This is a genomic window from Komagataeibacter nataicola, from assembly GCF_003207795.1.
Lineage (GTDB): Bacteria > Pseudomonadota > Alphaproteobacteria > Acetobacterales > Acetobacteraceae > Komagataeibacter > Komagataeibacter nataicola.
Map to the genome: position 1 here is coordinate 115,343 of NZ_NIRT01000004.1, position 57,001 is coordinate 172,343.

51 protein-coding genes and 1 pseudogene (2 of these 52 cut by a window edge) are annotated in these 57,001 nt (G+C 63.7%); 28 read left to right on the forward strand and 24 right to left on the reverse strand.

What is annotated here, in order from left to right; translation table 11 throughout:
- Positions 1–398: the beginning of an oxygen-dependent tRNA uridine(34) hydroxylase TrhO gene (trhO, locus tag CDI09_RS03730; protein WP_078523564.1), read on the reverse strand. Its footprint begins 685 nt before the window's first position; 398 of the gene's 1,083 nt are visible here — the first part of the coding sequence; it begins with the start codon at positions 396–398; its stop codon lies off the left edge, out of view.
- 117 nt (positions 399–515) lie between these two features.
- Between trhO and CDI09_RS03735 the strand changes: the two genes are divergently transcribed.
- Together CDI09_RS03735 and arsC are read left to right on the forward strand one after the other, a co-directional pair.
- Positions 516–1,193: a hypothetical protein gene (locus CDI09_RS03735; protein WP_146220798.1), complete on the forward strand. Its 678-nt coding sequence runs from the start codon at positions 516–518 to the stop codon at positions 1,191–1,193.
- Between the two features lie 95 nt (positions 1,194–1,288).
- On the forward strand, positions 1,289–1,660 hold the full coding sequence (arsC, locus tag CDI09_RS03740; protein ID WP_078527518.1) for an arsenate reductase (glutaredoxin): 372 nt from the start codon (positions 1,289–1,291) through the stop codon (positions 1,658–1,660).
- Between the two features lie 2 nt (positions 1,661–1,662).
- Here the strand turns inward: arsC and CDI09_RS03745 are convergent, their stop codons facing one another.
- Positions 1,663–3,021, reverse strand: coding sequence for an amino acid permease (locus tag CDI09_RS03745; protein ID WP_078527520.1), 1,359 nt, complete (start codon positions 3,019–3,021; stop codon positions 1,663–1,665).
- A gap of 328 nt (positions 3,022–3,349) precedes the next feature.
- Between CDI09_RS03745 and CDI09_RS03750 the strand changes: the two genes are divergently transcribed.
- The 6 genes from CDI09_RS03750 to CDI09_RS03775 all read left to right on the forward strand — a co-directional run bounded on the left by CDI09_RS03750 (position 3,350) and on the right by CDI09_RS03775 (position 9,275).
- Entirely contained in the window at positions 3,350–4,258 is a 909-nt protein-coding gene (locus tag CDI09_RS03750; protein WP_236944539.1) for a diacylglycerol/lipid kinase family protein, read from the forward strand.
- Between the two features lie 67 nt (positions 4,259–4,325).
- The gene (locus tag CDI09_RS03755) at positions 4,326–5,216 is read left to right on the forward strand and encodes an NUDIX hydrolase (protein WP_078523567.1); all 891 of its coding nucleotides are present in this window, start codon (positions 4,326–4,328) and stop codon (positions 5,214–5,216) included.
- 139 nt (positions 5,217–5,355) lie between these two features.
- Complete coding sequence (gene nadA / locus CDI09_RS03760) at positions 5,356–6,336, forward strand: quinolinate synthase NadA (protein WP_078523568.1); 981 nt, start codon at positions 5,356–5,358, stop codon at positions 6,334–6,336.
- Entirely contained in the window at positions 6,333–7,868 is a 1,536-nt protein-coding gene (locus CDI09_RS03765; RefSeq protein WP_078523569.1) for an L-aspartate oxidase, read from the forward strand. The genes nadA and CDI09_RS03765 overlap by 4 nt, the downstream gene beginning before the upstream one ends.
- Positions 7,869–7,885: 17 nt before the next feature.
- Complete coding sequence (nadC, locus tag CDI09_RS03770; protein ID WP_078523570.1) at positions 7,886–8,740, forward strand: carboxylating nicotinate-nucleotide diphosphorylase; 855 nt, start codon at positions 7,886–7,888, stop codon at positions 8,738–8,740.
- Positions 8,741–8,777: 37 nt separating this feature from the next.
- Positions 8,778–9,275, forward strand: coding sequence for a hypothetical protein (locus CDI09_RS03775; protein ID WP_078523571.1), 498 nt, complete (start codon positions 8,778–8,780; stop codon positions 9,273–9,275).
- 58 nt (positions 9,276–9,333) lie between these two features.
- On the opposite strand, the gene CDI09_RS03780 is transcribed toward CDI09_RS03775, so the two are convergent.
- Together CDI09_RS03780 and CDI09_RS03785 are read right to left on the reverse strand one after the other, a co-directional pair.
- The gene (locus CDI09_RS03780) at positions 9,334–10,236 is read right to left on the reverse strand and encodes a LysR family transcriptional regulator (protein ID WP_167370140.1); all 903 of its coding nucleotides are present in this window, start codon (positions 10,234–10,236) and stop codon (positions 9,334–9,336) included.
- Positions 10,237–10,323: 87 nt separating this feature from the next.
- On the reverse strand, positions 10,324–10,515 hold the full coding sequence (locus tag CDI09_RS03785; protein ID WP_146220799.1) for a hypothetical protein: 192 nt from the start codon (positions 10,513–10,515) through the stop codon (positions 10,324–10,326).
- Between the two features lie 42 nt (positions 10,516–10,557).
- On the opposite strand from CDI09_RS03785, the gene CDI09_RS03790 reads away from it, so the two are divergent.
- From CDI09_RS03790 to CDI09_RS03800, 3 genes are read left to right on the forward strand one after another with little or no spacing between them, the layout of a single operon-like run.
- Positions 10,558–12,027, forward strand: coding sequence for an NAD-dependent succinate-semialdehyde dehydrogenase (locus CDI09_RS03790; RefSeq protein ID WP_078523573.1), 1,470 nt, complete (start codon positions 10,558–10,560; stop codon positions 12,025–12,027).
- A 39-nt stretch (positions 12,028–12,066) separates the two neighbouring features.
- Complete coding sequence (locus CDI09_RS03795) at positions 12,067–13,326, forward strand: metallophosphoesterase family protein (RefSeq protein ID WP_236944540.1); 1,260 nt, start codon at positions 12,067–12,069, stop codon at positions 13,324–13,326.
- Positions 13,313–16,825 (forward strand): YhaN family protein, encoded by a 3,513-nt coding sequence (locus tag CDI09_RS03800; RefSeq protein ID WP_078523575.1) that lies wholly within the window; start codon positions 13,313–13,315, stop codon positions 16,823–16,825. The genes CDI09_RS03795 and CDI09_RS03800 overlap by 14 nt, the downstream gene beginning before the upstream one ends.
- 152 nt (positions 16,826–16,977) lie before the next feature.
- Here CDI09_RS03800 and CDI09_RS03805 read toward each other — a convergent pair whose 3' ends face one another.
- From CDI09_RS03805 to CDI09_RS03825, 5 genes are all read right to left on the reverse strand, one after another.
- The gene (locus tag CDI09_RS03805; RefSeq protein ID WP_236944541.1) at positions 16,978–17,286 is read right to left on the reverse strand and encodes a hypothetical protein; all 309 of its coding nucleotides are present in this window, start codon (positions 17,284–17,286) and stop codon (positions 16,978–16,980) included.
- Positions 17,287–17,365: 79 nt separating this feature from the next.
- Positions 17,366–17,572, reverse strand: a complete 207-nt coding sequence (locus CDI09_RS03810; protein ID WP_061271879.1) for a cold-shock protein — start codon at positions 17,570–17,572, stop codon at positions 17,366–17,368.
- Positions 17,573–17,798: 226 nt separating this feature from the next.
- Positions 17,799–18,488, reverse strand: coding sequence for a Fe2+-dependent dioxygenase (locus tag CDI09_RS03815; protein WP_078523577.1), 690 nt, complete (start codon positions 18,486–18,488; stop codon positions 17,799–17,801).
- Between the two features lie 29 nt (positions 18,489–18,517).
- Complete coding sequence (locus CDI09_RS03820; RefSeq protein ID WP_078523578.1) at positions 18,518–20,926, reverse strand: TonB-dependent receptor; 2,409 nt, start codon at positions 20,924–20,926, stop codon at positions 18,518–18,520.
- Positions 20,927–21,104: 178 nt separating this feature from the next.
- On the reverse strand, positions 21,105–22,832 hold the full coding sequence (locus tag CDI09_RS03825; protein WP_110571186.1) for a carbohydrate porin: 1,728 nt from the start codon (positions 22,830–22,832) through the stop codon (positions 21,105–21,107).
- Here CDI09_RS03825 and CDI09_RS17520 point away from each other — a divergent pair.
- The 3 genes from CDI09_RS17520 (at position 22,831) to CDI09_RS03835 (ending at position 24,809) form a co-directional block, all read left to right on the forward strand.
- Positions 22,831–23,031 carry a hypothetical protein gene (locus tag CDI09_RS17520; RefSeq protein WP_146220800.1) on the forward strand — a complete coding sequence of 67 codons (201 nt, stop codon included), beginning with the start codon at positions 22,831–22,833 and terminating at the stop codon, positions 23,029–23,031. The genes CDI09_RS03825 and CDI09_RS17520 overlap by 2 nt on opposite strands.
- A 300-nt stretch (positions 23,032–23,331) precedes the next feature.
- Complete coding sequence (locus CDI09_RS03830; RefSeq protein WP_078523580.1) at positions 23,332–24,498, forward strand: sensor histidine kinase; 1,167 nt, start codon at positions 23,332–23,334, stop codon at positions 24,496–24,498.
- A gap of 56 nt (positions 24,499–24,554) precedes the next feature.
- Positions 24,555–24,809, forward strand: a complete 255-nt coding sequence (locus CDI09_RS03835; RefSeq protein WP_078523581.1) for a hypothetical protein — start codon at positions 24,555–24,557, stop codon at positions 24,807–24,809.
- Here CDI09_RS03835 and CDI09_RS03840 read toward each other — a convergent pair.
- Positions 24,794–25,699, reverse strand: a complete 906-nt coding sequence (locus tag CDI09_RS03840) for a LysR family transcriptional regulator (RefSeq protein ID WP_078523582.1) — start codon at positions 25,697–25,699, stop codon at positions 24,794–24,796. The two genes, CDI09_RS03835 and CDI09_RS03840, sit on opposite strands and share 16 nt — an antisense overlap.
- Positions 25,700–25,817: 118 nt before the next feature.
- On the opposite strand from CDI09_RS03840, the gene CDI09_RS03845 reads away from it, so the two are divergent.
- From CDI09_RS03845 to CDI09_RS03855, 3 genes are all read left to right on the forward strand, one after another.
- Positions 25,818–27,530 carry an NAD-dependent malic enzyme gene (locus CDI09_RS03845; RefSeq protein WP_078523583.1) on the forward strand — a complete coding sequence of 571 codons (1,713 nt, stop codon included), beginning with the start codon at positions 25,818–25,820 and terminating at the stop codon, positions 27,528–27,530.
- A gap of 326 nt (positions 27,531–27,856) precedes the next feature.
- Positions 27,857–29,935, forward strand: a complete 2,079-nt coding sequence (locus tag CDI09_RS03850) for an FUSC family protein (protein ID WP_078523584.1) — start codon at positions 27,857–27,859, stop codon at positions 29,933–29,935.
- A 155-nt stretch (positions 29,936–30,090) separates the two neighbouring features.
- The gene (locus tag CDI09_RS03855; protein ID WP_078523585.1) at positions 30,091–31,041 is read left to right on the forward strand and encodes a LysR family transcriptional regulator; all 951 of its coding nucleotides are present in this window, start codon (positions 30,091–30,093) and stop codon (positions 31,039–31,041) included.
- A gap of 4 nt (positions 31,042–31,045) precedes the next feature.
- On the opposite strand, the gene CDI09_RS03860 is transcribed toward CDI09_RS03855, so the two are convergent.
- On the reverse strand, positions 31,046–32,302 hold the full coding sequence (locus CDI09_RS03860) for a D-amino acid dehydrogenase (RefSeq protein ID WP_078523586.1): 1,257 nt from the start codon (positions 32,300–32,302) through the stop codon (positions 31,046–31,048).
- Entirely contained in the window at positions 32,302–33,486 is a 1,185-nt protein-coding gene (gene alr / locus CDI09_RS03865) for an alanine racemase (protein WP_078523587.1), read from the reverse strand. The genes CDI09_RS03860 and alr overlap by 1 nt, the downstream gene beginning before the upstream one ends.
- Positions 33,487–33,623: 137 nt before the next feature.
- On the opposite strand from alr, the gene CDI09_RS03870 reads away from it, so the two are divergent.
- Positions 33,624–34,067, forward strand: a complete 444-nt coding sequence (locus CDI09_RS03870; protein WP_078523588.1) for an Lrp/AsnC family transcriptional regulator — start codon at positions 33,624–33,626, stop codon at positions 34,065–34,067.
- On the opposite strand, the pseudogene CDI09_RS03875 reads toward CDI09_RS03870, so the two are convergent.
- The 3 genes and pseudogenes from CDI09_RS03875 to CDI09_RS03885 form a co-directional block, all read right to left on the reverse strand.
- Positions 34,064–34,737 (reverse strand): annotated as a pseudogene (locus tag CDI09_RS03875) (IS3 family transposase). The gene CDI09_RS03870 and the pseudogene CDI09_RS03875 overlap by 4 nt on opposite strands.
- Before the next feature lie 155 nt (positions 34,738–34,892).
- Positions 34,893–35,339, reverse strand: a complete 447-nt coding sequence (locus tag CDI09_RS03880; protein WP_078523589.1) for a hypothetical protein — start codon at positions 35,337–35,339, stop codon at positions 34,893–34,895.
- 120 nt (positions 35,340–35,459) lie between these two features.
- Entirely contained in the window at positions 35,460–36,272 is an 813-nt protein-coding gene (locus CDI09_RS03885) for an MIP/aquaporin family protein (protein ID WP_078523590.1), read from the reverse strand.
- Positions 36,273–36,728: 456 nt separating this feature from the next.
- On the opposite strand from CDI09_RS03885, the gene glpD reads away from it, so the two are divergent.
- From glpD to CDI09_RS03910, 5 genes are all read left to right on the forward strand, one after another.
- Positions 36,729–38,291 (forward strand): glycerol-3-phosphate dehydrogenase, encoded by a 1,563-nt coding sequence (gene glpD / locus CDI09_RS03890; protein ID WP_078523591.1) that lies wholly within the window; start codon positions 36,729–36,731, stop codon positions 38,289–38,291.
- Positions 38,292–38,368: 77 nt separating this feature from the next.
- Positions 38,369–39,868 (forward strand): glycerol kinase GlpK, encoded by a 1,500-nt coding sequence (gene glpK, locus CDI09_RS03895; protein ID WP_078523592.1) that lies wholly within the window; start codon positions 38,369–38,371, stop codon positions 39,866–39,868.
- A gap of 34 nt (positions 39,869–39,902) precedes the next feature.
- Entirely contained in the window at positions 39,903–40,889 is a 987-nt protein-coding gene (glpX, locus tag CDI09_RS03900) for a class II fructose-bisphosphatase (protein WP_078523593.1), read from the forward strand.
- A gap of 51 nt (positions 40,890–40,940) precedes the next feature.
- Positions 40,941–42,047, forward strand: a complete 1,107-nt coding sequence (fbaA, locus tag CDI09_RS03905; protein ID WP_078523594.1) for a class II fructose-bisphosphate aldolase — start codon at positions 40,941–40,943, stop codon at positions 42,045–42,047.
- 34 nt (positions 42,048–42,081) lie between these two features.
- Positions 42,082–42,840 carry a DeoR/GlpR family DNA-binding transcription regulator gene (locus CDI09_RS03910; RefSeq protein ID WP_078523595.1) on the forward strand — a complete coding sequence of 253 codons (759 nt, stop codon included), beginning with the start codon at positions 42,082–42,084 and terminating at the stop codon, positions 42,838–42,840.
- A gap of 99 nt (positions 42,841–42,939) precedes the next feature.
- Here CDI09_RS03910 and CDI09_RS03915 read toward each other — a convergent pair whose 3' ends face one another.
- Entirely contained in the window at positions 42,940–43,701 is a 762-nt protein-coding gene (locus CDI09_RS03915; RefSeq protein WP_078523596.1) for an SDR family NAD(P)-dependent oxidoreductase, read from the reverse strand.
- Between the two features lie 337 nt (positions 43,702–44,038).
- Between CDI09_RS03915 and CDI09_RS03920 the strand changes: the two genes are divergently transcribed.
- Positions 44,039–45,325: an NAD(P)/FAD-dependent oxidoreductase gene (locus CDI09_RS03920; protein ID WP_078527524.1), complete on the forward strand. Its 1,287-nt coding sequence runs from the start codon at positions 44,039–44,041 to the stop codon at positions 45,323–45,325.
- Positions 45,326–45,384: 59 nt separating this feature from the next.
- Here CDI09_RS03920 and CDI09_RS03925 read toward each other — a convergent pair whose 3' ends face one another.
- Genes CDI09_RS03925 through CDI09_RS03935 form a run of 3 tightly spaced genes read right to left on the reverse strand, consistent with a single transcriptional unit; the run spans position 45,385 to position 47,862 of the window.
- A complete protein-coding gene (locus CDI09_RS03925; protein ID WP_078523597.1) occupies positions 45,385–46,038 on the reverse strand; it encodes a methionine ABC transporter permease in 654 nt (217 codons plus the stop codon).
- Complete coding sequence (locus CDI09_RS03930; RefSeq protein ID WP_078523598.1) at positions 46,019–47,053, reverse strand: methionine ABC transporter ATP-binding protein; 1,035 nt, start codon at positions 47,051–47,053, stop codon at positions 46,019–46,021. The genes CDI09_RS03925 and CDI09_RS03930 overlap by 20 nt, the downstream gene beginning before the upstream one ends.
- The gene (locus CDI09_RS03935; RefSeq protein ID WP_078523599.1) at positions 47,044–47,862 is read right to left on the reverse strand and encodes a MetQ/NlpA family ABC transporter substrate-binding protein; all 819 of its coding nucleotides are present in this window, start codon (positions 47,860–47,862) and stop codon (positions 47,044–47,046) included. The genes CDI09_RS03930 and CDI09_RS03935 overlap by 10 nt, the downstream gene beginning before the upstream one ends.
- Positions 47,863–48,402: 540 nt before the next feature.
- Between CDI09_RS03935 and CDI09_RS03940 the strand changes: the two genes are divergently transcribed.
- Positions 48,403–50,052, forward strand: a complete 1,650-nt coding sequence (locus CDI09_RS03940; RefSeq protein WP_408884486.1) for an alginate export family protein — start codon at positions 48,403–48,405, stop codon at positions 50,050–50,052.
- Between the two features lie 84 nt (positions 50,053–50,136).
- On the opposite strand, the gene CDI09_RS03945 is transcribed toward CDI09_RS03940, so the two are convergent.
- Positions 50,137–50,388 carry a hypothetical protein gene (locus tag CDI09_RS03945; protein ID WP_078523601.1) on the reverse strand — a complete coding sequence of 84 codons (252 nt, stop codon included), beginning with the start codon at positions 50,386–50,388 and terminating at the stop codon, positions 50,137–50,139.
- A 207-nt stretch (positions 50,389–50,595) separates the two neighbouring features.
- Here CDI09_RS03945 and CDI09_RS03950 point away from each other — a divergent pair, with 207 nt between their 5' ends.
- Positions 50,596–51,384: an alpha/beta fold hydrolase gene (locus CDI09_RS03950; protein WP_078523602.1), complete on the forward strand. Its 789-nt coding sequence runs from the start codon at positions 50,596–50,598 to the stop codon at positions 51,382–51,384.
- Positions 51,385–51,392: 8 nt separating this feature from the next.
- Here the strand turns inward: CDI09_RS03950 and CDI09_RS03955 are convergent, their stop codons facing one another.
- Both CDI09_RS03955 and CDI09_RS18515 read right to left on the reverse strand, forming a co-directional pair.
- The gene (locus CDI09_RS03955) at positions 51,393–52,574 is read right to left on the reverse strand and encodes a lipase family protein (protein WP_078523603.1); all 1,182 of its coding nucleotides are present in this window, start codon (positions 52,572–52,574) and stop codon (positions 51,393–51,395) included.
- Between the two features lies 1 nt (position 52,575).
- Positions 52,576–52,929 carry a hypothetical protein gene (locus CDI09_RS18515; RefSeq protein ID WP_236944708.1) on the reverse strand — a complete coding sequence of 118 codons (354 nt, stop codon included), beginning with the start codon at positions 52,927–52,929 and terminating at the stop codon, positions 52,576–52,578.
- Here CDI09_RS18515 and CDI09_RS03960 point away from each other — a divergent pair.
- Positions 52,810–53,484 (forward strand): DUF1868 domain-containing protein, encoded by a 675-nt coding sequence (locus CDI09_RS03960; protein WP_236944697.1) that lies wholly within the window; start codon positions 52,810–52,812, stop codon positions 53,482–53,484. The genes CDI09_RS18515 and CDI09_RS03960 overlap by 120 nt on opposite strands.
- An 83-nt stretch (positions 53,485–53,567) precedes the next feature.
- Positions 53,568–54,203, forward strand: a complete 636-nt coding sequence (locus CDI09_RS03965; protein ID WP_078523605.1) for a TetR/AcrR family transcriptional regulator — start codon at positions 53,568–53,570, stop codon at positions 54,201–54,203.
- A 108-nt stretch (positions 54,204–54,311) separates the two neighbouring features.
- Here CDI09_RS03965 and CDI09_RS03970 read toward each other — a convergent pair whose 3' ends face one another.
- A complete protein-coding gene (locus tag CDI09_RS03970; protein WP_078523606.1) occupies positions 54,312–55,592 on the reverse strand; it encodes an NAD(P)/FAD-dependent oxidoreductase in 1,281 nt (426 codons plus the stop codon).
- 204 nt (positions 55,593–55,796) lie between these two features.
- On the reverse strand, positions 55,797–57,001 hold the 3' portion of the coding sequence (locus CDI09_RS03975; protein WP_078523607.1) for an aldehyde dehydrogenase family protein. The gene runs 307 nt beyond the window's last position; the window shows 1,205 of its 1,512 coding nt (coding positions 308–1,512); its start codon lies off the right edge, out of view; its stop codon occupies positions 55,797–55,799.

Consider the following 57,001-nt stretch of genomic DNA (forward strand, 5'->3'; position numbering starts at 1 on the left):
CGCCGCGGGTCGAGGCCGTCGACGCCCATGGTCACGATCTCGCGCTTGATGCGCACCTTCATGCGGTGAAACGGCAGCGCGGGCGCGCGCGAGAACTTTACCTCAAGCCCGGCACAGCCGGGCAGGGTGCGGATAATGGCCAGTATGGCGTCAATCGCCGCATCCGTCCCGGCGATGGTGCCATTGATCCCTTCATGCGCCACCAGCAATATGCCGCGTATGTCCAGTTCATGGCAGGCGGCCAGCAGCCGCTCGCGCACGGCGGCCACATCCGCAAACGGGGTAAAATGATAGAGGGCCGCGACATGGATGGGCAGTTCCGCCGACGGCGATGCGGAAGAAGGGGATGGATCTGTCACACTGGCAACCCTGTGCTGGAAACGGCCACATGCAGGCATGCGGATACATGAAGCCATGATATATAGCCGAACCACGGCCTGAATGCACCATGCGCCGCGATGGTGCCCAGGGCGCCCGCATGGCGGGTGGCCCGTGCCGCGCAGGGATCAGGAAACATGACGGACGATCTTGTAAAGAACATCTTTTACCGGTGCGATGACCGGGAGCATTTCCTGCTGGAAATGGCCTCGGGTCACGATTTTTCCGATATCAGCGCATTTGTCGATCAGGTCTTTCCCCCTGGTGCTGCTGATGATTTTGACCTGCTGCTGTATAAAGGCCAGAAGCTGGCCCTGCGTGGTTCGACCCTCATCGCGTTTGAAAAAGAGGGGTGCATCGTCTTCCCTTCTTTCGGCATCGAGGTGTGGGCAGATGCCGCGCCGATACGGACCCTGATCCGCCACCACATTACCTCCATGCAGGCCATGAGCGCGGCATGGGGGGGCTTTACGCGGGAGATGGCGCATGTCCGCGCGGCCGCCTGCAAGGCCGTGCGCGACATGGATGCCGGTTTGAGCGTGTGCTTTGACAGCCAGCATAATGCTTACGTGCTCAAGGGCCCGCATGTCATTGCAACGGCCAATATCATCAACAGCGCGCAAATTCCGTTTGTGGTTGATATGGCAAGGGAGAATCTCAAAGCAGGTCTGATCCTGCCCGTTGACGTGCCGGAGGAAGAAATCGCGCCGCTGCCCCCGCTGCGGCAGTTCCACTTTCCGCGTGATGCGCATTTCATTGATGCCTACCGCATTGCATCGCAAACGCAGATCGACCCGGACGAAATTCCCTTCTGAACAACAGGCCCTTTACGCCGGCGCGGAAATGGTGGACCACCATGGCCGGGCTCAGGCCCAGCCTACTGTTCCTCTCGCGCCATGTGAGGCATGCCATGACCGTAACCCTGTACCATAATCGTGCCTGTGGCACCTCGCGCAACGTGCTGGCCCTGATCCGGGCTGCCGGAATCGAACCCGTGGTGGTGGAATACCTCAAGACCCCGCCCACACGGGCTGAACTCGATGTGCTGGCCAGCAGACTGGTCGTGCCGGTGCGCGACCTGCTGCGCGAGCGCGGCACGCCCTACGGCGAACTCGGGCTCGACAATCCCGCGCTGGGTGACGGGCAGATCCTTGATGCCATCGCAGCCCACCCCATCCTGCTCAACCGCCCCGTGGTCATGACCGACACGCAGGCCCGCCCGTGCCGCCCGAAGGAAATGCTGTTCGGGATCCTGCCACAGGCCCGGCCGACTTCATCGTGAAATTACGCCTGCCGTTTACGGCGCAGGGCGTGGATCAGCACGAAAAACACCGTCGTGCCCAGACTGGCCAGCGCCGTCATGCGCTGTGAGGGGTTGAGCAGCATCGCCCCGAAAATGACCAGCACGCCCCCCAGCGTTGCAATGTTGATGACGGGAAAGAACGGCAGCCGGAAACACGCCTGCCGCATGGCGGGCGTGGCCGCGCGGCGGGTGACCATATAGGCCGTAACGATCAGCGAATAGACCAGCAGGATCACGCCCCCACTGCAACTGAGCAGGAAGGAGAACACCGTACCCGGTGCCACGATGGAGGAAAACGCCACCACGCCGCCAGCCAGTGAATTGGCCATGATGGCATTGACCGGCGTGTTCTGGCGGTTGCGGTGTTGCAGTAGGGCGGGTGCATCGCCATGGCGGGAAAGCTCGGCCAGAATGCGCGAGGTGATGTAAAGGCTGGAGTTCATGCACGACAGCACCGCCGTCAGCACCACTACCCGCATGCACGCCGCCGCCCCCGGAATGCCCATGGCCTGCATGGCCGCAACAAAGGGCGAATGGCCTGGCATGATGGTCCACCACGGCACGATCATCAGGATCAGCGCGATGGACAGGCTGTAGAACAGCATGATGCGCGTGCCGAGGCTGCGGGTTACATGCGCCACGTTTCTGGCCGGTTCGGCGGATTCACCGGCTGCCACGGTTGCTATTTCCGAGCCGATCATGGTGAACAGGAGGGTAGGGATGATGGACAGCACCCCCAGCGCACCATGCGGAAAGATCCCGCCATGCCCCGTTACATTGTGCATGACCGGCACGCCAGGGCCAAAAACATGCGCTACGTACAGCCCGCCCGCCACCACAAAGGCCACGATGCTGGCCACCTTGATGAGCGAGAGCCAGAACTCGCATTCACCAAAAATATGCACCGCCATGCGGTTGACCAGGTTCAGCACCACGATCAGCGCCGTGGCCAGCACCCAGACCGGCAGCCTGATCCAGTCCTGCAACAATATCGCGCCCGCAATCGCCTCGCTGCCCAGCGCCACCAGCCAGAAGAACCAGTACAGCCACCCCGTGGTAAACGCAGCGCCATTGCCATGGGCAATGCGGATATATTCCACGAACGATCCCTTGCCGGGGCTTGCAATCACCATTTCCCCCAGCATGCGCATGACAAGCATGACCAGCATGCCCACCGCGACAAAGCCCAGCAGCACCGCAGGCCCGACCGAAGCAATGGCCGCACTGCTCCCCACGAACAGCCCGGCCCCGATCGCGCCGCCGAGTGCAATCATGATGATGTGGCGCTGCCTGAGCATGGAGGCAGGTGGGGCGGGGCAGGGGGGCGTGCCCTCAGTCATGCTGCCTGCCATCGTGCCTGCTGCCTGAGGGGCGAGAGGTCTGGGCGCAGAAACCTGCCGGAACCAGGGCCGCCCATATCAATGCCCGACAGGCGTGGCCGTGCCTGCAAGGCTGTAATCGTTTCACTTTCATCCATACCATTAGGACAGGAAGCCACACCGTCTGTAAAGGGGAGCGGGGTCGGGCCATGATGTCATAACGCGCTGGTTTTCCAGCAGTTAAGGTTTCGGCAGTTAAGGTTGGGGCGTTGAGCCGCCCCGCCCGGGGCACGGCCAGCCGGATGGGTCCGGTAGTCATCTGGCAGGTGGTGTTCTACAGGTTATGACCATGACTGCGCTCCGATCCGTTACCATTATCGTCAATCCCACCGCAGGGCGGGGGCGGCGGCGTACGGACCATGCCACCCGCCTTGCCGGGGCGCTGCGTCGCGCAGGTGTTGCAGTGCAGGTTGTGCATACGCGCGATCGGGGTCATGCCACCGCACTGGCGCGCGCGGCGGTGCGCCACGGCGGGTGCAGCCATATCGTGGCTACTGGCGGCGATGGCACTGTGGCCGAAGTGGCGCGGGGGCTAGCGGGCTCGGATGTGGTGCTGGCGGTGCTGCCCGTTGGCACGGCCAACGTGCTGGCGCGTGAACTCGACCTGCCGTTTGATGAGGACCTGCTCGCGCGCAGCATTATCGCAGGCGCCACCACCACCGTGTGGCCGGGCGTGCTGCACACGGCGCAGGGCATGTCGCTTTTCGTGCAGATGGCGGGGGTGGGGTTTGACGCGCATGTGGTCCACACCGTCTCCCCGCGCCTGAAGCAGGCCGTGGGCCGCGGGGCCTATGTGGTGTCGGTGCTGCGGGCGCTGTGGCGTTACCGCTATCCGGTTCTGCGCGTGGAGGTGGATGGCGCGGTGCATGAAGCCTCGTCCGCCATCATCTCTAAAGGCGCGCTGTATGCAGGGCGGCATGTGCTTGCGCCTGCTTCCGTGCAGGGGGAAAAGGCGTTCTCCGTCGTGCTGTTTGGCAAGGCCGGGCCATGGGCAACCCTGCGCTACGGGCTGGCCCTGCTGCGCGGTACCCTGCCGCGCCAGAAGGATGTAACGATCCTGCGGGCCACCACGGTCGCCATTGCCGCGCCCGCCGGCCTGCCCGTGCAGAGCGATGGCGATGCGCATGGCCATACCGCCATACGGGCGCACATCAGTGACCAGCCCATCCGCATCGCCATTTGCCCGCGCGTGCGGTGAGGTCGGGAAAATCCCTCCCCAAACCGGGCCGGGGCGTGATAGGTTCCTGCCCGCCATGACAACCCATATGATGATCGAGCTGATCGCTGTCCTGACGGCCGTGCGGGGGGATATTCCCCAGGTCATGACCATCGACCATGGGCGACAGTTGCCTTCCGGCCCGCTGGAAAGCACGCATCGCTCGCTGCAGGCTGGTGTCAGGGCGTGGGTCGAGCGCCAGACCGGCCACCCCATCGGGCATGTCGAGCAGCTCTACACCTTTGCCGATCATGACCGCATCCTGTCGAGCACGCAGGGGCGGATGATCGCCATTTCCTACCTTGCCCTCACGCGCAGCCACGCGGGTGAGACGGGGTGGCGCGACTGGTACGACTACTTCCCGTGGGAAAATTGCAAGAGCGATGAGGGCCGCACCAGCCTGGCCCTGATCGAGCGCCTGCTGTGCCACTGGGTGGCGGGCATGGGCCACGCCGCCGAGCGCGTGCGGCAGTGGCAGCGCTGTGTCAGCCTGTTCGCCATTGGCGACATGGTGGCCTGGAATGACGAACTGGTGCTCCAGCGCTACGAGCTGCTGTACGAGGCGGGGCTGGTGGCCGAGGCAGGCTGCGCGCCCGATCGCGCCGTGCCGGGGCAGTCCATGCATCATGACCATCGTCGCATTCTGGCAACCGCCATGGCGCGGCTGCGTGCAAGAATACGTTATCGCCCGGTTGTGTTTGAACTGATGCCCGAGGCCTTCACCCTGCTTCAGCTCCAGCGCGTGATGGAAAGCCTTTCGGGCGTGCATGTGCACAAGCAGAATTTCCGTCGCCTGATCATGCAGCAGCAACTGGTTGAAGAAACGGGCGAAATCGAGGAGCGTACCGGCGGTCGCCCGGCCCGTCTTTTCCGCTTCTGCGGTGAGGTGCGGCAGGCGCGACAGTTCGTTGGCACCAAGATCCCGCTGGTGCAGCCCTGAGGGGAGCGGGCGTACTTCACGAAAATCCTGATTGACAAGCGGGCTGTTTCGCTCTGGAAGTGTGGGGCCGGTCCCTGCGGCTCGACTTATACTCAATATGAGCATAAATGGCATGCGGGAATGGGAAGGGAGAACAGGCATGAACCAGATTGCGCCACGTGACGGAACCGACGGGCTGTATGACCGGGTGCGTCATCTGGTCCCCGAAATGGAATGGGAGACCTTTGTCGAGGACATCCGCGCGATCGAAGTCCTCAAGCGCGAGCGCAACGCCGTCATCCTGGCGCATAACTACCAGACGCCGGAAATCTTCCATTGCGTGTCCGATATCCGTGGCGACAGCCTCGCCCTGGCGCGTGAGGCCCAGAATACCGATGCCGACGTGATCGTGATGGCGGGCGTGCATTTCATGGCCGAGACCGCCAAGATGCTCAACCCGCACAGCACCGTCCTGATCCCCGACCTCAAGGCCGGCTGCTCGCTGGCCGATTCCATCACGGGAGCCGATGTGCGCCTGCTGCGCCAGCGCTACCCCGGCGTGCCGGTGGTGACCTATGTGAACACCTCCGCCGAGGTAAAGGCCGAGAGCGATATCTGCTGCACCTCGGGCAATGCGAAGCGCGTGGTGGAAAGCCTGGGCACGGACCGTGTCATCATGATCCCCGATGAATACCTTGCCCGCAACATCGAGGCCGAGACCGGCATCAGGATGATTACCTGGGCAGGCCACTGCGAGGTGCATGAGCGCTTTACCCCCGGCGAGATCGAGCGCATGCGCGCCGACCATCCCGGCCTCGTGGTGCTTGCCCACCCCGAATGCCCGCCCGAGGTCGTGGCGGTATCGGATTTCAGCGGCTCCACCGCCATGATGGATGATTACGTGCGCGACCATAAGGGCGGCCGCATCCTGCTCGTGACCGAATGCTCCATGAGCGACAACCTGGCCGTGCGCTACCCGCAGACCGAGTTCATCCGCCCGTGCAACATGTGCCCGCACATGAAGCGCATCACGCTGGCCAATATCCGCCAGTCGCTGGAAAACATGACGCATGAGGTCACGCTCGACCCGGCAATGGCCAGCCGTGGCCGCCGTGCCGTCGAGCGCATGCTGGCGATATGACCACCCTCCCGCCACTGTCATCGCTTGAGGGGCAGCCGCTCATCGTGGGGGCAGGGCTGGCGGGGGTCATGACCGCGCTTTCCACCACGCGGCCCTGCGTGCTGCTGTGCGCGGGCCGAGTGGATGAAATACGCCCGCCCCATGCTGCGAGCATGTTGGCGCAGGGCGGCATGGCGGCAGCCGTGGGGACTGATGACACGCCCGCCCTGCATGCGGCCGACACGCTGGCGGCGGGCGCTGGCCTGTGCGACCCCGCCATCGTGGCGCGGGTGACCGATGATGGCCCTGCCGCAGTCCGGCGACTTGCAGCCCTGGGCGTGGAATGGGACCGCAACCCCGATGGCAGCCTGCAACGCGGGCTGGAGGCCGCCCATGCGCGCCGCCGCATCGTGCATGCGGGCGAGGACGCGACGGGGGCCGCCATCATGCGCGCCCTGATCGCCCGGGTGCGGCGCACTCCGCGCATTACGGTCATCGAGCACGCCCGCGCGCGTGACCTTGTGCTGCATGATGGCGTGGTGGCAGGGCTGCGGGTGGTGATTGCAGGGGAGGAGGCAACCCTGCCCGCCACTGCCGTCGTGCTGGCTACGGGTGGCGTGGGCGGCCTGTTTGCCGATACCACCAACCCGGCGGGGGCCACGGGCAGCGGGCTGGCCATTGCGGCGCGCGCGGGTGCCGTGCTGGGCAACATGGAGTTCGTGCAGTTTCATCCTACCGCCCTTTCCGCCGGGGCGGATGGCCAGCGCCTGAGCCTTGTCAGCGAGGCCGTGCGGGGCGAGGGCGCCACCCTGATTGACGAAACCGGCGCCCGCTTTACCGAGGAACTGGCCACGCGTGATACCGTATCGCGCGCGGTATGGCGGCACATGATGGCAGGGCACACGGTCTATCTTGATGCCCGCAAGGCCATCGGGGCCGACTTTACGCAGCATTTTCCCGCCATTTCCGCGCTATGCGCGGCGCATGGTATCGACCCGGTCACGCAGCCCATTCCGGTGCGGCCTGCCGCCCATTACCATATGGGCGGCGTGGTGGTTGACCATGCGGGGCGCACGGGCGTGCCGGGCCTGTGGGCCGCGGGCGAGGTCGCCTGCACCGGGCTGCACGGCGCAAACCGTCTGGCCAGCAATTCCCTGCTTGAGGCGGTGTCATTCGGCACATGGATCGGCCAGGCGCTCGATGGCCATGACCACCCGGTAAGGCCCGTGGCCAGTGTAGCCGCAACGGGGCTGGCATGGACCGCGCCACCGGTTGGCCTGCGGCGGCTCATGAGCCGTTATGCCGGTGTTATCCGCAGCGGGTCGGAGCTTGAGGCCGGGCTGCGGCAGGTGCTGGCCCAGCCTGAAAGCGATGCCCGGCTGGTCTGTGCCGCCATCATGCACGCGGCCCTGATGCGCGCTGAAAGCCGGGGCGGGCATTTTCGCAGCGATTATCCGCACACGGCACCCACGGCCCAGGTCTCGCGCCTGACATTGGCAGACCTTGCCCGCCTGAGCGTGCAGATGGACGCGCCTGTGGCCACGCCCCAATGAAGGAAAGAAACGCTCCCATGCTCCATCCCCTGCCCGACATCATGCTCGAACCCCTCGTGCGCGCGGGCCTGCTCGAGGATCTGGGCCGCGCGGGCGACCTCACCACCGATGCCGTGATCGGGGAGGGCGACACCATCGTCCGCGCCGCCTTTGTCGCGCGGCAGGAAGGTGTGATCGCGGGGCTGGACATGGCGCGCCTGTCCTTTGCCCTGATGGACCGGCGCATCACGTTCACCCCAAGGGTGCGTGATGGCGGCAGGGTCGGGCCGGGCGACGTGCTGGCCACGGTTGAAGGACCGGCACGCGGCATCCTGTCGGGCGAGAGGGTGGGGCTGAATTTCCTCTCGCATCTGAGCGGCATCGCTACGGCCACGGCTGCGGTGGCTGACCTTGTGCGGCCATACCGTGCCCGCATCACCTGCACGCGCAAGACCATGCCCGGCCTGCGCGCCATCCAGAAATACGCCGTGCGGGCAGGCGGCGGCGGCAACCACCGTTTTGGCCTTGATGATGCGATCCTGATCAAGGACAACCACCTCGCCTTTGCCGGTGGCGTCAGGCCCGCGGTCGAGCGCGCGCGGGCGGCGGCGGGCCATCTGGTACGCATCGAGCTTGAGGTGGACACGCTGGCGCAACTGCGCGAAGGGCTGGAAACTGGCGGCGTGGATGTTTTCCTGCTCGACAACATGCCGCCCGACACGCTGCGCGAAGCCGTGAAAATAGTGGGTGGCCGCGCCATAACCGAGGCCTCGGGCGGGATTACGCCCGATACGGTCACCGCCGTGGCAGAGGCCGGGGTGGATCTGATCTCGCTGGGCTGGCTGACCCATACCGTGCGCGTCATGGATATCGGGCTGGATTACCAGCCCTGATCCTGTAGGAAGGGGTTTGTAACAGAAGGAAACAGACATGGTCCATCTTCCCGCCCGATACGCCTGCCGGCTTGCAGCCCTTGTGCTTGCAGGCGGCCTGACGACCGCAGGCATGGCCCATGCCCAGCCCTATATGCAGCAGCAGATGCAGCGTGAGCAGCAGGACGCGCAGATGCGCATGCAGCGCGACCAGCAGCGCCAGCAGATGGATCAGCAGTTCCGCCAGCAGCAGATGCAGCTTGACCAGCAGCATGAGCAGATGCGCATGCAGCGCGACCAGCAGCGCCAGCAGATGGACCAGCAGTTCCGCCAGCAGAACATGCAGCTTGACCAGCAGGCCCGGCAGATGGGCAACCAGCCCGGCGGCCGCGAACAGATCGAGCGCCAGCGCGAGCAGATCCGCATGCAGCGCGAGCAGCAGGGGCAGCAGATGGACCAGCAGTTCCGCCAGCAGGAAGACCAGCTTGGCCAGCAGCGCATGCAGCAACAACAACAGCAACAGATGCAGCAGCTCGGCCAGGGATGGGGCCGTTAGCTGAGGCCTGCGCCCGGGCGTAAGGCCGGGTTTTTATCGCGGCTTTCCGCCCTCGTCGTTACCTGAGGGCGAAGATGTCGCGCATGTCCATGCTCGCAGCAATCTCCCATACCCGCACGCTCAATGCTGTGGGCAGGGCCTGCGTCAAGCGCGCCAGCCCGACTTCGGGGGCGGCGCATGGCCCCAGCGGGCGTACCTGCAGGCGGCCATGCCCCGTATGGGTCGGCAGGGCCGCAACGGGCAGGATGCTGGCCAGGCGCCCGGCCAGAAGCTCGGCATACAGCACCTCGAGCGAATTGGTTTCCAGCACGATGCCCGGCGTCACGCCCGCATCGCGAAAGGCCGCATCCACGATCTGGCGGGTGCGCATTTCGGTGCTGAGCAGGCATAGCGGCAGGTCGGCCAGCGTGTGCCACTCGCGTCGGCCCGCAGGCAGCACGAATGGCTCGGCCGCCACCAGCACATGCTGTTCGGTATAGAGCGGCAGGGCCTCAAAAGGGCCATCGGGGGGGATCTGGTCAAGATAGACCAGTCCCAGATCAAGCTGCTGCTGGCGCAGCCGGTGGATGGTGTCGGCAGATGAACCAAGGCGCACCTGCAGGTGCAGGCCGGGAATGGCGGTGCGAAAACTTTCCAGCAGCAGGGGCGAGGCCTGGAGGGCAGGCGGCATCAGGCCGATGGATAGCGATCCGCCCGCCACTTCCTGCGCGAAGGCGGCTTCCTGCCGCAGGCCATCAAGGGCCGCCAGCGTCTGGCGTGCCCAGTCGAGCACGCGCTGCCCCTCATCGGTCAGGCCATTGAAACGGCGGGTACGGCGGATGATGGTAATGCCCAGTTCGGTCTCAAGCTGGCGTATGGCCGAGGAGAGCGCGGGCTGCGACACGCCGCAGCTTTCCGCCGCGCGGGAGAAATGCCGGTAGCGATCAAGCGCTATGAGATAAGTCAACTGCCGCAGAAACACGCTACACCCATCCTGATCAAGACGGTCTCATACTTATATGACAACGGCATGGCGCACCACCGGTCAGCTCTGGGGGGTGGGCGCTTTTCAGCGCATGCCCCACGCCTGCGGGCGGCAGGGAGAAAGGATATTCTCGAAGTGCATGGCACGCCTGTCATGGTGGCACGGCCGCCACGATCCGCGCCCGTGCAGGCGAAACGGGGGTGTGGCTACGGCCTGCGGCAGATCCCGGCTCCATGCGGCATTGACGGCATCGGATGCGATCCCTGATGAAGGCATAAGCATTATCCAACCCGCCACGACGCCTGATCGGAGCCTGACATGACCGTGCATCTCGCCAATAAATCGCTTTTTCGCAAGGATGCGTTCATCCATGGCGAATGGATCCCGGCAGCGAAAGGCGCATGCCGGCCGGTTCATAACCCGGCCACCGGCGCGCTGGTGGCGGAAGTGGCGGAATGCGGGGCGGAAGACGCGGCGCGCGCCATTGCGGCGGCCGTGACGGCCCAGGCGGAATGGCGCAACCGCACCGGCGCCCAGCGGCAGGTCATTCTGGCGCGCTGGCACGATCTGGTCATGGACAATCTTGATGATCTCGCCACCCTGATCGTGACCGAGCAGGGCAAGCCGCGCGCGGAAGCGGCGGGCGAGATCCGCTATGCCGCGAGCTTCCTGCTGTGGTTTGCAGCCGAGGCCATGCGCGGCTATGGCGATGTGATCCCCCCCACCAATCCCGCCACCCGGCTGAGCGTGATCCGCCAGCCCGTGGGGGTGTGCGCTGCGATTACGCCGTGGAATTTCCCTGCCGCCATGATCGCCCGCAAGGCCGCCCCCGCCCTGGCGGCGGGTTGCGCCATGATTATCAAGCCATCGGAACTGACCCCGCTCACCGCCCTGGCGCTGGCCGAACTCGCGCATCAGGCTGGCGTGCCCGCAGGGGTGGTGCAGGTGCTGCCCGGTGATGGCGTGCGGCTGGGCAAGGCGCTGTGCGCAAGCCCCGCCATCCGCAAGCTGTCCTTTACCGGCTCGACGCAGGTCGGGCGCATCCTCATGGCGCAGTCAGCCCCCACGCTCAAGCGCCTGTCGCTTGAACTCGGGGGCAATGCGCCCTTCATCGTGTTCGAGGATGCGCATATCGAGCAGGCCATCAGGAGCGCCGTCGCCGCCAAATTCCGCAACGCCGGCCAGACCTGCGTGTGCGCCAACCGCTTTTTGGTGCATGACAGCCTCTATGATGACTTCGCCACCCGTTTCGCCAGGGTGGTGAGCAGGCTGCATGTGGGGCCGGGCAACGAGCCTGATTCCGCCATCGGCCCGCTAATCAGCGCCCCGGCGCGCGACAAGGTGGAAGCCCATGTGCGTGATGCCGTGACAAAGGGCGCTGGCGTTCTGTGCGGCGGCACACGCGACAGGGCGGGCGCCCTGTTCTACCGCCCCACCGTGCTGCGTGACATCACGCCCGAGATGCGGATCATGCGCGAGGAGACCTTCGGCCCCGTGGCCCCGCTCATGCGCTTTCACACCGAGGCGGAAGCCCTCGCTTTGGCCAATGATACGGAATATGGCCTTGCCGCCTATTTCTTCACCCGTGACCACGCCCGCGCCTGCCGCGTGGCGGAAGCGCTGGAATACGGCATGGTGGGCCATAATACCGGCCTGATCTCCAACGAGGTCGCCCCCTTTGGCGGCATCAAGCAGTCGGGCATGGGGCGCGAGGGCTCGCGCTACGGCATGGATGAATATCTGGAGATGAAATACGTCTGCACCGACATTACCGATCCGGATGCCTGATTACATTTACATCCGCTTTCAATGGAGTACGATGGTGGCATGAACGAATTCCGCTTCCTTCATGCCGCTGACCTGCATCTCGACAGTCCGCTGCGGGGTCTGGGCGCGCGCTCGGATGAGTATGCCCGCCTGATTGGCGATGCCTCGCGCCGCGCCTTTAATGACATGATCGACCTCGCCATCAGCAGCGAATGCCGCTTCGTGGTGCTGGCGGGCGATGTGTTTGATGGCGACCTGCGCGATGCACAGTGCGGGCTGTTCTTCGTCAGCGGCATGGCGCGGCTGAAACAGGCGGGCATCCGCGTGTTCATGATTCTGGGCAACCATGATGCCGAGAACCGCTTTGTCCGCCACCTGCATGTAACCGATAACGTGCACCTGTTTGATACCCGCAGGGCCGAAACGCAGGTGATGGAGGATCTCGGCGTGGCCGTGCATGGCCGCAGCTTCGGCCGCCGCGACGTGACCGACAATATTGCCCGGCACTACCCCCCGCCGGTGCCCGGCCTGTTCAACATCGGCATCCTGCACACCGCCTGCCAGGGGCGCGAGGGGCATGAGCCTTACGCGCCCTGCACGGTCGAGCAGCTTGTCAATCATGGCTACCAGTACTGGGCGCTTGGCCATGTGCACACCCGCGAGATCCTGCATCGCGACCCCTACGTGGTCTATGCGGGCAACCTGCAGGGCCGCCACGCGCGCGAGGCCGGGCCGAAAGGGGCCTCTCTGGTGAGCGTGCGCGCGGGCAGGGTGGTGGATGTGGCCCATCAGGTGCTCGACGTGGTGCGCTGGGCCAGCGTGCGGGTTGACCTGTCCACCGCCACCACGCGCGGCGAAATGACCGGCCTGATCCGCCACGCGGTCGAGGGGCTGGTGCATGAGGCAGGCGAGCGCCCCGTTGCCCTGCGGCTGGAACTTGCGGGCGCCACGGCGCTGCATGCGGGCCTGATCCGCAACGCGCGCGACCTGACGCTTGAGGTCGAGACCGTGCTGGCCAGCGTATCTGATGAGATCTGGCTCGAACGCCTCAGGGTCCAGACCCATGCGCCCACCCGCGCCCCCGTGCCCGATACCTCCACCGGGGGGCGTATCGCCGCCGATATCCGCGCCAGCGCAACACCTGAGGCCCTGCGCGCGGAACTTGATGCCATCCTCGCTGGCGTGATCGACCGCATGCCCGCCCAGGCCCGCACCGATGCCCTGCGGGCGGGACTGCTGGCCGACATACCCGCCCGTGCGGTGGATCTTGCCCTGACCCTGGTGGAAAACCCCGAAGAAAGCCGCGATGCACATTCGTAACCTGCGCATCATCCGTTATGGCGCCATTGCGGATCTGGAACTGGATTTTGGCGCCGGGCCAGGCCTGCATGTCATTCATGGTCCGAACGAGGCGGGCAAGAGCACCACGCTTTCCGCCATGACGGATTTTCTGTTCGGCATTCCCAACCAGTCGGATGCCGGTGCGCTGTTCGGCAATGACCAGATCCGGCTGGAGGCAGGCCTGATGCTGGCCAACGGCGCCACGCTTGACCTGCGCCGCCGCAAGGGCCGCACCCGCACGCTGGCCAGCCTTGATGGCCAGCCGGTCAGCGATGACGTGCTGGCCCCCGCCCTTGGCGGCATGACGCGTGAGCGCTTTAGCGCCCTGTTCGGCCTCAATGATGAAACGCTGCGCAGCGGGGGGGCGGCCCTGCTCAGGGCCAATGGTGATATCGGGCGGCTGATCGTGGAGGCTGGCGGCGGGCTGCGCGCCCTCATGACACGGCTGGCCGAGATCGATGAACGGCGCACGGCCCTGTTTGCGCCCCGCCGCGCGGCGGAGCGGGCTTTCTACAAGGCATCCGATGCCTTCCGCGCGGCGCAGGACAGTCTGAAGGAGGCCTCGCTTACGCATGAGGCCTATACCCGCCATTGCCAGCAGCGTGACGAGGCCCGTCAGCACCGGGCTGACTGCGACCGTGAACAGGCCGACCTGCGCCGCCTGCATGCGCGCCTCGAACAGCTGGTAAAAGCCTTGCCCCAGCTTCACGCCCTGACCCGGCTGGAAGCCGAGCGCGCTACCCTGGCCGATCTCGCCGCGCTGCCCACCGGCATGGGGGGTGACATTATTGCGGCCCTTGATGCCGCCGCCGCCGCCCAGGCCAGCTATGCCACGGCCCGTGCGCAGGCCCAGCGGCTGCAACAGCAGACAGCCGTGCCGCCAGAGCAGGCCCGGCTGGCCGCGCAGGGGGCACGCGTGGCTCATGTCATTGCCCTGGGGCAGATGGTTCGTCGCGATCGTGCGGCACGGCCCGAACGTGATGCCAAGCGCCAGCAGATCAACCTCAGCCTTGCCAGCCTGCGCCAGTGGCTCAACAAGGGGCCGGATGCCGATCTGCGCCAGTTCATGCCCGCGCGCGTGGTGCTTGAAGAGATACGCCAGATGGCCGATGCCCAGATGCAGTGGCGCAACGCAGCCACGACGCTGGAGCACAAGGTCGCCCAGACCGACCTTGCCCTTGCCCGCAACGCGGCCCGCCTCGACACCCTGCGGGCACAGGGGCACGACCGGCCTGTGGATGCGGATGCCTCCGCTTTCGCTACCCTGCCAGCCGAGATCAAGCGCCTCGAGTTGCGCAGGGACAGCCTTGCCACCCTTCACGAAAGGCTTGACGCGCGGCTTGATGCGCTGGGTGTGGCCTCGGCTGCGGCCCTGCAGGCCCTGCCGTGCCCGGATGCGCAGGCCGTGCGCGAGGCGGCCGAGGGCCAGCAGCGGCTGCGCATCCACCATGAGCGCATTACCCAGGCCCTTGCCACGGAGCGCGAACGGCTGGCTGGCCTGCGCCCGGCACTTGCGCGGCTCGAGCACGCGGGCAACACCATTACGCCCGAAATGCTGCACGCCGCACGCGCGCAGCGCGACGGTGCATGGCACGCCATCCGTGATGCCTATCTGAGCGCGGACACCACCACCCCGGCCGCCACGCGCCAGCACAATGCCACGATGCTGGAGAGCGCCATTACGCAGACGGACAGCCTCTCACGCCAGTTGCTCGCACAGGCCGACCGCCTTGCCCGCATCGAGACGCTGCGCCACGACATTGCCCGGTGCACCGACACGATTGCCTGCCATGAGCGCACCGGGGCTGAAACGGCACGGCAGATTGCCCGGCACTGGCAGGAATTCATCACGCCTTTTGCCGCCATCATGGCCCATGCGGCCACGCCTGTGGCGCTGGGCACTTTCCTGCAGCAGCGCGGCGACGTGCTGGCCGAGGCCGAACAGGTCGCCACCGAGCGCGCGGCCCTTGAACATGAGCACATCCGGCTGGCCGTGCAGCGTGACGGGCTGGCGCATCTGGCCCGCACGCTGGGCGTGGACCCCGCTTTGCCGCCCGCTGCCTGTGTGGAGGGCGTGACCCGCGCCCTGCGCCTTCATGCCAGCGCACATGAGGAATATGACCGACTGCGGCGCGAACATGATGACCTGCTGCCCCAGCGCGCCCAGCTTGGCCAGCAGGCTGCGGCGCTTGAGGCCGAGCGGCAGCAATGGGCCGCCCGCTGGGCCCCCGCCATGCAGGCCATTGGCCTGAACGCCGATGCCCTGCCCATGACGGGCCGCGACCTTGCCGATGAATGGGCGGCAGCGCCCGCAGCCATTACCCAACTGGGCGAACTTGATGAAGCCGCGGCGCAGGCTGCGGCGCATGAGGCCGAATTGGCGCACGGGCTTGACGGGCTGCGCCCCGATCTGGCCCTGAACCTGCCTGCTGACGCGGCATTGGCCGCCCATGAACTGGAACAGCACTGGCTTGCGGCCGAGAAGGCCCGCCACCAGCGCGAGGCCCTGCAACCCGAGCTGGACAAGGCCAACCATATGGTAGCGCAGGGAGAGGCTGGCGTGCAGGCCACCACCAGCGTGCTCGAGGCGCTTCAGGTCCGCGCCAATGCGCAGGATCCTGATGCGCTGCGCCAGCTTGCCGCCCGGCTGGCACAGCGCGACAGCGTGGCTGCGGCCCATGCACAGGCGCTGCATACCCTGTCGTGCATGACCGATGGCCAGTCTCCCGCACAGCTTCATGCGGCTCTTGAGGGGCGTGACGGGCCGGAACTTCAGGCGGAAATCGCGGCGCTGCAGGCCCGGCAGGAGCAGCTTGCCGCAGCCCGTGATGATGCCGTGCGCACGGAGCAGCATGCCGTAAGCACTCTTGCCGCCTTTGAGCACAATACCGACGCCCCGCAGGCCGCCGCCCGGCGCGAGGCGGCCATTAGCAGCCTGCACCGCATTGTAGAGGAATATGCCGAACTGACCCTGGCGCGTAACCTGATCGCCGCTGCAATCGACCGCGTGCGCGCGCAGGTTCAGGACCCGCTGGTGCGACAGGCAGGCAAATTCATGGCGCAGGCGACCGATGGCGCCTTTAGTGGCATACAGACGGAACTTGATACTGCTAACGAGCCCGTGGTGCGCGGCGTGCGCCCCGATGGCAGCACGGTGGGGGTGAGCGAGATGAGCGCGGGTACGCGCGACCAGCTTTTCCTGGCGTTCCGCCTGGCCAGCGTGGAGACCTATTGCCGCACGACCGAACCGTTGCCCTTTATTGCCGATGACCTGCTGGTGCAGTTTGATGATGCCCGCAGCCACAGCACGTTAAGCGTGCTGGCTGCATTTGCGCGCACCACGCAGGTGCTGCTGTTCACCCATCATGACAGCATACGCGACATGGCCCGCGCCATGCAGGCCGAAGGGGCTCCGATCAACCTGCTTGAACTGCCCGCTCTGGGCAGCATGCGCCCGGTCGCTGCGATAGAGGACTGAAAACGGCGCACAGGCAGCGTCCTGCACAGCCTCTGGCCGTGACGGGTGCTGTCTTTTTTCAAAAAAGCCGCGTCTGACACAGGTTTTTGTAAAAAATGCCATTCAGGATGACCCGTGCCGCAAGGGCTGGCAGGCATCAGGGTGTGGTGTTGCTATCTGCGGCCCATCTGTCGGGCAATGGCGCGTTCGGATTGTTCAAACGCCGCCCAGTCCTGCTCATAGCGATCGGTCTGGGGGAGGGGTGATGAATAATCGCCCGCGTAAGGCGCATCCGACCCGGTCGGGAAGCTGCGCGAAGGCGGCATGCCCGCATGGGGCAGGGGAGCGAAATGGTTCAGTGATGGTGGGGCATAAGCTGGCGCCATAGGGGCGGCAGGCAGGGCCACGCTTCCATTCCAGCCGCCGGGCTGGGGCATCTGCGCCCGGGCCACGGAGGTGGGCAGGCAGAGCAGGGCTGTCACGATCAGCCGGAAGGCAGGCATAAGGCGTAAGAGGACGTAGAAATAAAAACGGCAGGAACCGAAGTTCCTGCCGCGTTCATCAGCCAATCTTGAGATTGACTGCAGAAGACTTGCCGTTACGGCCCCGCTCGAGGTCATACGTCACGGCCTGCCCTTCGGACAGGGTCTGCTGGCCAGCCTGCTCAACGGCAGAAATGTGCACGAAAGCATCGGCGCTTCCGTCATCAGGCTGGATAAATCCAAAGCCCTTCTGGGCGTTGAACCATTTAACTGTTCCTGCGGCCATAATTTGGCCTCCTTAGAATAACCGGCACCCCCACGCGAACATGCATGGGATCGAGACTTTTCGTTTTATCGGGGATGCCATAAGGCCGCTTGGTGTAGCTGCTCTGAAATCTTGTCCGTAGCTGAAAAGTCCAGCCGTGAGGACCTTCCTATAGAGGTTACCCGGAAATAGCACGTAAAATATTCAAAAAATCGGAAATATTTCCTTTATCCCACCCGATGACCGCTTACAGCAGGCACCACTGGCGCATCATGTTATGGTAGATATTGGTCAGTGAGAGCACGGCGGAATCCGCATCCCCCAGCCGCTCGCGCAGCGATGTGACCTGCATGTCGAGGTCGAACATGATCTGCCTGCGGCTCTCCTCCGCAATCATCGACTGCGACCAGAAAAAAGCCGCCAGCCTGCACCCGCGCGTGACCGGCGTGACACTGTGCAGCACCGTGGTGGGGTAGAGGATCATGTCGCCCGCAGGCAGTTTTATGGCCTGCTCGTTGCCGTTGGCGTGGATGGTCAGCTCGCCTCCGTCATACTCATCCGGGTCGGAGAAGAACAGCGTGGAGGACACATCGGTGCGGATGCGCGTGTGGATGCCGCCCGCCAGAATGCCGCGTATGGCGTTATCGACATGCGCGCCAAAGCGCATGCCGCCTTCGTAGCGGTTGAACAGCGGCGGGCTGACCCGGTAGAGCAGCACCGCGCTGTTGAACAGGGCATTGCGCCCGAGCGCGTGCAGCACGATCTGGCCAAGTTCGCGGCATGCCTCGGAATCGCGCGGCAGTTGCAGGTTGTGCTTGGTTTTGGCTGACTGCACGCCCGCCGTCTCGCGGCCATCGGTCCACTGCGCATCCTGCAGCCGGGCGCGGCAGTGGGCGAGTTCATCGGCGTTGAGCAGGGCGGGGATGTGCAGCAGCATGGGCAGGAACCTTGGTTGAGCGCGGCGGGTCAGTACTGCGCCGAGATGTTGAACAGGAACGACCGGCCGACGGAAGGCGTGACGCGGTTGGAGAACAGGCTGCCGTAATTGAGCCGGTTATCAAGGTTATAGGCGTTCATGGCCACTTTCCAGTTGTTGTTGAAGCGGTGGGCGACCATGGCGTCGAACTCCACCGTGGCGGGCGCGCGGGCGGTATTGAGCTGGTCGAGCCACACGCCCTGCCGCCAGGTTATGCCGCCGCCAAAGGTCATGTTCCACGGTTTGCGCGGGGCGATCTCGTAGCTGGTCCAGGCGGTGGCCTGGTTATGGGGCACATACTGGATCTGCCCGCCCTGCTTGGATGAGGTGGAACCCGCCTTGGTGATGGTGGGATCATACAGCGCGTAGGTGCCATAGAACATCCAGTTGGGCAGCAGCGTGCCCGATGCGCTGAGTTCAAGCCCCTGGTTGCGTTCCTGATCGCTCGTCGCGCTGACATCGCCCGTGGTGGGGTCGGTCTGGGTGGAATTGTTCTTCTCGAGCCGGAACAGGGCCGCCGTAAAGCCGATGCGGTCATGGAAGGCGCTGTATTTGGCCCCCACCTCATACAGCCTGCTGCGCTCGGGGGCGGCGCTCTGGCTCTTGGAGGTCATCGGCTCGGAACTGTTGGTGACATACAGGCTGAGCGGCGTGGTGGATTCCGACCAGTTGAAATACACCATCAGGTTGCTGCGCGGGGTGTACATGATGCTGACGGAAGGGTTGATGGTGGTCTCGTTCTGGCCATAGCTCACATCGGGCGTGGCCGTGCTGCCGCCGGTCGCACTGTAGGTGCTGTTCCAGTGATCCCACCTGAAGCCCGCCTTGACCGACAGGTTTTTCGTCAGCCACACCTGATCGGACAGGAAGAAGCCTACGTCGAGCGCGGAACTGTCCTTGTAGCATTTGCGGCCCACGCCGTTGCCGATATTGACCAGCCGGTTGGGGTACTGGCTACAGTCGCCCAGTGTCAGGCCGGGCACGTAGGGCGAGGGATCGAGCAGGCTGGTGCTGGGGCGGTTGGAGCCATAGGCATAGTTCTGGCGGTGATCGGTGACATACTCGATGTCGAACCCGCCAATGATCTCATGGCGGATATGCCCGGTCTTGAGGTGCGCCACACCCGAGAACACATCCTGAATGGACCAGTCACTCTGCCGGTAAGGCTCGGGGCCGCCCACGCCGCCGTTACGCGCCACCTGCGCATTGGCCGCGTTGCCGGACAGGTAGTCCGACTGGCAGGTGGCCGATGGCACGCTGCCGTTGATCATATTGTTGTTGTAGGCGGCCCCGGATGACATGTTTGAACATGATTCCTGCGAGGCCGAGAAATAGCGGTGGAAGATGCCGCCGCGCATGTCGTTATACAGCGTGAGCAGGGGGCTGACCTTGGCGGTCAGGCGGCCGGTAATCATGTCATCGCTGGTATTGTCCTGGTCGTAGGTCGTGCCGTACCAGTTGGTGCGCTTTACGCCCTTTTCGGTCACCGGGTATCCGATGCCGCCGGTGGGGGTTACAACCGGCACGCCATAATCGGGGATGCGGTTATCATTCTGGTGAAAGTATTCCAGAACGAACGAGACCTTCTTGCCCAGCCCGAACGCGATGGACGGCGCAATGCCCCACCGATGCGAATAGATATAGTCACGCCCCACCACGTTGTTCTCGTTGCCCATGCCGGTCAGGCGGAAGGCGGTGGTGCTGTTGATCTGGTAGTTTACATCCAGCGTGCCGCGATAATACGACCCGCTGCCACCCGAGAAGCTGGCCTGGTAGCTGTTGCCCAGATGCGGGGTCTTGGTCACGATGTTGATGGCCCCACCTGTGGTGCCGTTGCCGAACACCTCCGATGACGGACCCTTGATGACCGAGACATGGTCATAATAGAAGCTGTCGCGCGCATAGACGCCAAAATCCCGCAGGCCGTTTTCATAGATGTCGTTCTGGGCCGCGAAACCACGGATCAGGAACTGGTCGCCCGCCATGCCGCCCTCGCCTTCACCCACCGATGCGGTGATGCCGGGCACGTTTTTGAGCGCCTCATCAAGCGATTTGACGTTTTGCTGCTGCATGAGCACCTGTGGCACCACGTTTACGTTCTGTGGCGTGTGCATGGCATCCTGCGGCATGCGGCTCAGGCCGATGGATTCATGCAAAACATTCATGGGCGAGGCCGTGACGTGGGTCAGGTCAAACCCATGTTCCGCCTCATGGTTATAGGCATCCTGCTTTCTGGTGTCCTTTACCGTGGCATCACCCGAAGGGGTGGTGGCCTGCGTATCGGTTGCGGGCGCCGTGTCCTGTGCGGCATGCGCGCTGGTTGTGGCGCAGGCCAGCGCCATGGAGGCGGTGAGCAGGGAGAATGGCCTGAGTTTCTGGCGGATGGTCTTATCGGTCATATTGCAACAGCCTCTTAATTGCAGAAGGTTGCAATATCGATTCTGATAATTAGTCGCAATATGCTCTGCAGGGTTTGTTGCGGCGTGTTACATAATTGCAACAAATTCGCATTCTCATTCATGAAGCATGAAAAACCCCGCGCCATGTCGGGCGCGGGGGCTGGGCAGGAGCATGTTGCTACAGGTTGGCGATGACCTTCAGCCCCACGAGGGCCGCGTTGGGGATATGCTTGGTCTCGCCCGGGCGGATCATGTATTCGAATTCCGGCTGCACCAGAATGCCGGGCATGGCGTCAATGGCGTAATAGGCTTCGATGATGTGGGAGTCCGTCTGCGGCGCACGCACGGAGGCACCGAGCGAATAACCGGCCTCATAACGCAAAATCTGCCCTGCCTCCTTGCGATGGCTGACATGGTACCATGAATACATGATGCCCAGCCGGTCGGTCACGCGCGATGGAATGACGCCCGCGAATGACAGGCCGCCATAGGCTTCATCCGAGATGGATGTGACATGGGGTGTATTGTGGATATAGCCCGCCATCAGGTAGCCACCAGCCATCTGGTTGCGCCCGCCCCGGCGATAGACCATCTGGTCGCCCTCAAACCAGAACATGTCCATCGGCGCCGAGCGCTGGTGGCCCGCCGCCGTGCGCAGGGCGGCGGGCAGGCCGATGCCGATCTCGTCAGGGTAGCGCGTGGTGTCATGCGCGTAGCCCAGCACGTAATGCCCCGGCATGCGGTTGCGGGTCAGGAAGGGCTGCCACGTGAACTCGACGGGCAGCATCAGGCCGGTTGCCTTCTCGCTGCCCCAGGCCCAGCCGCTGGGGTTGTCGCTCAGCGCGTTGACGGAATAGGCGCCGAACTGGATGGCGGTGTCACGCGTGGGGCGCAGGCGCAGGCGGCTGCCCCATGTCGCCTTGGGGTAGACCGAAAAGCCGGGGTCGAGCTTGAGCGCCACGGGGGCCGAGCAGGTGACCATGAACGAGCACAGCAGCGGCGAGGTGGCAAATACATGGGTCAGCGCCATGCGGCCGAAGCTGATGTCGAGATGGTTGTTCAGCAGTTTCTTTTCGGCATAAAAATCAACCAGATGCGCCACCACGTTGCCCGACAGGCCATACACTTCCTGCAGGTTGACGTAATATTCGCCCACCCGGTCATGGCTCACGGCGCGGCCTGCGCGTTCCATTACCAGCGTATGGACCGACCAGCCCCTGATACCGGCCATTTTATCCAGGTCGAAGTTCACCTGCGCGGTCAGTTCATGCACGTAGCTCATGCCGCGCTGCACGCCACCATCAATCACGCCCATGGCCTCACCCTTATAGGTGAAAGCGAAGCTCACGCCATGGTCGAGCAGGCGCTTGCGCAGCGGATTGAGCAGCGGCACCAGGTGGCCACTGCCTGCGGTGGGCACGTAGTACGGGTCTTCCAGGTCGGTGTCATGCTGGGCATCGATCCATGCGGGCAGCAGGCCCGAAGGGCCTTCATGGTGGGTTAGCGCATCGAGTTCGATCTGATGGAAGGCCTTTCTGGCACCGGGGCTGCTGACGGGGGCGACGCTCATGGTGGCAAGGCCCGCAGACGGATAGACCGGCACGCCGCTGGGCGGGATGGGCGTGTTGGGCGGCCTGCGGATGGCCTGTGGCTGGGGGCCAAGCCGCTCGGCATCGAGGCGCATGCTGATCTGTTCCTCCTGCGTCATGCCGATGGAGGGCATGGCCGAGACCGCGCCGGGCGCCATGATGGAGGGCACCGGCTTCATGCTGGGGTCAACCGCCTGGGCATGGGCCTGCTGGGCCGGGGCCAGCGCGGTTGCGCTCACGGCCAGCAGCCAGCCCCAGCCGGAAGAAAACGGCGCGCGCCCGCGCCCGTTGGCGTGTGGGGGGATATGTCTTGTCATGTCTGTCGATTTTCTCGCAGCCCGGTCCATCACGGGATCAGGGCAGGAATGCCGGGAAAAAAGGGAATGCAGGGCCTCAGCCGGGGGGCTGGACCATGAACACGGCAGAAAAAACGACAGGCGCGCTGTTGCGCGGGAGGGACTGGATCATGATTTGAGCACCATTGTTCTTGTTTTTTTTGAAGATTGTTTAAAATAAACCGCCGTTAAGAATAAAAGTTTTCAGGTCCCGTTTTTTTAAGGCGGTGTTGTGGCAACGCTTCCGTGAAAAAACTTCATCCGATCGCCATGTGGTTCGTAGGCGTTTTGTGGGCAGGTTTTTTCAGACAATCTCTAGGGTTGAGACAGGAATGGCCTAAAATTATAAAATTGTCAAACAACTAATAATTATATTAATTTTGCAATGCACAAATTGTAATTTTATTTCGCAAATCATTCTGGTTTCCGCTGTTCTCCCATTCATGGTATCGCGCCTGTAGTGCCGTGGGGCAGGCTCGCGATGGGGGAGACAAGTGTGTCGGCGCTTGTGCTTGTGGTGATGGGTTTCATGGCGGGGGCGTTGCTTGGGGGCGTTGCCGTGCGGCGTTATGGCGCGGTGGGGCATCTGTCGGGCTACCCTGCGCGGCTGCAGGCTGAACCCGTGGGCGCGGATGAGGATACGGTGCAGGTTGATGATCTGCCCGTGTCGCTGCTGGTGCTGGCGCGGGGCGGGCGGCTTTTGCATGCTGGCGCCCGCGCGCAGGTGGAATTTGCCGAGGGTTTAGGCATGTTCGTGCGCCACCCCGCGTTGCAACGTGCCGTGGCCGAACTGCGCCCTGGCGGAGTGACGGAGGTGACCATCGAGGCCGATGTGCCCGTCCGCCGCGTGGTGCAGGCCTTTGTCAGGGCGGGGGTGTGGCACGGTCAGCCTGCCTGCGTGGTGGTGCTGCTTGATGCAACGGCGCGTGACGCGCTCGATCGCGCGCGCAGCGACTTCGTGGCTCATGCCAGCCACGAACTGCGCACGCCGCTCGCCGCCCTGACCGGCTTTATCGAGACCCTGCAGGGCCCGGCGGCCAATGATGCCACGGCGCGGCACAAATTCCTTGCCATCATGGCCCGGCAGGCCAGCCGCATGCAGCGGCTGATCGACCGGCTGCTCTACCTTTCGCGCGTACAGATGCTCGAGCACCAGCGCCCGCAGGGCATGATCGTGGTCGCTGACCTGTTGGCCCGCTTCAGTGATGAGGTGCAGGGCAAGCCCGAGGCCGATCGCGCGGCCCTGGTGCTGCATCCCGCCCCCGCAGGCACGGTGCGTGGCGATGCGGACCAGATCCTGCAGGTGCTGGTCAACCTGAGCGAGAATGCCCTGCGTTATGGCAGGCCGCAGCCGCCTACCGGGCCACGCATCGAAATCGCGGCGCAATGGCAGGAGGGTGGTGGCCTGCTGCTCTCGGTGCGTGACAACGGGCCGGGCATCGCGCCACAGCACCTGCCGCGGCTGACCGAGCGCTTTTACCGTGTCTCGCCCGCGCCGGGGGCGGGGGGTGAGCAGGGCACGGGGCTTGGTCTGGCCATCGTGCGCCATATCGTTGACCGGCATGGCGGGCGGCTCGACATCACCAGCGCGCCGGGGCAGGGCACCTGCTGCACGGTGTGGCTGCCGGGTAGCGCGAACGCTCCGTGATTATCGATCCTGATTGTTTTCATGGGGTCTATTTTTACGCATAAAGGCGTTTATTCATGACAGGCGCCGAGACATATCGCACCCGTTTCATGGAATTCATGCAACGGGCCATCAGGCTGGAAGGCACGGCCAGTATTGCCTCGGTCAGCATCCGGCAGTCTGCCCCCTGTGATTTCATGGTCCTGTATATGCTTTTCATGCCGCCGAACGAGGATGATCTGGAAGTGTTCTCCCTGATCGAGACGGAACTGGTGTCTGACATCTGGCAATGGCAGGTGCTGGCGGCTGATCGGGCCTATGTGCCGAAATAGGCCTGCCGCAACTCCTTGCGCACGAAATCGAGGAACAGCCGCGTGCGTGAAGGCAGGTGCGTGCGCGAGGGGTAGACCGCGCATAGTGTCACGTCCTCCCACTTATAGCCACTAAGGCATTCGATCAGCCTGCCGCATTTCAGGTCATCGGCAATGTCCCACAGTACCTTGAGCGCAATGCCGCGCCCGCTTACCGCCCAGTCATGCACCACTTCGCTGCTTGATGTGGCGAGGCGGGGGCTGACATGCACTTCCTTGCGCGCCTTGCCATCAAAATACACCCATTCATTAAAGATGCGCTGGCGGCGGATCAGGCAGATGCAGTCATGCTTGAGCAGGTCATGCGGGGTGGCGGGCAGGCCCTTGCGCTCACGGTATTCGGGCGAGGCGCACACCACACGGCGGCTGTTGATCAGGCTGGTGGTCATGACCTCCTGGTCAGGCGGCATGCCGGGGCGGATGGCGATGTCGAACCCGTCATCAATCACATCGAGCCCGGCATCGGACAGGGTGAGCTGCACCGTTACCTCGGGGTACTGCTCCACAAAGGCGGCCACCACGCCGGCGAGCATCTTGCGCCCGATCTCCGATGGCACGCCCACGCGCAGCAGCCCGCGCGGAATGCCGGCGCGCGCGGTCAGTTCGGCTTCCGCCTCATCGACTTCCTGCATGATGCGCACGGCGTGCTCGTGCAGGCGCTGCCCCTCGGACGTGAGCGCGAAATGGCGCGAGGTGCGGGTGACCAGCCGCGTGCCCAGCCGCGCCTCCATGGTGCTCAGCCTGCGGCTCATGGCAGCGGGCGAGAGACCCATGGCACGCGCGCACCCCGCAATGCTGCCCGCCGCCGCAAGGATGCAGAAAAATCTCAGGTCACTGATCTCGTCGGGCAACTGACGGCTCCATGATTGCGTTTGGCGTACGGTTGGCGTGCGCGTCCATGCCCTACACGAAGATGTGCAGATACGTATCCTGCGCCTCTTTCAATCGTTATCACAATATCGGGTCATTATGTCGGATACAGCGCGGGCCATGCTTTCCTCTTCCCTCAAAACGGCTTTGTCTGGCAGGGAACTTCTGGATTGCCCTGTGCTGAACAAGGGAAATGCATTCGACAGGCGTGAACGTGACCTGTTCGGTCTGCATGGCCTGCTGCCTGCCAGCGTGGCGACCCTGGCCGAGCAGGCCGACCTCGCCCGCGCCCGGCTGGCCGCGCTGCCAGACAATTTTGCGCGACATATTGCGCTACGCGAAATCCAGGACCGGAACGAAACGCTTTTCTACGCCATTATCGACGAGGCGCTCGAGGCGTGGCTGCCCATCATCTACACCCCGGCCATTGGCCGGGCGTGCCGTGAGTTCAGTCATATCTGGACCCGCCCGCGTGGCCTGTTCCTGAGCTATGCCGAGCACCGGGGCCGCATTGCCGAGATCCTGGCCAGCCCGCAGTTCGATGATGTGCGCGTGATCGTGGCGAGCGATGGCGGCAGCATTCTTGGCATTGGCGACCAGGGGGCCAATGGCATGGGCATCCCCATTGGCAAGCTCTCGCTCTATACCGCGTGCGGTGGCCTCGATCCGGCCCGCGCACTTCCCATCCTGCTTGATGTCGGCACCGATAACGAGACCCTGCTGGCCGACCCCGAATATATCGGCTGGCGGCATGCCCGCGTGCGCGGCGCGGATTATGAGGCCTTCATTGCCGAATTCGTGCAGGCCGTGAACACGCGCTGGCCCAACATCGCCCTGCACTGGGAAGACCTTTCAGGCGCCGACGCGCTGCGCATCCTGCGCCGCTACCGGGGCGAAATGTGCACCTATAATGATGACATCCAGGGCACGGCGGGCGTTACCGCCGGTGCGCTGCTCGCGGCCATAAAGGCCGGGGGAGCACCGCTGGATGCGCAGAAGATCGTCATTTTTGGCGCGGGCGGGGCTGGTTGCGGCATCGCCGACCTGCTTGCGCAGATGATGGTGGCAGGCGGCATGACGGAGCAGGAGGCCGCTCGCCGCTTCTTCATGGTCGATATCAACGGCCTTGTGCGCGAGGGCATGCCGGGTGTTACCGAGGGGCAGCAGCCCTTCGCCCAGCCTGCCGATGTCGCGGCGGGCTGGCGCGTGGATGATGCCGCCCATATTACGCTCGCCGAGGTCATGGCCCATGTGCACCCCACCATGCTGATTGGCACATCAGGGCAGGGCGGGGCGTTCACGCGTGAGATCGTGGCCCCCATGGCGCAGCAGGCGGCGCGGCCTGTTATCTTCGCGCTGTCCAACCCCACCGCCAATATCGAGGCTACGCCTGCCGACCTGCTGGCGTGGACGCAGGGGCGCGCCATCATAGGCACGGGCGGTCCGTTCGCGCCGGTGGAGTATGCCGGCCGCCTGCGCCCGGTTGACCAGATCAACAATTCCTATGTCTTTCCCGGCGTGGGGCTGGCCGTGGTGGCCGGTGGCATCACGCGCATGACCGATGGCATGTTCCTCGCCGCAGCCCATGCGCTGGCCGAACTCTCGCCCGCGGCCGGGGCGGCCGACCCCACAACGGCGCCGCTGCTGCCCCCCGTGTCGGAACTGCGGCTTGTCGCCACCGCCGTGGCCCGCGCCGTTATTGCGCAGGGGCAGAAGGAAGGTGTTGCACCCCAGGCTGCGCCCCATGAAGTCGAGACCGCCCTGCGTGACGCGGTGTGGACCGCCCGCTATCGCCCGTACGAGAAAGCCTGAATTCCGGTATTTTCGGGTGGAATTATGCGCAGGCAACGCCTTGATGTCAGATGAGAAAAGGCCTCCTGTACCGCTTTTCTTCAGGAATGCGGCGGTTTGGTGCGGCGTTGCGTCAAACGCATTGGCACAAGGGTTCCGTGCCAGGCTGGCGATTGCGTGGGCAGGTTTCCTATAAAGATCATGCACGCGGTAATGGTGCGGGACGGATACTGTCCATGCGCCCCAACCTGATGGGGCGGCCCGCTCCGGGGCGGTCATGCATGCGCGTCAGGGCGGCCCGCGCGCGGAGGGGCCACGACCGGCGCCGCCAGGGCAGGCTGACCTAGATGGATCTGTCCCGCTTTCTCATGCCCAACCCGGCCGGCCGCCTGCGCTGGCCGCCCGGTGCGGACTGGCTGCACTGGCTGCTGTGTCCCACGCCGCAGGCCGTGGGCTTTGCGCTGCGCAATACGGCGGCCTCGCTTATAGCACTTGCCATTGCGTTGTGGATGGAACTCGACAGCCCGCAATGGGCGGTGGCCACCGTGTGGTCGGTAGCCCAGGTGCGGCGCGGGGAGAGTATGTCCAAGGCGCGGTGGCGCATCGTGGGCACGCTGGTCGGCGCGGTGGCCGCCGTGGTGTTCATCGGGGCGTTTCCGCAGCAGTCATGGCTGTTTTTTCCTGCCGTTGCAACGTGGATCGGGCTGTGCAGCTTCCTGGCCACGTTCTGCCTCAACTTCCGCTCCTATGCGTTCGTGCTGTCGGGCTATACGTGCTCGATCATTGCGGTGGCGGCGGCATCCGAGCCCGATAATGTGTTTTTCATCGCCATGTCGCGCGCCAGCTATATCGTGCTGGGTGTTGTGTGCGAGGCCGCGATGGCGGTGCTGTTCACCTTCAACCTGGCCACGCGCGCGCAGGCCACCATGGTAGGGCAGGTGGAAAACGTGCTGCACCAACTCGGCAGCCTGCTGCGCGAGATCGTGCTGCATGAGCGTGACACGCTGGTCCATGCCGGTGAGTTTTCCGACATGCTGGTATCGGTGCACCAGGGGCTGGAGTTTCCGGCCATCGAGATGGGGCGGCAGGTGCATGCGGGCGATCATGCCCGTGCGGTTCTGGCCGAGGTCTCGATTCTGGTGACCCGCCTTGTCGGCCTGTCTGGCGGGACGGAGCGGGCCATGCTGGCCGATGACGTGGCGCTGGCCGATACACGCGGGCAACTGCTGCATCTGTGCGACCGGCTGGTCACCTGCCGCCTTGAGGCAGGCTTGCTGGACGATCTGTACGAGCAGGTCACGCACCTGCGCGCCCTGTTCGAGCGGCGCGCCACGCGCGGGGCGCATGAGATGGCCCGCGTGACCCATGGCGTACTGGCCGCCACCATGGAGGAACTACAGACAGCGCTTGACCATGCCCATGCCATTTTCAGCCCGCCGCCGCATGACCGCTTCCGCTTTCATCTCGGTGGCCACCGCGATATCCGCCTGGCGCTGTATAACGGGCTGCGGGGGGCTGCGGCCATCATGCTGGCGGCTTTCGTGTATGAATGCACGGCATGGCCGGGCGGCATGGGGTTCATTGCCATCACCACGCTGGTGTGCGGGCTGTTCGCCACGCGTGAGAACCCGGTGGTGGCCACCACGCGCTTCCTGTCAGGGGCGGTGTGGTCTGCCGTGGCGGCGGGGTGCCTCAGCCTGTGGCTTATTCCGTATCTGAGTGATTATGAGGAACTGGCCTTCGTACTGGGCATCTTCCTGTTCGTGGGCGGGCTTGCCAAGTGCAACCGGGGCACGGCGGGGGCGGCAGCGGCCTATGGGCTGCTCATGCCCAACCTGCTCATGACCGGCAACCAGAGCCGGGTGGACGAGAGCGCCTTCCTCAACAACGCGCTGCACACGGTGCTGGCGGTCGGGCTGAGCGTGCTGGTGTTCCGGCTTGTGCTGCCATTCCGCGCGCGGGCCGAGCGGCTGCGTTTTGGCGCGCATATGCGTGGTGAATTGCGGCGGCTGTGCCTTGTGCCGCTGCCGCCTTCGCCCCAGTGGTGGATCGGCACGGGTGTTGACCGGATCGGGCGCATGGTGCGGCACGCGGCGCAGGCGGGCGATCATACGGCGGGTGGCGGCATCCGGCTCATGCTCATGTTCTCATCCGTGGGGCTGAACATCCTGCTGCTGCGCGGGCTCAAGCGCCAGCGGCGCGATGCCGCGACGGACATCATCACCACCCTGCTGCGCGGGCTGGTGCGCTACAGGCCCATCAGCCCGCGCGGGGTGGCCCTGGTGCGGGTGGCGCGCAGGCGACTGGCCCGGCTGGAAAAAGCCGACCCCGGCAATGCCCGGCTGCTTGAGGTGCTGGCCTGCCTTGACGGCATTGCCCGCACGGCCACGGCCTGCCTGAGTGCGATGGAAGCCGGGGTGGAATGACAGCAGGTAAAGTTTTTTGGTGAAGCTTTTTTCAAAAAGGCGATATCCAAAGACTTTTTACTGGTTCCGGTAAGGCTGCGGATTGGTCAAATCCGGTTTTTTAGGATATCGCAACGCATCCGGTCCGGTTTGGCCAAGGGGGAGACGCACGGAGCATGAGAAAACGCTATGATCTCGACCTGCTCCGCAGCCTTCAGGCCCTGATCGAGGAGGAGGGCGTCTCGCACGCGGCGCGCAGGCTGCAGATGAGCGAGGCCGCCATGAGCCGCAGCCTCGCCAAGCTGCGCGTGGTGTTCAATGACCCAATTCTGGTGGCGTCGGGGCGGCGCATGGTGGTCACCACCTTTGCGCTCGGCCTGCGCGAGCGGCTGCGCGCTATTGTCGATGGCGCGGATTCACTGCTTGAAGAACAGGACACTCCCGATATTGCCAGCCTGTCCCCGCATTTCATGCTTCGGGCCAATGACCTGATCGTGGGCGCGTTTGGTGCGGCCATTCTCGCCGCCCTGCGCCATGACTGCCCTGGGTGCACCCTGACCTTCGTGCCCGAGACGGATGATGAACCCAGCAATGACCTGCGCGAAGGCCATATCGACCTGTATCTGGGCGCATCGGATGACATGCGGCCCGAAATACGCCGCCAGAGCATCTTCCCCACCGCATTCCGCGGCCTCGTGCGGGCCGATCACCCCATTCTGGCGGAAGGGATCACGCCGGATTCAATCGCGCGGTATGAACATATCAGCGTATCGCGCCGGGGCAGGCTGCATGGGCCGATCGATACGGTGCTCAAGGAGCAGTTCGGCCTGCGTCGGCAGGTCGTGATGGTGGTGCCCACCTATTACGCCATGGTCGAGACCCTGCGCATGACCGACATGATCCTGCCGCTGCCGGGCATCGCCATTGATTACCTGCCCATCCGCTCCATGCACCTGGCTGAGTTTGAATTTCCCTTCGCCCTGCCTACGGTGCATTCCTTCCAGGCATGGCACCCGCGGCGCGATGGCGACCCGGTGCATCGCTGGCTGCGCAACACGGTGTATCGCGTCGTGCGTGAACGCGGTGAAGGCCTGCCGGAGGGGTTTACGCCCCCGTCAGGCCCGTGAGGGATTACTGCCCGTAGCGCACGATGCCCAGATCCTCATGCGGGATGTCGGGCATGCGGCCGGACATGATGTCAGCCAGGACCTTGCCCGAGCCACAGGCCATGGTCCAGCCCAGCGTGCCGTGACCGGTGTTGAGGAACAGGTTGTCATATTTTGTGCGGCCGATGATGGGGGTGCCATCGGGCGTCATGGGGCGCAGGCCGGTCCAGAATCTGGCGGCGGGGATGTTGCCGCCACCGGGGAACAGGTCGTTCACCGAATGCTCCAGCGTTTCGCGCCGCGGCGCGCGCAGCCTGGTGCTGAAGCCCGCGAGTTCCGCCGTGCCGCCAATGCGGATGCGGTTGCCAAGGCGGGTGATGCCAATCTTGAAGGTTTCGTCCATGATGGTCGAGACGGGCGCGCGCTGTTCGTTCATGATATCGGCGGTGAGCGAGTAGCCCTTGACCGGATAGATCGGCAGGTCGAGACCAAGGCGGCGCACCATGGCGGGTGAGTAGCTGCCGAGCGACACGACATAGGAATCCGCCACCATCCGGCCCCGGCTGGTCTCGATGCCGGTAATGCGCCCGCCGTCGGATGTCATGGTGCGGATGCTTGTATCATAATGGAAGGTGACACCCGCTTCCGCCGCCTTGGCCGCGAGGCGCTGGGTAAACAGGAAGGCATCGCCCGTCTCGTCACCCGGCAGGCGCAGGCCACCCACGAATTTATGCGCCGATGCGGCCAGCCCCGGTTCAGCCTCGACGCAGCCTTCACGCGTGAGCACCTGATAGGGCACGTTATACTGCTCCAGCACGCGGATATCGCCCGCAATGCCGTCAAGCTGCTTTTGCGTGCGGAACACCTGCAGCGTACCCTGCTGGCGGTCATCATAGGTGATGGCGGTGTTGGCGCGCAGGTCCATCATCATGTCGCGGCTGTATTCCGCAATGCGCACCATGCGGCCCTTGTTGCGGTCATAGGCGGCGGCAGTGCAGTTCTCGAGCATCTGCACCAGCCACTTCCACAGATGCGGGTCGGGCATGGGCCAGAACACGAAGGGGCGGTACTTCATCAGCAGCCACTTGATGGACTTGAGCGGCACGCCTGGGCCGGCCCACGGCGCGGAATAGCCCGGCGAGACCTGCCCCGCGTTGGCGAAGCTGGTTTCAAGCCCGGCTTCGGGCTGCCGGTCCACGACCGTGACCTCATGGCCCGCCTGCGCGAGATACCATGCCGATGTCACGCCAACGACACCACTACCCAGTACGATGATTTTCATTACACGGAGGCCTTATTCTGGCAGGGAGAAGCATCGCACGCGACAGGCTGCCGATATGTGCGATGGAAACGTGAACCCAGTGCGGTCAGCACTTCGTAGCCGATGGTGCCTGCATCGTGGGCCACGTCATCCACGCTGCGGCGCGGGCCGATCATGTCCACATGCGTCGCGGCATCAAGCACGCTTTCAGGCACGTCATTGACATCCACCGTGGTGGAATCCATGGAAATACGCCCCAGGATGGGCAGCCTGTAGTCACCAAGCCACGCGCAGCCGCCGCCATTTGCCCCGCTGCGCAGGAAGCCATCGGCATAGCCTATGCCCAGCGTTGCAATCCGCCGCGGGCCGGTGGCGTGCCATGTCAGGCCATAGCCCACGCTATCGCCAGCCCCAATGGCGCGGCGCTGCACGATGCGGGCGCGCAGCCTGACCGTGGGGCGCAGCGGGTTGGGGGCCTGTGCATTGGGGGCAAGGCCGTACAACGCGGCACCAGGGCGCACGAGGTTGAAATGATAGTCCGGCCCGAGGAAGATGCCTGACGAGGCCGAAAGCGCCCACGGGGCGGCGGGCAGCCGGGCCGCCATGGCGCGCAGCCGGTCGCGCTGCATGGCGTTGGCGGGGTTCTCGGGCGTATCAGCGCAGGCGAGGTGGCTCATGACCAGCTTCGTGTCGATGCCATCAAGCAGGCCTGGGGTCTGTGCCAGTGTCGCCACATCCCCCTCCGACAGGCCAAAGCGTGACATGCCGGTATCCACCTGCAGGGCAGCGGGCAGCGCTTTGTGCGCCTGTGCCGCATGGGCGCGCCAGCGTGCCACCTGCTCCATGCTGTTGAGCACGGGCAGCAGGGCGTGATGGGTGAACAGCGCCTCGGTGCCGGGCATGGGGCCATGCAGCACAAAAATCCGCGCAGCCGGCGAGACATGCGGGCGCAGGCGGATGCCTTCTTCCAGATGGGCGACAAAGAAAACCCGCGCCCCGGCCTGTTCCAGCACGGGGGCGACCCGGTCGGCCCCAAGGCCATAGGCATCGGCCTTGACCACGGCGGCGCAGGTGGCGGCGCCCGTGCGGGCATCGAGCAGGCGGTAATTGGCGGCGATGGCGTCCAGGTCGATTTCCAGCGCAGCGCCTGCACCGGCAGGGGCCCAGCCTGAAGCCATGGGCTGGGGGAAGGGCAGGTCAGGCATGGGGCGCTTACTCCATCGGGCAGAACATGACTGATCGTATGCGGATGGTAATAAAATGTCCTGTCGTTTTGTGCACGATAATGCAATAAACGAGCGGCTGTACGCAATTATATACGAAAATAAGCGGAAAATTCACCATGCCCTTCGATCGGCTGACAGATGCCATCCTGCGCCACCTCCGCCATGATGGCCGCATGAGCAATGCGGACCTTGCCCAACGGGTGGGGCTGTCGCCCTCGGCCTGCCTGCGCCGCGTGCGCATGCTGGAAAAAGATGGGGTGATACGCGGCTATCGCGCCCTGGTGGATGAGCGCTCGGTGCATGGCATGACCACCGTCATCGTGCAGATCACGCTGGAGCGGCAGACTGAGGAATGTCTGCGCCGTTTTGAAGCGCGCGTGCGTGAATGCGCCGATGTGCGCGAATGCTACCTGATGACAGGCAATGCCGATTACCTCGTGCGCGTCGAGGCGCGTGACGCGGCGGACTATGAGCGCATCCATAAGGAGGAACTTTCGCGCATGCCCGGCGTGGCCCGCATACAGAGCAATTTCGCCATTCGCACCGTGGTGCAGCGCTAGATGTTTGGTCCCGGGATTTGATGGGTTGGATTGACGATGAATCTTTCTGGCTCTGAAGTCCAGATCCTGCAGATGTATTCATAGGGCGTGAGGCCTTTGAGTGTCTTGAGCCTTCGCCCGAAATTATACGCGGCCATAAAGTCATTGAGGTGCGTCCTCAACTTCTCATGGCTGTCATAATGGAACCGTTTGACAGGGGCTTCCTTGATTGTGCGGTCTATGGCGACGAAAAGGTAAAGCTTTCCTTCGGCAGTCTGAACTTCGGCAATATCGATATGGAAAAAACCAGTCGGATAGCGCTTGAAGGGCTGCCGTTTCGGCTTGTCTCCTGCGATATCAGGCAGGCGTGAAATCCCGTGACGCTGAAGACAGCGATGCAGCGCTGAGCGTGTCAGATGCGGAATGGTGGCCTGCAACGCATAAAGGCAATCGTCCAACGGCAGTAAGGTATGCCGACGAAAGGCCACGATCATCGCTTCATCCGTCTCGGACAGGACCGTTGATCGGGGCTCTTCTGGTCTTCGACAGTCTGACGCTTCCACCATTTTGCAACTGTTTTCGGGTTGATCCCGAACGCCTTGCTCAGCGCCGCGAGCGAAGCCTCCGATCGCTATATTGCTGCTCGCACGGCGTGCGTGGTCGTGGCGCTGCCATGACGTATCTGTCCCATCATGCTTCCTTCCACTTACGTGAAAATATCACACCATCAAATCCCGGGACTAAACACCTAGGAAATATGAAATTCCTTGTGAAATTAAGAAAGGAACCGCACGGCAACGGTAAAATGTGTTACAGAACGTAAGGAGACCTTCGTAGGGCGCAGGCTCAGGGCCAGAGCATCCGTCCGGTGGGCAGTACGCGGGCAATGACCAGTTCTGGTGCGTTTTCATGGGTCAGGACAGCCGTTCTGCCACATGCACGGGCGAGGGTGGTCATGAAGTGCCGCAGGTCCTGCAGGTCGTGGCCTGACCGCACGTTGCGCGGATCAAGATCGAATTCGATCTGTCCGGGGCTGAAGAAGTGGCAGGCAGGGGCTACCTTGCCCTGATGGCATGCAAGGGTCGCGGCGTGGCTTTTGGCGGCGACGAACATGTCATTGACGGTTGCGGGCAGGGGGGTGGGTGTGCCATCAAGCCGGTAGTCCAGCAGTGCGGGTTCGTGACGCAGGCGGGTCAGCACATGTTGCCAGTCAGCCATGGTGGTGGGAGCGATGTAAATATCGCGCAGTGTCCCATCCCATCTGAAATGATGCTCTTGCGCTGCCCAGTTCATGATTCCGCCTGAAAGAATGTCGCAGGCTTTTGCAGAAAAAGCCCCGTGGCGCCGCCTCTATCACATAAAGGCGGCACCCGAACATCTTACCAGATCATGGCCGGAATGTTGAACAGGCGGTTACGGCGCGGGCGGGATGGATGGCGTGGCGCCGCGCGGAATGAACGGGCGGATGAGGAACTGGTAGCACCCGGCTCCCACCACCCCGCCAACCAGCGGCCCGGCAATGGGCACCCACCAGAAATGGTCCGGCCCCGGCAGGGCGGAGTCTCCCCAGCCCGCGATAAAACAGAACAGCCTTGGCCCGAAGTCGCGCGCGGGGTTGATGGCCCAGGCCTCGAGGTAGCCCGAACACGCCCCGATGCTGGCAACAAGCAGCCCGATGATGAGCGCGCCCGAATTGGCCTGAGGCGCAACCGTGTTGTATTCACACGTTATGGCGAAGATGCCAAAGACCAGCAGCCCGGTCAGGATGATTTCATCAACAAAGGCATGCAGCGGCGTAATAGCCTCGCCCGGATGGGTGAAGAACACCCCCGCTGCCCCGCCAGTAGCGCGGGTGAGGCCATGCGCCTGGTTGTAATGGTCGATCACGGGCTGGTACAGCGTATAGACCAGTGTTGCCCCGATCACGCCGCCAAGCACCTGCGCTGCCCAGTAGCCGGGCACCTTGCGCCACGAAAAGCCCCGATAGAGCGCCAGTGCCAGTGATACGGCCGGGTTGGCGTGCGTGCCCGACACGCTGCCGGTGATGTAGATGGCGATTGTAACGCCAAGCCCCCACACAATGGCCACCCCCCAGTAGGCCTGCTTGTAAGGGCTGGGGTCATACAGCCCGTACATTGCGGCCACTGAATCACCGATCAGCACGATGATCATGACCGCGATGCATTCCGATATAAGTTCACCCAGGAATTGTCTGTTTTTCAGCATTTTAACCCACTTTATTCTTTTATTATCATTCGATGGGAAATGGCTGGTGGCCTTATGGCCTGTTTGCAGCCCTGCAATGTTCTTAAACGAACATACCCTGTCAGGGAAGGGGCATGTGCGATCCGTCGGGGAAGAGTGTCTCCTTTTTCCATATATTTCATTATATGTCATGAAATTTCTCCAACATTCCGGATTCGGGGGCAGGTGATGTTGTGGGGGGCGATGGAAGGTGAGGGGTGGCATTGCGGAACAAGATGCGCGATTTCGCACATGCACAAAAATCGCTTTGGCATATAAATTACTCGGAATGGCGAATTTGTGGCTAATACCGGGCGTTATGATGCATTGAGAAAGAAGGAATTATTGCAGCGCACGGCCTGAAAAAATGTGCGCCCGCCCTCTTGAACCGATCAGAATGTTCGGTTACGAACATATGTATCAGGAGGAACATCTACTATGGCGTCCATGGACGAAACATTCCGCACCCCCCCGGCACCGGGTGGCCTGCTCGACCTGCTGGTCGTGGGCGGGGGGGTGAACGGCACGGGCATCGCGCGCGATGCCGCCGGGCGCGGCGCATCGGTCCTGCTTGTCGAGCAGGATGATCTGGCCAGCCACACCTCATCGGCCAGCACCAAGCTCATCCATGGCGGCCTGCGCTATCTGGAATATTATGAATTCCGCCTCGTGCGCGAGGCGCTGATCGAGCGCGAGAAGCTGCTGCGCATAGCGCCCCACATCATCTGGCCCATGCGCTTCGTGCTGCCCTACACGCCGCAGGCGCGCCCGGCATGGATGCTGCGCCTTGGCCTGTTTTTGTACGACCATCTGGCGCCGAACATGACGCTGCCCAAGTGCAAGTCGCTCGATTTCCGCACGTCATCGGCAGGTCAGCCGCTCAACGGCAAGCTCGCCCGTGGCTTCGCCTATTCCGATGGCTGGGTGCAGGACAGCCGCCTGGTCGTGCTCAACGCAATGGACGCCAAGGCGCGCGGCGCCGATATCCGCACCCGCACCCGCATGGTTGCCGCCCGGCGCGTGGGTGGCGTGTGGGAAGCCGATATCGAGAACATGCTCGATGGCACCACCACCACCGTGCGCGCCCGCGTGCTGGTCAATGCCGGCGGGCCGTGGGTGAGCGAGGTGCTGCGTGAGCGCGCGCAGGTGGCGTCCACCAAGAACGTGCGCCTCGTCAAGGGCAGCCATATCGTGGTGCCGCGCCTGTTTGACGGGCCGCAGGCTTATATCCTGCAGAACCCGGACAAGCGCATCGTTTTCGCCATCCCCTACGAGCAGAAATTCACCCTGATCGGCACGACCGACGTGCCGTGGACACAGGCCCCCGGGCAGGTCGAGATCTCGCCCGAGGAAATCAGCTACCTGTGCGAGAGCGTGAGCCGCTACTTCACCAGACCCGTCACCCCGGCGGATGTGGTGTGGAGCTATGCCGGCGTGCGCCCGCTTTATGATGACGCGGCCAAGAACGCCTCCGCCGTGACACGCGATTACGTGCTCGATGTGGATACGCAGGGCAATCAGGCGCCCATGCTGTCCATCTTCGGCGGCAAGATCACCACCTACCGCCGCCTTGCCGAGCATGCGATCGAGAAACTCCAGCCCTTCCTGCCCGTGCTGTCGGCACCGGGCTGGACGGCGGACAGGGTGCTGCCCGGTGGCGATCTGGGCGAGGGCGGGTTTGAGGGCGCGCTGGCCCGCCTGCGCGCGCAGGCCCCGTTCCTTGGTAATGACCTGAGCTGGCGGCTCGTGCGCAATTACGGCTCGCGGGCGGCCGAGATTGTAGGCGATGCCCATAGCATGGAGGATATGGGTGAACTGTTTGGCGCGGGCCTGAGCGTGCGTGAGGTGGAATATCTGATCGCAAACGAATGGGCGCAGACCACGCAGGACATCCTGTGGCGCCGCTCCCGTCTTGGGCTGCATGTGAGCGATGAGGACACGGCCCGCCTCGAGGCCTACCTCAAGGCCCGCAAGCCGGGCACTGCGCCCACTTCCGCGTAAATAAAAACAATCAGGCCGCAGGTGTATCACGCCTGCGGCCCAAACCTGCATCCGCCCTGCTGGGGCAGGAGAAGATAATGAACAAGAAGAACAGAATTCTCGCCATCGACCAGGGAACAACCTCGACCCGCAGCATCGTGTTCGACCGCGATATCACGGCCATTTCGGTCTCGCGCATCGAGTTCGCCCAGCATTATCCCAGCCAGGGCTGGGTCGAGCATGACCCGGAGGAAATCTGGTCCAACGTCCTCTCCACCGCGAGGGAGGCCATTGAAAAGGCAGGCGGCCCCGGCGAGATCGCGGGTATCGGCATCACCAACCAGCGCGAAACCATCGTGGTGTGGGACCGCAGCACCGGCAGGCCCATCCACCGCGCCATTGTCTGGCAGGACCGGCGCACCACCGCTGTCTGCGCGCGCATGCATGAGGAGGGGTTCGAGCCCTTCGTGCGCGAGCGCACCGGCCTGCTGCTCGACCCCTATTTCTCGGCCACCAAGATTGCGTGGATTCTCGATCATGTGGAAGGCGCCCGCGCCCGCGCCGAGAAGGGCGAGCTCGCCTGCGGCACCATTGACAGCTTTCTTCTGTGGCGGCTGACCGGTGGCCGCGTGCATGCCACCGACACCACCAACGCCTCGCGCACGCTGCTGTTCAACATCCACACCTGCGCGTGGGATGACGAGCTGCTGGCCCTGTTCAAGGTGCCGCGCGCCATTCTGCCTGAAGTGAAGACCAACAGCGAAGTGTTTGGCGAGACGGCGCCGGAACTGTTTGGCGAGCCGCTCAGGGTCGCGGGCATGGCGGGCGACCAGAACGCCGCCATGGTCGGGCAGGCCTGCTTCCGCCCCGGCACCGCCAAGGCCACCTACGGCACGGGCTGTTTCGCGCTGCTCAACACGGGCACCACGCCCGTCATGTCCGAAAACCGGATGCTCACCACAATTGCCTATCGCATTGGTGATGAGACGACCTATGCCCTCGAAGGCTCGATCTTCGTGGCGGGCGCGGCCATCCGCTGGCTGCGTGACGGGCTGAACCTCATCACCCATGCCTCCCAGACCGATGACATGGCCACCCGCGTGCCGCATAGTCACGGCGTATATATGGTGCCTGGCTTCGTGGGCCTTGGCGCGCCGCACTGGGACCCCGATGCCCGTGGCCTGATCTGTGGCCTCACGCTCGATGCCACGGCGGCGCACATCGCGCGCGCGGCCCTGGAATCGGTGGCCTACCAGACCATGGACCTGATGGACGCCATGCATGAGGATGGCGGCGGCAAGCTCAACGCACTGCGTGTTGATGGCGGCATGTCGGTCAATGACTGGTTCTGCCAGTTCCTGGCCGATATGCTCCAGACCCCGGTGGAGCGGCCCCGGCAGGTCGAGACCACGGCACTTGGGGCCGCCTTCCTGGCAGGGCTGGCGACAGGCGTGTGGGAAAGCATTGCCGAGCTCGAAGGCACCTGGACACGCGGACATCTGTTCCGCCCGACGATGGACAAGGCGCAGCGCGATACTATGGTAGCCGGATGGCATGTGGCAGTCCGCCGCACGCTCAGTTCCACCGTTGCAGCGTAATCAAGACCACAGACGAACAGGAAAAGAGTGTTTCATGACCACCACACGGCATAATCCCTATCAGGTTACCGATCGCAATCTTGCCCTTGAACTCGTACGTGTTACCGAGGCGGCCGCGGTCGCCGCATCGGCCTGGACCGGTCGTGGCCTCAAGAACGAAGCCGATGGCGCGGCGGTGGAAGCCATGCGGCGCGCGTTCGATACGGTCGCCATCGATGGCACCGTGGTGATCGGCGAAGGCGAGATGGACGAAGCGCCGATGCTGTTCATTGGCGAGAAGGTAGGCTCCGGCGGCCCGGGCATGGATATTGCCGTAGACCCGCTGGAAGGCACCAACCTGTGCGCCAAGAACCTGCCCAACGCCCTGACGGTGGTGGCGCTGGCCGAGAGTGGCAACTTCCTGCACGCACCCGACATCTACATGGACAAGATCGTCGTCGGCCCCTACCTGCCCGAAGGCGTGGTGGATCTCGACAGCACCATCGAGGCCAACCTCAAGTCACTCGCGCAGGCCAAGAAATGCGCGGTGTCCGACCTCATGCTCTGCACGCTCGACCGTGAGCGCCATGAGGAACTGATCGCCCGCGCGCGTGCCGCAGGTGCGCGCGTGACCCTGCTGAGCGATGGCGATGTGGCCGCCGCCATCGCCGCCTGCCTCGATGATAGCGAGATCGACATCTATGTCGGCTCCGGTGGCGCGCCCGAAGGCGTGCTGGCTGCCGCAGCCGTGCGCTGCGTGCATGGGCAGATGCAGGGCCGCCTGATGTTTGAAGATGACGACCAGGTGGCGCGCGCGCGCAAGATGAACCCCGGCGCCGACCCCTCGCGCAAGCTGGCGCTTGAGGACATGGCGCGGGGTGACGTGCTGTTCTCCGCAACCGGGGTAACGGGCGGGGCGTTGCTGCATGGCATTCGCCGCAGTGGCCTGCGCACGGTCACGCATTCGCTGGTCATGCGCTCCAAATCCGGTACCATCCGGTTTGTGGAAGGCCACCACGATTATCAGACCAAGACCTGGTGAGCAGTATTTCATCGATTGCATAACAACAAGAACAGGCAATAGAGGAACGACATGACCAATACAGCACACACCGCTTCGAGCCGTCTTGGCCTGCGCCCCGGCGTCGTGACGGGGGCGGATTACCGCCGCCTTGTCGAGACCTGCCGCGATGAGGGCTATGCCCTGCCGGCGGTCAACGTGGTGGGCACCGACAGCATCAACGCGGTGCTCGAGGCTGCGGCGCGCAACCGGGCGGATGTCATCATCCAGCTTTCCAACGGTGGCGCGCGATTCTATGCGGGCGAGGGCATGAAGGACGCCGAACAGGCCCGCGTGCTCGGTGCGGTGGCTGCGGCCCGTCATGTCCATACCGTGGCCGCAGCTTACGGCGTGTGCGTGATCCTGCATACCGACCACGCCGACCGCAAGCTGCTGCCATGGATTTCCGGCCTGATCGATGCCAGCGAGGAGGCGGTGAAGGAAACCGGCCGCCCGCTGTTCTCCTCGCACATGATCGACCTTTCGGCTGAACCGCTGGAAGACAACATTGCCGAATGCGCCCGCTTCCTGCGCCGCATGTCGCCGCTGGGCATCGGGCTTGAAATCGAGCTTGGCGTGACTGGCGGCGAGGAAGACGGCATTGGCCATGACCTTGATGATGGCGCGGATAACGCTCATCTCTACACCCAGCCCGAGGATGTGCTGAAGGCTTATGAGGCGCTCTCCCCGCTGGGGTTCGTTACCATTGCGGCCTCGTTTGGCAACGTGCATGGCGTCTATGCCCCGGGCAATGTCAAGCTGCGCCCCGAGATCCTGCGCAACTCGCAGGCGGCGGTGGCCAAGGCCACCAACCTTGGTGACAAGCCGCTGGCGCTGGTGTTCCATGGCGGCTCAGGCTCGGAGCAGGCCAAGATTACCGAGGCGGTCTCCTACGGCGTGTTCAAGATGAACATCGACACCGACATCCAGTTCGCGTTTGCCACCAGCATTGGCCGTTACGTGCAGGAGCATGCGGAGGCCTTCAGCCACCAGATCGCGCCTTCCACCGGCAAGCCGACCAAAAAGCTGTATGATCCGCGCAAATGGCTGCGCGTGGGTGAGTTGGGCATCGTGGCGCGGCTTGAGCAGTCCTTCGCCGATCTCGGGGCGACAGGGCGCAGCGTCGCGCGCGTAATATAAAAGACCGCATGTTGAAGGGGGAGTAACAGGCAACGTGTCAGCAGAAGAACGTCACCGGGAAATTACCGCGCTGGTGCGTACCCAGGGTTATGTCTCCAACGAGGATCTGGCCCAGAGGCTGAATGTTGCGGTCCAGACCATCCGCCGTGATGTCAACCTCCTGGCCCGTCGCGGGCTGGTGGCGCGGCATCATGGCGGGGCGGGCCTGGCCTCGTCGGTCGAGAACATCGCCTATTCCGAACGGCAGGTGCTCAACCGGCGCGCCAAGGAAGCCATTGGCAACCTTGCGGCCCGCCAGATTCCTGACAATTCATCGCTTTTTGTCAGCATTGGCACCACGACCGAGGCCTTTGCCAAGGCATTGCGGCGGCACAAGGCGCTGCGGGTCATCACCAACAACCTGCATGTGGCCACCCCGCTTTCCGCCCAGACCGATTTTCAGGTGATCGTGACGGGGGGACAGGTGCGGTTTTATGATGGCGGCATTACCGGCTCCGCCGCCAGCACCTTCATCGAGCAGTATCGCACCGATTTTGCCGTGATCGGCATCAGCGGCATCGAAGATGATGGCACGCTGCTCGATTTCGATGCCGATGAGATCAGCGTGGCCCAGGCCATGATGCGCAATGCGCGGCGTGTCTATCTGCTGGCCGACCAGACCAAATTCGGCCGCAGGCCCATGGGGCGGCTGGGGCACCTGTCGCATGTGCATGGTTTTTTTACCGACCGACAGCCATCCGAGCAGATCTGCGCCATGCTGCGCGCCCATGATGTGGAACTGCACATCACCTGAATCCGGGTAAAATTTCGTGATGAAGCTTTTTTCAGCAAAGCTTCGGAAGACGCCGCCTTTTTGAAAAAAAGGTGGCGTCCATAAATGTCTGTTTTCCGGTTACTGCGCCAGATAACCGCCATCAACCGGCAGCACCGCGCCGGTGATGAAGGATGCGTCATCCGAGGCAAGGAACAGGATGGCGCTGGCAATTTCCGATGGCTTGCCCATGCGGCCCATCGGGTGCATCTCGACCACCTTGCGAATGCCTTCCGCATCCATGCCCGCCACCGCAGGCGTGTCGATGGTGCCCGGCGCCACGGCATTGACCCGCACGCCCTTGTCGGCCAGGTCGATGGCGAGGTGCTTGGTGATGCCTGAGGCCACGAACTTGGCCGGGCCATACACTGCCTGACCCTTCTGCCCTGCAAAGGCGGAGATGGAGGACAGGCACACGATCGCGCCCTGTCCGGCATGGACCATCTCGGCGGCGGCATGCTTGCAGCACAGGAACATGCCACGCGCATCCACCGCCATGGTGTGATCCCACAGATCGGCCGTGGCGGAAGCGAGATCGGCCTCAGGGATGACCCCGGCATTGGCCACGAGGATGTCGATGCGGCCGAAATGCTTCATGGTTTCATGCACCACGCGGGCGATGTCGGCCTCGCTGGTTACATCGGCAGGCACGGAGATCACGTCCACGCCATTTTTTTCAAACTGGCTGGTCAGTTCATCGAGTGCATCGGTGTTGAGGTCAGTCAGGGCAAGTTGCGCGCCCTCGGCGGCAAAACGCTCCGCCGTGGCGCGGCCAATGCCGCTTGCAGCGCCTGTAATGATGGCAACCTTGCCTGCAATGCGTCCGGTGGATGTGGCTGTCATGGGGTCTCCTGCTTGTCGCTGGCATCAGGCGGGTTAACGCGGGGGGTACCAAGATGTTGCCCGCCCCGCAAGAGGCAGCCCCGTCTGTGCCGGACTGATCGGGTTCTTTTGATCGGGGAAGGGGACCGGCTCGTTTTTCGCGTTCTGGCGCGGTTAAGGGGCAGTGAAAAGGGATGTCCGTTGCGCAATGACACCAGAATTCGGGCCTGCGCATGTTTCAGGCACGGGGGGGATCACCTATACTCGCCCCAAATATGGTTTGTTATGAATGTGGCGGGGCGGTGTTTCCCATGCGGAAACCGGCACGCCGTGCGAGCGGGTGTGGAGCATTATCGAGATGGCACAAAAGTTTCGGATCGTTATTGTAGGCGGTGGTGTCGCGGGCCTTGCGCTCGCAACCCGGCTGGGCAATTCGGTCGGCAAATCGGGCCGTGCGGAAATCACGCTGGTGGACAAGAGCTTCGCCCATGTGTGGAAGCCGATGCTGCACTGCTTTGCCGCCGGCACCGCCGCCAACGAAAATGACCGCATCAGCTTCATGTCACAGGCCAGCCGGCACCATTTCGAGTTCTGGCCCGGCGAGATCACGGCGCTCGACCGCGCGGCCAGGACCATTGCGCTCGCCCCCATCAAGGACCCGCTCAGCGGAGAGGTGGTGGTCGACGCCCGCACCCTTGATTATGATGCAGTGGTGCTGTCAATCGGCAGCCGCGCCAATGATTTCGGCACGCCCGGTGTTGCCGAGCACTGCCTGTTCATTGACAATCTTGTTGACGCCAACGGCTTCAACGACCGTTTCCGCATGGAACTGCTGCGCTCCTTTGCCACGAACAGCGAACTCGACATTGCCATCGTGGGTGGAGGAGCGACCGGCACGCAGCTTGCCGCCGAGCTGCACAAGGCGCTCGATCTCGCCTCGCTCTACAGCTTTGGCCAGAAGCCGCCCAAGCTGCGCATCACCCTGCTTGAGGCCGGTCCCCGTATTTTGCCTGCCTTCCCCGAGGCGGTATCGGCTGCGGCGGTCAAGCAGCTTGAGGCCATTGGCGTGAGCGTGCGCGCGGGCGCGATGGTCAGCGGTGCGGATGAAAACGGTTTCCTGCTCAAGGATGGCTCGCGCGTGCCCGCAACGCTGCGGGTATGGGCCGCAGGGGTCAAGGCGCCGGACGTGACCAGCAAATTCGGGGGGCTCAAACTGTCGCGCTCGGGGCAGCTTGAAGTGCGGCCCTCGTTGCAGGTGATTGATGATGACAACATCTTCGCCATGGGTGACTGCGCCTTCATTGCCGAAAAACCCGTTGCCCCCACCGCACAGGCCGCCCGCCAGCAGGCCCATCATCTGGCCCGCTACCTGCCCCGGTGGATGATGAATGGCCAGCCGATGCCCGCCTTCACCTTCCATAACAAGGGGGCGGTCGTGGCACTGGGCGATTATAATGGCTGGGGCACCTTCCCCGGTGGCACGGTGTTCGGTGGTGGCTGGCTGCATGGCCTGTCGGCGCGGATGGTGCATCTCATGCTCTATCGCCAGCACCAGTTCGAGCTGTATGGGCCGGTGCGGGGTACGATCTCGTGCCTTGTTGACTGGCTTGACGTGTTCGTGCGCCCCTCGGTCCGGCTGGACTGAGGGCCACGGGGCGCAGGCTCCCTGCGCCGGTATGGTGCTGGCTTTTTCAAGCCGCATCTTCAGTCGTGGCGCAGATGGTTCGACAGGGCATTGCCTGCCGCCTGGATAATGGCCACGAACACGATCAGCACCAGCACCACAAGCGACATGACCTGTGTGTTGAAACGCTGGTAGCCGTAGCGGATGGCAAGATCACCCAGCCCCCCGGCCCCCACGGCGCCCGCCATGGCCGAGGCCCCGGTCAGGGTAATGAGGGTGACCGTGAACCCTGCCACGAGGCCGGGCAGGGCCTCGGGTATGAGCACATGGCGCACGATCATCCACCGTGTGCCGCCCATGGCATGCACGGCATCCACCAGGTTCGGGTCCACCGCGCGCAGCGAGACCTCGGCAATGCGGGCGAAATAGGGAATGGCCGCAAGCGAAAGCGGCACGATGGCCGCCGCCGTGCCCAGTGAGGTGCCCACGATCATCCGCGTTACGGGAATGAGGATGACCAGCAGGATGATGAAGGGAATGGCGCGCAGGATATCCACCACCAGCCCCAGCAGGCGGGCGGCGGGCGGGCAGGGCATCAGGCCACCGCGCCGCATGGCCACCATGAGCAGGGCCAGCGGCAGGCCGCCCAGCACCGCGAGCAGCCCCGAGCAGGCGACCATGATGGTCGTCTCCCACGTTGCGCGTGCGATCAGGTCAATGATCAGCCGGGACATGGCCAAGAACCTTTAGTGAGGGGTCGAACTGCAGCAGGAAATCATGGATCTCGGTGCAATAACCGGTAATTGACACGATCTGGTCGGCAAAGGGCTGGCCCGCGATCTCGGTGGTGCCCCCCTGCAGCACGGTGGCCTCCACGTCATATTGCTGGCCAAGCAGCGACAGCAGGGGCTGCCATGCGGCCTCGCCCGCCAGCCTGAGGCGGATGATCGCCCACCCATCGGGCGCAGGCTCCGCCACCAGCCGCGCGCGCAGCGCGGGGGGCACCTGTGGCTGCGTTTCCGACAGCAGGGCCTGGGTAACAGTGGATTGCGTGGCCGCCCCCATGATGGCCAGCGTGGGCGCGTTTTCTACAATGCGGCCCTGATCGAGCACCACGAGATGGGTGGCGATGCGGCGGATCACATCCATCTCATGCGTGATGAGAATGATGGTCAGCCCCAGTTCACGGTTGATCTCGGCCAGCAGGTCGAGAATGGCGGTGGTGGTCTCGGGGTCGAGGGCGGAGGTGGCTTCATCGCACAGCAGCAGGGCGGGGTCATTGGCCAGCGCGCGCGCAATGCCCACGCGCTGCTTCTGCCCGCCCGAAAGCTGGGCAGGCCATTTATCTCCATGCGGGGCAAGGCCCACCAGCGCCAGCAGTGACGCGATGCGTTCCTGGCGCTGTGCGCGCGGCACGCCCGCGATTTCGAGCGGCAGGCTGACATTGCCCGCCACCGTGCGCGAACTGAGCAGGTTGAAATGCTGGAACACGAAGCCGATGCGCCGCCGCAATGGCACAAGCTGCGCCTGCGGCAGGGTGGTGATGTCCTGTCCTTCGATCAGGATCTGCCCCGTATCAGGCCGGTCGAGCGCGCCAAGGCAGCGCAGCAGCGAACTCTTGCCCGCCCCCGAGCGCCCGATCACGCCCAGAATCTCGCCCCGCGCTACCGAGAAGGAGACATCATCAAGCGCCACATGCCCGCCAAAGCAGCGGCTTACATGGCGTACGTCAACAACATTCACGTCCATGCCGGTTCAACCGCGCCGTGGAAGATGGTGGCAATCGCCTCACGCGTGGCGGGCTGGTGCACGGCGCGGATCAATGCCTCGACCCACGGGGCATGGGCATCAGGGGCGTTGACGGCCACGAAGTTGACGTATGGGTTGTTTTGCAGCGATTCCACTCCGATCCGCTGCTTCTGTATGTCCACGCCCGCCTTCAGCGCCCAGTTGGTGTTGATTACGGCGGCATCCACATCGGGCAGCGTGCGGCCGACAATGCCCGCATCAAGCTCGTGGAAAGAGAAGTGATGGGGGTTTTCGGTCACATCGAGCGGGGTGGGCAGGAGGCCTGCTGCAGAATCAAGCCTGATCAGCCCCAGCGCTTCAAGCAGGCGCAGGGCGCGGCCTTCATTGCTCGGGTCGTTCGGCACGCCGATCACCGCCTTGTCTGGCAGGTCGGCCAGGGCCTTCCACCGTGCAGAATACAGCCCGATGGGGGAAAAATAGGTCGGGCACACGCTGACGATATCATAACCGCGGGCCGCTTTCTGCGCCTCGAGGAACGGAGCATGCTGAAAGGCGTTGGCATCAATCTCGTGCTCGGCCAGAGCCTCGTTGGGCGTGTTGTAATCAGAGAATGTCACGATGCCGAGATTGAGTCCTTCCTTCGCGGCATTGGCCGTAATCACGCGCCACAGGTCCTCGTCCTCGCCCGCCATGATGCCAATGCGGATCAGCTTGCCTTCCGCCATGGCCCGTGTTGCCATGGGCAGGCAGGCGATGCCGCCAATCAGGCTAAGCAGGGTGCGGCGGGTGAGGGGAGCAATCTGTTTCATGGCATTCCTGATCGGTACATCGCGGGAAGAGCAACGATGCAGCACCACTATGGCGAGATGGTCTTTTTGACAACGCCCGTGATGGGTTGCATGGCGTGCCGGAGCGGAAAGGCATAAAGGAACAAGAGCCTGCGTGCGTCAATGTTAAATACGATATATAATGTTTATTAACGCCCTGCGGAAAGGGCGTGCAGATCAGGTATTCCGTGCAGGGCCATGAAGCCTGCGGGCAGGCCGAGGTATCTTTCCGGAATATTTTCACATCATACGATCGTTTTCGTGCAATGGATCGGGGCCTGCTTTTTGCGGCTTTATGCAGAGTTTTCAGGAAAGATGGTTCTGTATTAGCCTCGTATCGCCGGGCTGGTTTATACGATTCCACGATGGAGAGGATTATAAAATACGATATTGACCGCAATAATTTAACATAATACGATAATTTTTAGTATTTAACCTGCTGCCGTGGCTACCCGGCACGCCATGTGGTGCATGAACATGATGTCCGCCCTCCAATCAGCGACAGACCTGGGATATCGGTATATGCGCGGTGGAGCCCTGTGCGTGTCCATGCTGGCGGCGCACGCGGCCCAGGCGGCGCCCGATCCGGCCGTGCCCGCGGGCAGTAACGCGCCCGCCCAGCCGGAACGCATGGTGGTGCACATGACCCAGCGGCCGCCCATCCTTACGTTTCCGCATGCCAACCCGGTGGGGCAGCCCATCCGCATTGGCGGGCAGGAAAACCGCCGCAGCGGGCATCAGTATGACTGGGGAGTGTTCAACCGCGGCAATGGTGAGGCCGCAGGCTTCGGGCCGGTGGGGCGGTATGGCGTCAGCCCCTGGGCCGAGGATTGGAGCAACCTGCGCGATCCCAAAAAGCATGATGATCTGTTCGATGCGCTGAAATACATTCCGCTCACCCGCAGCGGCAATGTGTGGATCAGCTTCTCGGGGGAGACGCGGCTGCGCAACTGGTTTGAAACACGCCCTGGACTGGGCACGCAGAAACCCAATGATTCCGGCCGCTTTGGCGTGCGCAACCTGTATGGCGCGGACCTGCATATTGGCGAGCACCTGCGGTTTTTCGGCCAGCTGGTCAATGCGGATGCGGGCGGCTGGGGTGGTTATGGCTATGGCTCGACCTATCGCAAGCGGCTCGATGCCCAGCAGGCCTTTGTTGAGGTGCGGTGGAACATGCTGGGCGCGAAAACCGGCTTCATGTTTGGCCGTCAGCAGTTTCTCGATGCGCCATCCTACATGCTCTATGCACGCGAGACGCCCAACGTGCCGCTGTCATGGGATGGGTTCCGCGCCTATATGGTGTGGCAGCGCATCCGCATCGATGCATGGGATTTTGTGCAGACCGATGACAGTGACCGCCGCATGTTCCACGATGTCGAGAACTATGCCAGCCGCCTGTACGGCTTTAACGCCACATGGGCGCCGCCTGATTTCACCTTCATGGGGCAGAAGGGGTATTCCTTCGTCGATGCGTTCTATATCGGATACAAGCTCAATGGCTCGGCGGGTGCTGTCGTGGGGCCAAAGGGTGCGGTCAACGGATCGGATACGCGCAACAATTTCGGCATGCGCTGGCATGGCATCGCAGGCCCGATCGAATTCTCGGTGGGCGGCATATGGCAGGGCGGGGTGTTTCGTAACGCCAGCAACAATGCCCCGCGCGAGGTCAGCGCCTATGCCATCAACAGCACGGTGGGCTACCGCCTGCCCGAACAGTCGCTGCACACCTTTGCCGGTATCCAGACGGATGTGTATTCCGGCGGCAATGCGTCAAAAAGCCAGGGCACGGTGGGCACCTATCTCTCGCCTTTCAACCCGCAGACCAACTATCTCGACACCACAACCTATATGACAGGCTCGAACCTGATCAGCTTTGCGCCGCTCGTGCGCATCACGCCGTTCAAGTCTGTCAGCATCCAGTTCAAATACCCGCTGTTCTGGCGCGACAGCGTGAATGACCCGGTTTACAAATCATCGGGTTACTACAAATTCGCGGGCAATTTCCGGGGGCGGTTCGTGGGTATGGCGCCCCAGGTTTCGGTGGCGTGGCAGATCAATACCCATCTGTCATGGACGCAGTATGTCTCGCGTTTCATGACATCGCGCGCCCTCAATGAGGCGGGCGGCTCCAGCGGCACCTATTACCAGTCGAATTTTGTTTTCCGCTTCTGATAAAGGCGACGTTTTGTTCAAAGTCTTTACACGGCCTGCCGGCGGCGGGCGCACTGTGCGCGCCCGCCCGGCATGGGCCAGACGTTATTCAGCCGATTTGCGGCCAAAAATGAAGCTGGCCAGCGAGGCCGCAAGCAGGAACATCACTCCGTAAACCTTGCACGAGGTCGGGATCTTGTTCTCATGCAGCGTGACCTCGCCCTTCAGGCTGGCCAGGTGTTCGGCAATCTGCTTGTGCAGGTCGGCCTTGTGCTGATGCAGCGTGCCCTCAAGGTGTTTGGCAATTTCCTGCACGTCTTCGGGGCTGAGTTTGCGGAGGGTTTCAGCAGCGCTCATGGTCTGTTCCGGTCCTGTTTTTTATTAAAGACATCGCTCCGATCGTCTCCATCGGGCGTAACGATTTACATGTCGGTCCGGGCATGAGGGTTTTCAAGGGTGGCCTAACCGCAGGGCAGGGGCGCGGGGCACGGAATTATGAGCACGCTGTTTTTGTCCGCAGGTTATGCTCACGGCCCTGATGCATGAAAAAGGGAGCGGGCCAGCGTGCTGCTTGAAGTGATCGAACGCGGACCGGAGGATGGAAACAACAGCCTGCCGCCGGTGGTTTTTCTGCACGGGCTGTTTGGGCGGGCGCGCAATTTCGGGTTTTTCCAGCGCCGCCTTGCCGCCACCCGTCGCACGCTTGCCCTTGACCTGCGCAACCATGGCGGCAGCCCGCATGGGTCGATGGATTACCCCACCATGGCAGCCGATGTGCATGAAACACTGGCCGCGCATGACGCATTGCCCGCCACGGTTATCGGGCATTCCATGGGCGGCAAGGTGGCGATGATGCTGGCGTTGCAGTTTCCTGCCTGCGTGCATGCCCTGCTTGTGGCCGATATTGCGCCAGGGCCGGGCGGGCATGCGCATTCGGGCGCGATTGCCACGGCGCTGGCCGGGCTGAAGTTTCCGCCTACGCTGACATTGGGCGAGACCGATGCCTGGCTTGCTCCCGCCATTGCCGAAAAGCCAGTGCGCGACATGATGAAGCAGAACATCGTGCCCGGCGCCAGCCCGCACTGGCAGATCGGGCTGGAGCAGATCGTGGCGGGCATGGAGCAGGTGGTGGGCTGGCCCGCCCTGCCACCGGGCACGCAGTATGGTGGCCCGGTGCTGTTTGTGGCGGGCGGGGCTTCACCCTATGTCCAGCCCGCTAATTACCCGCTCATGCGCGTGCTTTTTCCCCATTACCGGCTGGTGCGGCTGAAGGGGGCCGGGCACTGGCTGCATGCCGAGCAGCCATGGGAATTCCTGCGCGTGGTCGAGGAATTCCTGCGCGCCACAGGGTAGGGTGCGCCTTACTGCGGCACCGGCGCGCATTGCGGCGCTACCGGCTGGCCCGCCATGACCGCCTGCGTAAAGGCAGCGGAATCCGGCAGCGAGGCGTTGACGGTCTGTGAATGGTCCAGCCCTTTGTACAGGTGGGCCTGAACCGTGCTGCCCGCCGCACACGCGTCCTTGACCAGCGAGAGCTGCAGCACGGGCGGCACGTCACGGTCATCGGTGCCCGTGCCTACGAACAGGGGCTGTGCCAGCTTTAGGGTAGGGTACGCCATGGCGGCAAAGGCGGGGGCGAGCACCTTGGAGAAGCCGGGCTGCATGGCGTTGGGCAGGGTCAGGCCCTCATCCCTGATCTTCTGTTCCATGTCGCCCACGCAGGTGGTTGATGCGGCATTGTAGGCGGCCATGGCGCGCGGGGTGAAGGCGTCCTCGGGGTGGAAGGCAGGGTCACGCGCGGCAAGCGAGGCGCCCAGATAGAGCATGTAGACCACAAGCGGGTCATATTTCACAGGGGCCGCCACCTGGGCGGCAGCGGTCAGTTGCGCGCCGAGTGCGGGTGTGAAGTAGGGCACGCCGGTTGCCACCGTGCCGCGAATATTCACATCAGGCGCATAGGTGGCAGCGAAGGCCGCCGCGGCAAAGGCCGCTCCGCCGCCCTGCGACTGACCCACGATCATGACCGTATTGCGCAGTTCCGGCACGGCGGCCACGGCGGCGCGCACGCTATCGAGCACGTTATAGGCCTCGACGCGCGTATTGAGGTAAGGATGCACTCCTGTCGTGCCCAGCCCCTGATAATCGGTGGCGACGACGGCGAAGCCCCGCTTCATCCAGGCGGCCAGATATTTGCTGTTGCGCGCGCTATAAGGGTGGAGTGAAGGCGTGCAGGCCTGCCCGATGCCCACGGTGCCATGCGCCCAGGCCACGATGGGCCAGCCACCCACAGGGGGCTTGCCCGGCGGCAGGATGACTTCCGCCGTGACGGGCACGGTGCCCTTCCCGGTTACGCCATCGGTTGAAAGATAGGTCAGGCGCAGGGCGCGCCCCGCATCAGGCAGGCTCAGGGCTGGGGGCAGCGCGGTCGTGCCGACAGGCGTGCCGGGGCTGGTCGCGGTTTCAGCCGCATGGGCGTGCAGGGCAGGGGTGGCAAGGCATAGGCTGGCCACGAGCGAGCCAAGAATTCGGGCAGGCGGGGTCATGTCAAGATCGGTCCTTCATGGGCGCGGCGGGGGCTGTTGCGGCATTTGCCCGGTCAGGTTCATATTCCCAGTCCATCATGGCGCTGTAAAGCGGCAGGGGGAACAAAGACTGCCTGTCCGGCCCAGGGCATGCCTGCCCCTGCGGTAAAAGCATGTGGTTGCCCGGCACAATGGCGGTAAAGGCTTGGCCCAGGTGCGAAGAAAGGGTGGCGACCAGCCGAAGGAGAAGAAAGCAGTGCTGTTCAACCAGAATAAATTTCATCCCGATGGCAGGCCCCGATACTTTCCCGGCAATACGGTTATCTGCCACCTGCCCCGACAGGGTGCGTTTTTTCACGCCATGCTTGATCTCCATGACCAGATGGGTCAGTTCGATTTTGCCGCCAAGATCGCGCTCCTGCCGCCTTCAAGCTATCACATGACGGTTTTTGACGGGCTGAACAACACCCGCCGGGGCAAGCGCACATGGCCGCGCGACCTTGCCAGCGATACCCCCATGCCGCAATGCGATGCGTGGGTGGGCGAAAAGCTCCGGACTTTTCCCGGCAGGCTGCCCGATCCGCTGCGCATGCGCCCCGCGCGGCCTGACCCGCTGCGCGACAGGCAGGGCTGCCGCATCCGGCTTGAAGCGGCGGACCGGGAGGGCGCTACTGCGCTCCGCCGCTTCCGCGCCAGCCTTGCCGCCCATCTGGGCATGCATGATGCCTGGCTGGACCGCTATGTTTTTCATGCCACCATCGGCTACAGGATCCGGGCCTTTACCGCGCGCGAAGCCAGTGAATATGCCGATGCAATGGTGCGGTTTCAGGGACGCATGGCCGCGCATCTGCCCGAAATCGACCTCGGGCCGCCGGAATTCTGCCTGTTTGATGACATGCATGCCTATCATCGCCAGTTCCTTGTGGCGTAACCACAAACCGTTTTGCCCCTTCCTCGCATCTTGAATATGCGTAATACCCTGCGGCATGATGGGAATGCCCACAAGGAGATTGCATGAAGCCCGACGCCCCTGACGATCAGCCAAGGCCCGGCCTGCGCGAACGCAAGCAGGCCCGCGCGCGCAATACGCTGATTGCCGAGGCAATGCGGCTGTTCTCCGCCAAGGGATATGACGAGACGACGGTGGACGAGATTGCCGATGCGGCGGAAGTCTCGCGTCGCACCCTGTTCCGCATGTTCGAGACCAAGGGCGACATCGTGCTGGCCTGGACGCGCGGCATGACCCAGACGCTGACCGAGGCCCTCGCGGCCTGCCCGGCCGACATGCCCCCCGCCGATGCGATGATGCATGCCTTCACCTCGCTCGTGCCGCGCATCGCAGCCAACCGGCAGGATACCTATGCGTTCGTGTTCCTGATCGAAAAGACGCCCTCGCTTCAGACCGTGAGCCTGCAGAAATACGGCAAGTGGGAAGACTGCCTGGCCGATGGTCTGGCCAAACGCATTGTCGAGCGCAAGAACCGCAAGACCGCCGCCCGCCTCATGGCGCGGTGTGGCATCGCCATCTTTCGCACGGCGCTTGATGAGTGGATCAGGCTCAAGGGCCGCCCGGCGCTGGTGCCGCTGCTACAGAACACCTACGCGCTGCAATCCTCGCTATGGGTCGCACCGGCTGCGGCTGAAGCATAAAAAAGGGCGGGGCCTGATGGCGCCCGCCCTGCTGGTGCAGCAATCATGAAAAGCTTCAGGGAGTAACGCCTTCGTGAAAAAAGACGGCGCCCCCGAAACCTGTATTATTCAGTCAAGCCGTACGGAGGGGCGTACGAACACGTCCAGCCAGTCCACCAGGCACGACATGGTGCCGCGGAACACGCCGTAGAGTTCAAACTGGTGCTGGCGATAGAGCATGAGATGCACCATGCGCGCGGTAATGCCGCGCAGCCAGCCACCGCCAAACACGCGCCCACCGGGGAAGGTGCCCCAGCCATTATAGTCACCCAGCGCCACAACCGCGCCCTTGTTGTGGAAGGCGAACGGCGGCAGCGCCTTGCCGCCAATCCAGGCAGGCATGTAGCGCGCAAGGTGATGGGCCTGCTGGCGGGCGGCCTGCGCGGTGGGGGCGACGGGCTTGTCGGCGATGAAGGCGCAGTCACCCATGGCGAAGATGCTGTCATCTTCCACGAGTTGAAGCGTGGGGCGCACCTCAAGCTGGCCCGAGCGTGACAGCTTGAGCTCGCCAAACTTTCGCGTAACATCCGGCGCCTTCACGCCCGCGGCCCATACGCGCAGGGTGGCGGGGATGCGGGTGCCATCCTTGAGCATGAAGCCCTTTTCATCAGCACCACTGACCATGGCCGAGGTCTGGACCTGGACGCCAATCGCCTCAAGCTCCTTCTGCGCCGCAGCCGAGACCGCCTCGGGGAAGGCGGGCAGGATGCGGGGGCCTGCCTCAAGCAGGGTAATGTTCAGCTTGGGCGGCTTTTTGCCAAAGCTGTAGAGCGAGGCGAGGTCAAGCGCCTTGTGCAGCTCGGCGGCGAGCTGCGTGCCGGTGGCGCCACCGCCCACGATGGCGATGTCAAGCTGCTCGTTGTTGCCGAACGCCTTGAGCAGTTCCATGCGGAAGCGGTCGTTGAAGCCGTTGGCGTCAACGAGGTTGTCAATGAACAGGCAGTGCTCGGCAACGCCGGGGGTGCCGAAATCATTGGCGCGGCTGCCGATCGACAGCACCAGCGCATCATATTCCAGCTTGCGTTCATCCAGGATCACTTCGCCCGTGGGCTCGACAACCGGGGCAAGCGTAATGGTCTTGGCCTTGCGGTCCATGCCCGAAATCTCACCGGGCCAGAATTCAAAATGATGGCGACTCGCCTGCGACAGGAAGCTGATGCGATCATTCTCGTTGGCGGCGGTGCCTGCGGCAAAGCAGTGCAGCATGGGCTTCCACACATGCGCGAAGCTTTTATCGACCAGCGTGATTTCCGCCTGCCCCGACTTGCCGATCCTGTCACCCAGCCGGGTTGCCAGCGCCAGACCGGCCACGCCACCGCCTACGATTACGACCCGAAACTTTTGTGCCATCCTATGCCTCTTTTTTACTTCTGCCGCACAGTGTCCCGGTCCCGTGGGAAAAACCCTGTCGCATATCCTGAAATATCGAAAACTGTCCCGCCTTGGGCCCGACGCGAATGGTCCGGACAATGGAACACGGCGGCCGGCCCGGTAAACCAGCCCGACCGCCGCGCCCTGCCTTGGGGGCTATGGGGTTTTCACCCCCTCAGCGGATCAAAAGAAGCCGCGCTTCTTTTCGCTGTAGCTGACCAGCATGTTCTTGGTCTGCTGGTAGTGTTCGAGCACCATCTTGTGGGTCTCGCGCCCGATGCCGGACTTCTTGTAGCCACCAAAGGCGGCATGCGCCGGATAGACGTGGTAGCAGTTGACCCACACACGACCGGCCTCAAGGCCGCGGCCCATGCGGTAGCAGGTGTTGGCGTCGCGGCTCCACACACCCGAGCCGAGGCCGAAGGGAGTGTCGTTGGCGATGGCCAGCGCTTCTTCTTCCGTCTTGAAGGTGGTCACGGCCAGGACCGGGCCAAAGATCTCTTCCTGGAAGATGCGCATCTTGTTGTTGCCCTTGAACACGGTCGGCTGCACGTAGCACCCGTTGTTCAGGTCGCCACCAAGGTCGGGGCGGCCGCCACCGGTCAGCAGCTGGGCGCCTTCACCCTTGCCGATGTCGATGTAGGACAGGATCTTTTCCTGGTGGCCGTGCGAGTTCTGCGCGCCCATCATGGTGTTGGGATCAAGCGGGTTGCCCTGGCGGATCGCCTTGATGCGGGGCAGGGCGCGCTCCATGAACTTCTCGTAGATCGATTCATGCACCAGCGCGCGGCTGGGGCAGGAGCAGATCTGGCCCTGATTGAGGGCGAACATGGTGAAGCCTTCGATTGCCTTGTCGAGGTAATCGTCGTCCTTGTCCATGATGTCGGCGAAGAAGATGTTCGGCGACTTGCCGCCCAGTTCCAGCGTTGCCGGAATCAGGTGCTCGGCAGCGGCATGCGCGATCATCTTGCCGGTGGGGGTGGAACCGGTGAAGGCGATCTTGGCAATGCGGTCGCTGTTGGACAGGGCGGCGCCCACATCCTTGCCCAGGCCGTTGACGATGTTCAGCGTGCCGGGCGGGAACAGGTCACCGATCAGTTCCATCAGCACCAGCATGGAAGCAGGCGTGCTCTCGGCAGGCTTCATGACCACGCAGTTACCGGCGACCAGCGCGGGGGCCAGCTTCCACGAACCCATGAGCAGCGGGAAGTTCCACGGAATGATCTGCGCCACGACGCCAAGCGGCTCATGGAAGTGGTAGGCGATGGTGGTCGCGTCGATCTCGCTCAGCGTGCCTTCCTGGGCGCGGATGCAGCCGGCGAAGTAGCGGAAATGGTCGATCGCCAGCGGGATGTCGGCGGTCAGGGTTTCACGGATGGGCTTGCCGT

Bases quoted from the DNA above. Each gene is read 5' to 3' on its own strand.
- CDI09_RS03935 (WP_078523599.1), bottom strand. From the start codon at position 47,862: ATGAAACAGATTGCTCCCCTCACCCGCCGCACCCTGCTTAGCCTGATT.
- CDI09_RS03970 (WP_078523606.1), bottom strand. From the start codon at position 55,592: ATGGCACAAAAGTTTCGGGTCGTAATCGTAGGCGGTGGCGTGGCCGGT.
- CDI09_RS03810 (WP_061271879.1), bottom strand. From the start codon at position 17,572: ATGGCCGCAGGAACAGTTAAATGGTTCAACGCCCAGAAGGGCTTTGGA.
- CDI09_RS03920 (WP_078527524.1), top strand. From the start codon at position 44,039: ATGGCACAAAAGTTTCGGATCGTTATTGTAGGCGGTGGTGTCGCGGGC.
- CDI09_RS03750 (WP_236944539.1), top strand. From the start codon at position 3,350: ATGACTGCGCTCCGATCCGTTACCATTATCGTCAATCCCACCGCAGGG.
- CDI09_RS03755 (WP_078523567.1), top strand. From the start codon at position 4,326: ATGATGATCGAGCTGATCGCTGTCCTGACGGCCGTGCGGGGGGATATT.
- nadC (WP_078523570.1), top strand. From the start codon at position 7,886: ATGCTCCATCCCCTGCCCGACATCATGCTCGAACCCCTCGTGCGCGCG.
- CDI09_RS03915 (WP_078523596.1), bottom strand. From the start codon at position 43,701: ATGACAGCCACATCCACCGGACGCATTGCAGGCAAGGTTGCCATCATT.
- CDI09_RS03850 (WP_078523584.1), top strand. From the start codon at position 27,857: ATGGATCTGTCCCGCTTTCTCATGCCCAACCCGGCCGGCCGCCTGCGC.
- fbaA (WP_078523594.1), top strand. From the start codon at position 40,941: ATGACCAATACAGCACACACCGCTTCGAGCCGTCTTGGCCTGCGCCCC.
- CDI09_RS03880 (WP_078523589.1), bottom strand. From the start codon at position 35,339: ATGAACTGGGCAGCGCAAGAGCATCATTTCAGATGGGATGGGACACTG.
- arsC (WP_078527518.1), top strand. From the start codon at position 1,289: ATGACCGTAACCCTGTACCATAATCGTGCCTGTGGCACCTCGCGCAAC.
- CDI09_RS03735 (WP_146220798.1), top strand. From the start codon at position 516: ATGACGGACGATCTTGTAAAGAACATCTTTTACCGGTGCGATGACCGG.
- CDI09_RS03820 (WP_078523578.1), bottom strand. From the start codon at position 20,926: ATGACCGATAAGACCATCCGCCAGAAACTCAGGCCATTCTCCCTGCTC.
- CDI09_RS03845 (WP_078523583.1), top strand. From the start codon at position 25,818: ATGTCGGATACAGCGCGGGCCATGCTTTCCTCTTCCCTCAAAACGGCT.
- CDI09_RS03925 (WP_078523597.1), bottom strand. From the start codon at position 46,038: ATGTCCCGGCTGATCATTGACCTGATCGCACGCGCAACGTGGGAGACG.
- CDI09_RS18515 (WP_236944708.1), bottom strand. From the start codon at position 52,929: ATGGAGATCAAGCATGGCGTGAAAAAACGCACCCTGTCGGGGCAGGTG.
- CDI09_RS03815 (WP_078523577.1), bottom strand. From the start codon at position 18,488: ATGCTGCTGCACATCCCCGCCCTGCTCAACGCCGATGAACTCGCCCAC.
- nadA (WP_078523568.1), top strand. From the start codon at position 5,356: ATGAACCAGATTGCGCCACGTGACGGAACCGACGGGCTGTATGACCGG.
- glpX (WP_078523593.1), top strand. From the start codon at position 39,903: ATGACCACCACACGGCATAATCCCTATCAGGTTACCGATCGCAATCTT.
- CDI09_RS03835 (WP_078523581.1), top strand. From the start codon at position 24,555: ATGACAGGCGCCGAGACATATCGCACCCGTTTCATGGAATTCATGCAA.
- CDI09_RS03945 (WP_078523601.1), bottom strand. From the start codon at position 50,388: ATGAGCGCTGCTGAAACCCTCCGCAAACTCAGCCCCGAAGACGTGCAG.
- CDI09_RS03795 (WP_236944540.1), top strand. From the start codon at position 12,067: ATGAACGAATTCCGCTTCCTTCATGCCGCTGACCTGCATCTCGACAGT.
- CDI09_RS03855 (WP_078523585.1), top strand. From the start codon at position 30,091: ATGAGAAAACGCTATGATCTCGACCTGCTCCGCAGCCTTCAGGCCCTG.
- glpD (WP_078523591.1), top strand. From the start codon at position 36,729: ATGGCGTCCATGGACGAAACATTCCGCACCCCCCCGGCACCGGGTGGC.
- CDI09_RS03785 (WP_146220799.1), bottom strand. From the start codon at position 10,515: ATGCCTTCATCAGGGATCGCATCCGATGCCGTCAATGCCGCATGGAGC.
- CDI09_RS03775 (WP_078523571.1), top strand. From the start codon at position 8,778: ATGGTCCATCTTCCCGCCCGATACGCCTGCCGGCTTGCAGCCCTTGTG.
- alr (WP_078523587.1), bottom strand. From the start codon at position 33,486: ATGCCTGACCTGCCCTTCCCCCAGCCCATGGCTTCAGGCTGGGCCCCT.
- CDI09_RS03965 (WP_078523605.1), top strand. From the start codon at position 53,568: ATGAAGCCCGACGCCCCTGACGATCAGCCAAGGCCCGGCCTGCGCGAA.
- CDI09_RS03885 (WP_078523590.1), bottom strand. From the start codon at position 36,272: ATGCTGAAAAACAGACAATTCCTGGGTGAACTTATATCGGAATGCATC.
- CDI09_RS17520 (WP_146220800.1), top strand. From the start codon at position 22,831: ATGTCTGTCGATTTTCTCGCAGCCCGGTCCATCACGGGATCAGGGCAG.
- CDI09_RS03940 (WP_408884486.1), top strand. From the start codon at position 48,403: ATGCGCGGTGGAGCCCTGTGCGTGTCCATGCTGGCGGCGCACGCGGCC.
- CDI09_RS03745 (WP_078527520.1), bottom strand. From the start codon at position 3,021: ATGACTGAGGGCACGCCCCCCTGCCCCGCCCCACCTGCCTCCATGCTC.
- glpK (WP_078523592.1), top strand. From the start codon at position 38,369: ATGAACAAGAAGAACAGAATTCTCGCCATCGACCAGGGAACAACCTCG.
- CDI09_RS03800 (WP_078523575.1), top strand. From the start codon at position 13,313: ATGCACATTCGTAACCTGCGCATCATCCGTTATGGCGCCATTGCGGAT.
- CDI09_RS03830 (WP_078523580.1), top strand. From the start codon at position 23,332: ATGGGGGAGACAAGTGTGTCGGCGCTTGTGCTTGTGGTGATGGGTTTC.
- CDI09_RS03860 (WP_078523586.1), bottom strand. From the start codon at position 32,302: ATGAAAATCATCGTACTGGGTAGTGGTGTCGTTGGCGTGACATCGGCA.
- CDI09_RS03790 (WP_078523573.1), top strand. From the start codon at position 10,558: ATGACCGTGCATCTCGCCAATAAATCGCTTTTTCGCAAGGATGCGTTC.
- CDI09_RS03930 (WP_078523598.1), bottom strand. From the start codon at position 47,053: ATGGACGTGAATGTTGTTGACGTACGCCATGTAAGCCGCTGCTTTGGC.
- CDI09_RS03825 (WP_110571186.1), bottom strand. From the start codon at position 22,832: ATGACAAGACATATCCCCCCACACGCCAACGGGCGCGGGCGCGCGCCG.
- CDI09_RS03955 (WP_078523603.1), bottom strand. From the start codon at position 52,574: ATGACCCCGCCTGCCCGAATTCTTGGCTCGCTCGTGGCCAGCCTATGC.
- CDI09_RS03870 (WP_078523588.1), top strand. From the start codon at position 33,624: ATGCCCTTCGATCGGCTGACAGATGCCATCCTGCGCCACCTCCGCCAT.
- CDI09_RS03765 (WP_078523569.1), top strand. From the start codon at position 6,333: ATGACCACCCTCCCGCCACTGTCATCGCTTGAGGGGCAGCCGCTCATC.